The organism is Streptomyces sp. CBMA291 (genome assembly GCF_014596525.1).
Lineage (GTDB): Bacteria > Actinomycetota > Actinomycetes > Streptomycetales > Streptomycetaceae > Streptomyces.
Genome location: NZ_MSJP01000063.1, coordinates 1 through 55,259, shown reverse-complemented (window position 1 = coordinate 55,259; position 55,259 = coordinate 1). Strand labels below are relative to the sequence as shown.

58 protein-coding genes (1 of these 58 running past the window's edge) are annotated in these 55,259 nt (G+C 72.0%); 33 read left to right on the top strand and 25 right to left on the bottom strand.

The features are described 5' to 3' along the window. Both BU197_RS16515 and BU197_RS16510 read right to left on the bottom strand, forming a co-directional pair. Positions 1-182: the 5' portion of a hypothetical protein gene (locus BU197_RS16515; protein WP_188269062.1), read on the bottom strand. Its footprint begins 40 nt before the window's first position; the window shows 182 of its 222 coding nt (coding positions 1-182); its start codon is at positions 180-182; the stop codon falls past the left edge of the window. Between the two features lie 12 nt (positions 183-194). Beyond that, positions 195-1,460 carry an inorganic phosphate transporter gene (locus tag BU197_RS16510; protein ID WP_188269061.1) on the bottom strand — a complete coding sequence of 422 codons (1,266 nt, stop codon included), beginning with the start codon at positions 1,458-1,460 and terminating at the stop codon, positions 195-197. Between the two features lie 710 nt (positions 1,461-2,170). On the opposite strand from BU197_RS16510, the gene BU197_RS16505 reads away from it, so the two are divergent. Next, a complete protein-coding gene (locus tag BU197_RS16505; RefSeq protein WP_188269060.1) occupies positions 2,171-3,298 on the top strand; it encodes an alpha/beta hydrolase in 1,128 nt (375 codons plus the stop codon). A 389-nt stretch (positions 3,299-3,687) separates the two neighbouring features. Then, a complete protein-coding gene (locus BU197_RS16500) occupies positions 3,688-5,085 on the top strand; it encodes a hypothetical protein (protein WP_411158494.1) in 1,398 nt (465 codons plus the stop codon). Positions 5,086-5,215: 130 nt separating this feature from the next. On the opposite strand, the gene BU197_RS16495 is transcribed toward BU197_RS16500, so the two are convergent. Then, on the bottom strand, positions 5,216-5,617 hold the full coding sequence (locus tag BU197_RS16495; RefSeq protein WP_188269059.1) for a VOC family protein: 402 nt from the start codon (positions 5,615-5,617) through the stop codon (positions 5,216-5,218). Positions 5,618-5,699: 82 nt separating this feature from the next. Then, positions 5,700-6,593, bottom strand: coding sequence for a neutral zinc metallopeptidase (locus tag BU197_RS16490; RefSeq protein WP_188269058.1), 894 nt, complete (start codon positions 6,591-6,593; stop codon positions 5,700-5,702). A 308-nt stretch (positions 6,594-6,901) separates the two neighbouring features. Between BU197_RS16490 and BU197_RS16485 the strand changes: the two genes are divergently transcribed. The 3 genes from BU197_RS16485 (at position 6,902) to BU197_RS16475 (ending at position 10,071) form a co-directional block, all read left to right on the top strand. After that, positions 6,902-8,500 carry an ABC-F family ATP-binding cassette domain-containing protein gene (locus tag BU197_RS16485; protein ID WP_188269057.1) on the top strand — a complete coding sequence of 533 codons (1,599 nt, stop codon included), beginning with the start codon at positions 6,902-6,904 and terminating at the stop codon, positions 8,498-8,500. Positions 8,501-8,918: 418 nt separating this feature from the next. Further along, entirely contained in the window at positions 8,919-9,140 is a 222-nt protein-coding gene (locus tag BU197_RS16480; RefSeq protein ID WP_006123601.1) for a helix-turn-helix domain-containing protein, read from the top strand. Between the two features lie 130 nt (positions 9,141-9,270). Beyond that, positions 9,271-10,071 carry an enoyl-CoA hydratase/isomerase family protein gene (locus BU197_RS16475; protein WP_188269056.1) on the top strand — a complete coding sequence of 267 codons (801 nt, stop codon included), beginning with the start codon at positions 9,271-9,273 and terminating at the stop codon, positions 10,069-10,071. 278 nt (positions 10,072-10,349) lie between these two features. On the opposite strand, the gene BU197_RS31015 is transcribed toward BU197_RS16475, so the two are convergent. Further along, positions 10,350-11,075: a hypothetical protein gene (locus tag BU197_RS31015; protein WP_188269055.1), complete on the bottom strand. Its 726-nt coding sequence runs from the start codon at positions 11,073-11,075 to the stop codon at positions 10,350-10,352. 93 nt (positions 11,076-11,168) lie between these two features. On the opposite strand from BU197_RS31015, the gene BU197_RS16465 reads away from it, so the two are divergent. The 5 genes from BU197_RS16465 to amaP all read left to right on the top strand — a co-directional run bounded on the left by BU197_RS16465 (position 11,169) and on the right by amaP (position 13,895). Continuing rightward, positions 11,169-11,645, top strand: coding sequence for an Asp23/Gls24 family envelope stress response protein (locus BU197_RS16465; protein WP_188269054.1), 477 nt, complete (start codon positions 11,169-11,171; stop codon positions 11,643-11,645). Positions 11,646-11,702: 57 nt separating this feature from the next. Beyond that, entirely contained in the window at positions 11,703-11,894 is a 192-nt protein-coding gene (locus BU197_RS16460; RefSeq protein WP_188269053.1) for a hypothetical protein, read from the top strand. 6 nt (positions 11,895-11,900) lie between these two features. After that, entirely contained in the window at positions 11,901-12,275 is a 375-nt protein-coding gene (locus BU197_RS16455; RefSeq protein ID WP_188269052.1) for an Asp23/Gls24 family envelope stress response protein, read from the top strand. A gap of 419 nt (positions 12,276-12,694) precedes the next feature. Next, positions 12,695-13,303 (top strand): DUF6286 domain-containing protein, encoded by a 609-nt coding sequence (locus BU197_RS16450; protein ID WP_188269072.1) that lies wholly within the window; start codon positions 12,695-12,697, stop codon positions 13,301-13,303. Positions 13,304-13,307: 4 nt separating this feature from the next. Further along, positions 13,308-13,895, top strand: coding sequence for an alkaline shock response membrane anchor protein AmaP (gene amaP, locus BU197_RS16445; RefSeq protein WP_188269051.1), 588 nt, complete (start codon positions 13,308-13,310; stop codon positions 13,893-13,895). A 4-nt stretch (positions 13,896-13,899) separates the two neighbouring features. Here the strand turns inward: amaP and BU197_RS16440 are convergent, their stop codons facing one another. The 5 genes from BU197_RS16440 to BU197_RS16420 form a co-directional block, all read right to left on the bottom strand. Further along, entirely contained in the window at positions 13,900-14,655 is a 756-nt protein-coding gene (locus BU197_RS16440; RefSeq protein WP_188269050.1) for an SDR family oxidoreductase, read from the bottom strand. 5 nt (positions 14,656-14,660) lie between these two features. Beyond that, positions 14,661-16,451 (bottom strand): glycoside hydrolase family 15 protein, encoded by a 1,791-nt coding sequence (locus tag BU197_RS16435; protein WP_188269049.1) that lies wholly within the window; start codon positions 16,449-16,451, stop codon positions 14,661-14,663. Between the two features lie 34 nt (positions 16,452-16,485). Beyond that, positions 16,486-17,439 (bottom strand): SURF1 family protein, encoded by a 954-nt coding sequence (locus tag BU197_RS16430; RefSeq protein WP_188269048.1) that lies wholly within the window; start codon positions 17,437-17,439, stop codon positions 16,486-16,488. A gap of 93 nt (positions 17,440-17,532) precedes the next feature. Then, a complete protein-coding gene (locus tag BU197_RS16425) occupies positions 17,533-17,766 on the bottom strand; it encodes a hypothetical protein (protein ID WP_188269047.1) in 234 nt (77 codons plus the stop codon). A gap of 63 nt (positions 17,767-17,829) precedes the next feature. Further along, positions 17,830-18,816 (bottom strand): DEDDh family exonuclease, encoded by a 987-nt coding sequence (locus BU197_RS16420; protein WP_188269046.1) that lies wholly within the window; start codon positions 18,814-18,816, stop codon positions 17,830-17,832. A gap of 329 nt (positions 18,817-19,145) precedes the next feature. Here BU197_RS16420 and BU197_RS16415 point away from each other — a divergent pair, with 329 nt between their 5' ends. The 3 genes from BU197_RS16415 (at position 19,146) to BU197_RS16405 (ending at position 21,599) form a co-directional block, all read left to right on the top strand. Then, on the top strand, positions 19,146-19,865 hold the full coding sequence (locus BU197_RS16415; RefSeq protein ID WP_188269045.1) for a VIT family protein: 720 nt from the start codon (positions 19,146-19,148) through the stop codon (positions 19,863-19,865). A gap of 142 nt (positions 19,866-20,007) precedes the next feature. Next, positions 20,008-20,892 (top strand): sterol desaturase family protein, encoded by an 885-nt coding sequence (locus BU197_RS16410; protein ID WP_188269044.1) that lies wholly within the window; start codon positions 20,008-20,010, stop codon positions 20,890-20,892. Then, the gene (locus BU197_RS16405) at positions 20,889-21,599 is read left to right on the top strand and encodes a lysoplasmalogenase (RefSeq protein WP_188269043.1); all 711 of its coding nucleotides are present in this window, start codon (positions 20,889-20,891) and stop codon (positions 21,597-21,599) included. The genes BU197_RS16410 and BU197_RS16405 overlap by 4 nt, the downstream gene beginning before the upstream one ends. 7 nt (positions 21,600-21,606) lie before the next feature. Here BU197_RS16405 and BU197_RS16400 read toward each other — a convergent pair whose 3' ends face one another. Together BU197_RS16400 and BU197_RS16395 are read right to left on the bottom strand one after the other, a co-directional pair. After that, positions 21,607-22,941, bottom strand: a complete 1,335-nt coding sequence (locus BU197_RS16400) for a CoA transferase (protein ID WP_188269042.1) — start codon at positions 22,939-22,941, stop codon at positions 21,607-21,609. Positions 22,942-23,134: 193 nt separating this feature from the next. Next, the gene (locus BU197_RS16395) at positions 23,135-24,673 is read right to left on the bottom strand and encodes a S8 family peptidase (RefSeq protein ID WP_188269041.1); all 1,539 of its coding nucleotides are present in this window, start codon (positions 24,671-24,673) and stop codon (positions 23,135-23,137) included. 274 nt (positions 24,674-24,947) lie between these two features. On the opposite strand from BU197_RS16395, the gene BU197_RS16390 reads away from it, so the two are divergent. The 3 genes from BU197_RS16390 to moaA all read left to right on the top strand — a co-directional run bounded on the left by BU197_RS16390 (position 24,948) and on the right by moaA (position 28,089). Next, positions 24,948-25,319, top strand: coding sequence for a DUF485 domain-containing protein (locus BU197_RS16390; RefSeq protein WP_317452257.1), 372 nt, complete (start codon positions 24,948-24,950; stop codon positions 25,317-25,319). Further along, positions 25,316-26,941 (top strand): cation acetate symporter, encoded by a 1,626-nt coding sequence (locus BU197_RS16385; RefSeq protein WP_188269039.1) that lies wholly within the window; start codon positions 25,316-25,318, stop codon positions 26,939-26,941. The genes BU197_RS16390 and BU197_RS16385 overlap by 4 nt, the downstream gene beginning before the upstream one ends. 158 nt (positions 26,942-27,099) lie before the next feature. Further along, on the top strand, positions 27,100-28,089 hold the full coding sequence (gene moaA, locus BU197_RS16380) for a GTP 3',8-cyclase MoaA (RefSeq protein ID WP_188269038.1): 990 nt from the start codon (positions 27,100-27,102) through the stop codon (positions 28,087-28,089). A gap of 51 nt (positions 28,090-28,140) precedes the next feature. On the opposite strand, the gene BU197_RS16375 is transcribed toward moaA, so the two are convergent. Both BU197_RS16375 and BU197_RS16370 read right to left on the bottom strand, forming a co-directional pair. After that, on the bottom strand, positions 28,141-28,368 hold the full coding sequence (locus tag BU197_RS16375; RefSeq protein ID WP_188269037.1) for a hypothetical protein: 228 nt from the start codon (positions 28,366-28,368) through the stop codon (positions 28,141-28,143). Positions 28,369-28,550: 182 nt separating this feature from the next. Next, positions 28,551-28,895 carry a DUF3099 domain-containing protein gene (locus tag BU197_RS16370; protein WP_188269071.1) on the bottom strand — a complete coding sequence of 115 codons (345 nt, stop codon included), beginning with the start codon at positions 28,893-28,895 and terminating at the stop codon, positions 28,551-28,553. 170 nt (positions 28,896-29,065) lie between these two features. On the opposite strand from BU197_RS16370, the gene BU197_RS16365 reads away from it, so the two are divergent. Next, positions 29,066-29,341: a GlsB/YeaQ/YmgE family stress response membrane protein gene (locus BU197_RS16365; protein WP_188269036.1), complete on the top strand. Its 276-nt coding sequence runs from the start codon at positions 29,066-29,068 to the stop codon at positions 29,339-29,341. A 225-nt stretch (positions 29,342-29,566) separates the two neighbouring features. Here the strand turns inward: BU197_RS16365 and tyrS are convergent, their stop codons facing one another. The 3 genes from tyrS to BU197_RS16350 all read right to left on the bottom strand — a co-directional run bounded on the left by tyrS (position 29,567) and on the right by BU197_RS16350 (position 33,892). Next, a complete protein-coding gene (gene tyrS / locus BU197_RS16360; protein WP_188269035.1) occupies positions 29,567-30,835 on the bottom strand; it encodes a tyrosine--tRNA ligase in 1,269 nt (422 codons plus the stop codon). A 59-nt stretch (positions 30,836-30,894) separates the two neighbouring features. Then, positions 30,895-32,286 carry a metallopeptidase TldD-related protein gene (locus tag BU197_RS16355; protein ID WP_188269034.1) on the bottom strand — a complete coding sequence of 464 codons (1,392 nt, stop codon included), beginning with the start codon at positions 32,284-32,286 and terminating at the stop codon, positions 30,895-30,897. 82 nt (positions 32,287-32,368) lie between these two features. Next, the gene (locus tag BU197_RS16350) at positions 32,369-33,892 is read right to left on the bottom strand and encodes a TldD/PmbA family protein (RefSeq protein WP_188269033.1); all 1,524 of its coding nucleotides are present in this window, start codon (positions 33,890-33,892) and stop codon (positions 32,369-32,371) included. Positions 33,893-34,301: 409 nt separating this feature from the next. Here BU197_RS16350 and fabG point away from each other — a divergent pair, with 409 nt between their 5' ends. From fabG to BU197_RS16335, 3 genes are all read left to right on the top strand, one after another. After that, the gene (fabG, locus tag BU197_RS16345; RefSeq protein ID WP_188269032.1) at positions 34,302-35,006 is read left to right on the top strand and encodes a 3-oxoacyl-[acyl-carrier-protein] reductase; all 705 of its coding nucleotides are present in this window, start codon (positions 34,302-34,304) and stop codon (positions 35,004-35,006) included. Between the two features lie 5 nt (positions 35,007-35,011). Continuing rightward, the gene (gene fabI / locus BU197_RS16340) at positions 35,012-35,788 is read left to right on the top strand and encodes an enoyl-ACP reductase FabI (RefSeq protein ID WP_188269031.1); all 777 of its coding nucleotides are present in this window, start codon (positions 35,012-35,014) and stop codon (positions 35,786-35,788) included. A 212-nt stretch (positions 35,789-36,000) separates the two neighbouring features. Beyond that, positions 36,001-36,450, top strand: coding sequence for a hypothetical protein (locus BU197_RS16335; protein ID WP_188269030.1), 450 nt, complete (start codon positions 36,001-36,003; stop codon positions 36,448-36,450). On the opposite strand, the gene BU197_RS16330 is transcribed toward BU197_RS16335, so the two are convergent. Then, positions 36,365-37,108: a FadR/GntR family transcriptional regulator gene (locus BU197_RS16330; protein ID WP_188269029.1), complete on the bottom strand. Its 744-nt coding sequence runs from the start codon at positions 37,106-37,108 to the stop codon at positions 36,365-36,367. The genes BU197_RS16335 and BU197_RS16330 overlap by 86 nt on opposite strands. A gap of 62 nt (positions 37,109-37,170) precedes the next feature. On the opposite strand from BU197_RS16330, the gene BU197_RS16325 reads away from it, so the two are divergent. The 4 genes from BU197_RS16325 (at position 37,171) to BU197_RS16315 (ending at position 39,794) form a co-directional block, all read left to right on the top strand. After that, positions 37,171-38,745: a CynX/NimT family MFS transporter gene (locus BU197_RS16325; RefSeq protein WP_223183627.1), complete on the top strand. Its 1,575-nt coding sequence runs from the start codon at positions 37,171-37,173 to the stop codon at positions 38,743-38,745. A gap of 17 nt (positions 38,746-38,762) precedes the next feature. After that, positions 38,763-38,879, top strand: a complete 117-nt coding sequence (locus BU197_RS31010) for an SGM_5486 family transporter-associated protein (RefSeq protein WP_262928252.1) — start codon at positions 38,763-38,765, stop codon at positions 38,877-38,879. 157 nt (positions 38,880-39,036) lie between these two features. Continuing rightward, a complete protein-coding gene (locus BU197_RS16320) occupies positions 39,037-39,240 on the top strand; it encodes a hypothetical protein (RefSeq protein ID WP_188269028.1) in 204 nt (67 codons plus the stop codon). Positions 39,241-39,275: 35 nt separating this feature from the next. Then, on the top strand, positions 39,276-39,794 hold the full coding sequence (locus tag BU197_RS16315) for a SixA phosphatase family protein (RefSeq protein WP_188269027.1): 519 nt from the start codon (positions 39,276-39,278) through the stop codon (positions 39,792-39,794). A 330-nt stretch (positions 39,795-40,124) separates the two neighbouring features. Here BU197_RS16315 and serB read toward each other — a convergent pair whose 3' ends face one another. Further along, positions 40,125-41,339 (bottom strand): phosphoserine phosphatase SerB, encoded by a 1,215-nt coding sequence (serB, locus tag BU197_RS16310; protein WP_188269026.1) that lies wholly within the window; start codon positions 41,337-41,339, stop codon positions 40,125-40,127. 194 nt (positions 41,340-41,533) lie between these two features. Here serB and BU197_RS16305 point away from each other — a divergent pair, with 194 nt between their 5' ends. After that, complete coding sequence (locus tag BU197_RS16305) at positions 41,534-44,173, top strand: FHA domain-containing protein (protein ID WP_188269025.1); 2,640 nt, start codon at positions 41,534-41,536, stop codon at positions 44,171-44,173. An 83-nt stretch (positions 44,174-44,256) separates the two neighbouring features. On the opposite strand, the gene BU197_RS16300 is transcribed toward BU197_RS16305, so the two are convergent. Then, a complete protein-coding gene (locus BU197_RS16300) occupies positions 44,257-44,994 on the bottom strand; it encodes a transglycosylase SLT domain-containing protein (protein ID WP_188269024.1) in 738 nt (245 codons plus the stop codon). Between the two features lie 433 nt (positions 44,995-45,427). Between BU197_RS16300 and BU197_RS16295 the strand changes: the two genes are divergently transcribed. From BU197_RS16295 to BU197_RS16285, 3 genes are all read left to right on the top strand, one after another. Then, entirely contained in the window at positions 45,428-46,573 is a 1,146-nt protein-coding gene (locus tag BU197_RS16295) for a GAF domain-containing sensor histidine kinase (RefSeq protein ID WP_188269023.1), read from the top strand. Then, positions 46,566-47,210: a response regulator gene (locus BU197_RS16290; RefSeq protein ID WP_188269022.1), complete on the top strand. Its 645-nt coding sequence runs from the start codon at positions 46,566-46,568 to the stop codon at positions 47,208-47,210. Before BU197_RS16295 ends, BU197_RS16290 begins: the two co-directional genes overlap by 8 nt. 264 nt (positions 47,211-47,474) lie before the next feature. Then, a complete protein-coding gene (locus tag BU197_RS16285; protein ID WP_188269021.1) occupies positions 47,475-47,720 on the top strand; it encodes a chaplin in 246 nt (81 codons plus the stop codon). 133 nt (positions 47,721-47,853) lie between these two features. Here the strand turns inward: BU197_RS16285 and BU197_RS16280 are convergent, their stop codons facing one another. Beyond that, entirely contained in the window at positions 47,854-48,645 is a 792-nt protein-coding gene (locus BU197_RS16280; RefSeq protein WP_188269020.1) for a hypothetical protein, read from the bottom strand. A gap of 185 nt (positions 48,646-48,830) precedes the next feature. On the opposite strand from BU197_RS16280, the gene BU197_RS16275 reads away from it, so the two are divergent. The 4 genes from BU197_RS16275 (at position 48,831) to BU197_RS16260 (ending at position 52,021) form a co-directional block, all read left to right on the top strand. Beyond that, positions 48,831-49,628: an ABC transporter ATP-binding protein gene (locus BU197_RS16275; protein ID WP_188269019.1), complete on the top strand. Its 798-nt coding sequence runs from the start codon at positions 48,831-48,833 to the stop codon at positions 49,626-49,628. Positions 49,629-49,702: 74 nt separating this feature from the next. Then, positions 49,703-50,131, top strand: a complete 429-nt coding sequence (locus BU197_RS16270) for an NfeD family protein (protein WP_188269018.1) — start codon at positions 49,703-49,705, stop codon at positions 50,129-50,131. A gap of 93 nt (positions 50,132-50,224) precedes the next feature. Further along, positions 50,225-51,163 (top strand): SPFH domain-containing protein, encoded by a 939-nt coding sequence (locus BU197_RS16265; RefSeq protein WP_188269017.1) that lies wholly within the window; start codon positions 50,225-50,227, stop codon positions 51,161-51,163. An 84-nt stretch (positions 51,164-51,247) separates the two neighbouring features. Next, positions 51,248-52,021 carry a sulfite exporter TauE/SafE family protein gene (locus tag BU197_RS16260; protein ID WP_188269016.1) on the top strand — a complete coding sequence of 258 codons (774 nt, stop codon included), beginning with the start codon at positions 51,248-51,250 and terminating at the stop codon, positions 52,019-52,021. Positions 52,022-52,087: 66 nt separating this feature from the next. Here BU197_RS16260 and BU197_RS16255 read toward each other — a convergent pair whose 3' ends face one another. The 3 genes from BU197_RS16255 to BU197_RS16245 all read right to left on the bottom strand — a co-directional run bounded on the left by BU197_RS16255 (position 52,088) and on the right by BU197_RS16245 (position 54,135). Continuing rightward, on the bottom strand, positions 52,088-52,594 hold the full coding sequence (locus BU197_RS16255) for an HNH endonuclease (protein WP_188269015.1): 507 nt from the start codon (positions 52,592-52,594) through the stop codon (positions 52,088-52,090). Positions 52,595-52,758: 164 nt separating this feature from the next. After that, entirely contained in the window at positions 52,759-53,298 is a 540-nt protein-coding gene (locus BU197_RS16250; RefSeq protein ID WP_188269014.1) for a YbhB/YbcL family Raf kinase inhibitor-like protein, read from the bottom strand. 54 nt (positions 53,299-53,352) lie between these two features. Continuing rightward, positions 53,353-54,135: a sporulation protein gene (locus BU197_RS16245; protein WP_188269013.1), complete on the bottom strand. Its 783-nt coding sequence runs from the start codon at positions 54,133-54,135 to the stop codon at positions 53,353-53,355. 87 nt (positions 54,136-54,222) lie between these two features. Between BU197_RS16245 and BU197_RS16240 the strand changes: the two genes are divergently transcribed. Beyond that, a complete protein-coding gene (locus BU197_RS16240) occupies positions 54,223-54,885 on the top strand; it encodes a DNA-3-methyladenine glycosylase (RefSeq protein WP_188269012.1) in 663 nt (220 codons plus the stop codon). 126 nt (positions 54,886-55,011) lie between these two features. Here the strand turns inward: BU197_RS16240 and BU197_RS30495 are convergent. Then, positions 55,012-55,259, bottom strand: a 248-nt coding sequence (locus BU197_RS30495; RefSeq protein WP_223184089.1) for a hypothetical protein, incomplete at its 5' end; no start/stop codon positions are given.

The following is a 55,259-nucleotide window of genomic DNA, read 5'->3' as shown; positions in this document are numbered from 1 at the left end:
AGGCACAGGGCGAAGCAGGCGTAGGCGCCGGTGCGGGCGAGAGCGGCGGAGCCGCCCCGCGTGGCGGCCTGCTCCTGCTTGGAGAGGCCGAGGACACCGAGGGTGAAGAGGCCCACCAGCGCGACGGTGGTCACGAGGCTGACTCCGAAGACGGAGCCGAGGGCCGCCCAGTCGATCTTCATGTCGTTGGTTCCTTACACCGCTGCGGCGGGAGCCGAAGGAGCGGACGGGTCGGTGGGGACCGGGGCGGGGATGGTGGCCTTGAGGTCCGTGACGGTGGCGGCGGTACCGGCCGGCGGCGGCGGGGTGACGGCGGCCATGGCGGTGGTCACCACACCGGCGGGCTCGGCCGGGGCGTCCAGGTCGTCGGTGACGTTGTGCTGGTCGACCGGCTTGCGGCGGGAGAGCGACCAGATGACGCCCGAACCGGCGACGAGGAGGACCGCGACGGCGGCGATGCCCCAGGTGCCCTGCTTGGTGAGGAACTCGGCACCGGCGCCGACCAGACCCGCGGCGGGCAGGGTCAGACCCCAGGCGACGAACATCCGGGTCGCGGTCGACCAGCGGACGACACCGCCCTTGCGGCCGAGACCGGCGCCCATCACGGCACCCGAGCAGGACTGGGTGGTGGAGAGGGAGAAACCGAGGTGCGAGGAGGCCAGGATGACCGTGGCGGCGCTGGTCTGGGCGGCGAAGCCCTGCTGCGGCCGGAGGTCGGTGAGGCCCTTGCCCATGGTGCGGATGATGCGCCAGCCGCCGAGGTAGGTGCCGAGGGCGATCGCGATACCCGCGGAGACGATGACCCACATCGGGGGGTTGGAGCCGGGGGCGAGGACGCCGCCGGTGACCAGGGCGAGGGTGATGATGCCCATCGTCTTCTGGGCGTCGTTGGTGCCGTGGGCGAGGGAGACGAGACCGGCGGAGGCGATCTGACCGGCCCGGTAGCCCTTGGCGGTGTGCTTCTCGTCGGTCTTCGCGCCGAGCTTGTACGTCAGCCGGGTGGCCAGCATCGCGGCGACACCGGCGACGATCGGCGCGGCGACGGCCGGGATGAGGACCTTGGTGACGATGGTGGAGCCGTTCACGGCCGACCAGCCGGCCGACATGACCGCGGCGCCGATGAGGCCGCCGAAGAGGGCGTGGGAGGAGCTGGACGGCAGGCCCAGGAGCCAGGTCAGCAGGTTCCACAGGATCGCGCCGACCAGCGCGGCGAAGATCACCTCGGTTCTGATGCCTGCTTCGTTGACGATCCCGCCGGAGATCGTCTTGGCGACCTCCACGGACAGGAACGCGCCGACGAGATTGAGTACGGCGGACATGGCCACCGCCGTCTTGGGTTTGAGCGCACCGGTCGAGATGGTCGTCGCCATCGCGTTCGCGGTGTCGTGGAAACCGTTCGTGAAATCGAACACGAGAGCTGTCACGACCACAATGGCGAGCAGCAGCGTGATGTGTTCCATTTACCCAGGCAATCGTTTGGCGTCAGTGGCCAGCCGAACGTAGGCAACCTGGATGAACGGAAGATGAACTGAGGCGGGCACCATGGTGTCCTCAATCGGGTTCAGGACATTCCGTTTACGGCTCCGGCGACCTCTCGCGGCCCTGCCGCCGCGACCCCCGCGACCCTGGGTAATGCCGGGTGGGAGGGGGTGTGGGTGATCCCTCCCGATTCCTTGGTGATCATCCCTTTCGGCCCTCTGGGATAGATCACCCGGACGAGTGACCTCATTGAGGAGACCCTTGTCACCCCCACGAGTGATCCGACGGCCTCCCCGGCCTGCTCCTCGGCCCGCTCCCCGGCCTGCTCCCCGGCCACTCCCCGGCTCTTCTGGCCGACGGCGTGGCCGGGAAGCGGAACCGCGCCTCCGGCTCCCGGCGCCCCGGCTGTGCCTCCGGCCCGGAGCGTCGAGGAGGCCGCGCCTCCGGCCGCCCCAGGACGTCGAACCGGCTGTGCCTCCGGCCCCGGCGCGTTGACCGGCCGTCCTTTTGGCCCCGGCGTGATGACCGGCCGTACGTCTTGCCCCGGTGCGTCGAACAGGCCGTCCCCCTCGGCGACGGGCACGTCGAACAGGCCGTCCCTCCGGCGCCCGGCACGTCGGCGGCGGTCGAACGACACGCCGACCGGGCCCTTCGGGTGGCAGCACGCCCTCACCCTGCGGAAACTGGGACCGTGCGCACGGCTCAAGCGACGGCAGTGGCCGTCACCACCCTGCTCGGCCTCGGCGCGGCCTCGGTCGCGGCCGGCCGGTACGCGAGCGACGTCGCCCTCAAGGTGCCGTCCGCCCAGCCCCTGCCCGGAGACCCCCGGCTGACCGTGCACGCCACCGGTCCCGACCGGGTCACCCTCACCCGCGACCTCGCCTCGCTGCGCCCCGGCACCTACGGCATCGAGGGCCGAGGGCTGCACGCCGTCGTCGGCCCCGTCCTCGACCGGGCCCCGCACACCGCCGACACCGTCGTCCGACGCCTGGAACGGGTCGAACTCGGCGTCCTCGCCCCCGGCGCCCGCGTCCGCCTCACCCCCCAGCTGCACCGGGGCACCCCCACCGGCGCCCTCGGACTCGCCCACGAGGACACCGAGATCCCCGGCGAACTCGGCCCCCTGCCCGCCTGGCTTGTCCACGCCCCCCGTGCCACCTGGGTGATCGCCCTGCACGGCCTGGGCACCACCCGCGAGCACCCGCTGAACGTCGTCCCCTTCTACCACCGGCGCAAAGTCCCCGTCCTCATCCCGGCCTACCGGGGCGACGAGGGCGCGCCGCCCGCCCCCGACGGCCTCAGCCACCTCGGCGACTCCGAGTGGCGCGACGTCGACGCCGCCATCCGCTACGCCGTCCGCCGGGGCGCCGCCAAGGTCGTCCTGCACGGCTGGGGAACCGGCGCCTCGATGGCCCTGCGCGCCGCCCTCGCCTCCGGGGTCCGCGACCGGATCTCCGGCATCGTCCTCGACTCCCCGGTCCTCGACTGGGAGGTCGCCTTCCACAACCTCGCCGCCGCCCGGCACGTCCCGGGGCCCCTGCTCCCGCTCGCCGTCCGTGCCGCCCAGGGCAGGACCGGCGTCCACGACGACCTCCTCGCCGCCGCCTCCGCGCCGGGCGCCCTGGACGTCCCGGTGCTCCTCCTGCACGGTCCCGAGGACACGCTCGCCCCCTGGGAACCCTCCGTCGAGCTGGCCGCCCGCCACCCCGGACTCGTCACCCTCCAGACCGTCCGCGACGCCCCGCACGCCTCCCTCTGGAACGCCGACCCCACCCGCTACGAGGAGGGGCTCCGCCGCTTCCTCACCCCTCTCCTCTAGCGGCCCGACACCTGAAGCCGCAGGTCCCTGCGGTCCGGGGCCCTGCGGTCCGGCGTTCGCACGGCCCTGAGGGCTCTGCGCCCCGAGGCCCCCGAGATCGCCAAAGCCTTGAGGTCCCCGAGTCTCCGGACGAGGAGCCCGGCCGGACGGGAGCCGGGCCGGACGGCGGCCGGGCCCAGCGGCCCGGCGGTCCAATGGCCTGGCGGCCCAGCGGTCCGCCAGGCCCCGGCCAGGGCCGCTCGGACCCGGCCGGACGCCGGTCGAAACCCCCTATCCGGACCTGCCGGACCCACCCGTAAGGGCCCCCGGACGCCCTCCGTCCCACCCGTTCTGACGGGGTGGCCGATTCCGATTGGGTTTTCGGGCCGTCAGCGGGAAGACTGCCCCCCGTGACGTCTCGAAAGCCCGATGAACCATTGGCGCGCAACTCCAGACTCCGACTCGTCCGCCCGCGGGCGCTGGTCACTGCCCGACGGGCCGTGACGACCCGGCGCACCCGGCCGGCGCCGCGGCCGCCCGAGGGCACTCCGCCCCGCGCGGAACTCGCCCGCCAGGCCCGGCACGTCCTCGCCGACGCCGTGCGGATCGCCCGCTGGGCCGCCGCCGCGCGCGGGACCGACACGGCCCCCCGTACCGGCCCCGCCCAGGAGCGGGCCGCCACCGCACTCGCTCTCACACCCGGCCAGATCCAGGCCGGGTGGGACCGCGCGCGCCTCGCCGGCCTCGTCGAACTCCACGGCGGCACCGCGCGCCCCGGCTGGCGCCTGCACGCCTGGGACCGCGACGACACCGCCGTCCTGCGCGGCTGGGTCGCGCTCTTCGACGCCTGGTCGCTGGTGCACCCGTCCCCCGAGGACGTCGCCCCCGGCGCCGTCGCCGAGGTCGTCGAGGCCGTCCCACAGGTCCTCTCGCTGCTCCAGCTCTCCCAGGGCCCGGTCCACGTCCCCGTCCTCCTCGACCTGCTCGGCCAGCGCGTCGAGGAACTGCGCGAGGAGCGCTGCGAGGTCCCGGCCTCGGGACCCGCCCCCGAGACCCCCGACACCCCCGGCGTCGACGGGCTGCCCGCCCTCCTCGACTGGGCCCTCGAAGGCCTCGCGGCCGTCGGTGCGCTCACCCTCGACCCGGGCGCGCCGGAGCGGCACGCCACCCTCACCCCGCTCGGCAACTGGGCGGTCTGGGTCAAGCTGGAGCAGATCTGCGTCGCCGCGCAGAGCCCCGCGGGCAACATCGAGCAGTCCGCCGAGGACATGCTCAGGGGCTGCGCCCGGCTCACCCCGGGACCGGCCCGCGCCGAATACCGCGCCTGGCTCGCCGCCCGCACCCTCTCCAGCGCGGTGACCGAGCTTCTCGCCGTCGCCCGGGGCGAGGACGCCCTGCTGCGCGGGCTCGCCTTCGAGGCGCTCCGGGTCGTCGGAGCCCCCGCGGAGGCCGAGGTGCGCGCCACCGTCGCCGAGCCCTCGCTGCGCCCGTACGCCCTGCTCTGGATCGCCGAGTACGAGGGCGCCGACCCCGACGACGCCCAGGAGGTGCTGACCCGCGAGGAGGCGACCTGGCTCTGGGTGGACACGGCCGCCGCCGTCGCCGACCACGGCGAGAGCGAACTGCTCGTGCGGCATCTGGACTCGGCCGTGCAGGGCACCGTCCCCGCGCTGCTCGACGAGGTCCGCGCCGTCGGCCACCCCCGTACCGTCCAGGTCCTGGTCGCCCTGGCCGCCGCCCACCCGGATCCGGCCCTCGCCAAGGCCGTGCGCAGGGCGGCCTTCCAGGTCCACACCGGGGGAGCGTGACGGGGAAGCCCCCCGGCCCGGCAGCCCGCCGACCCGGGCGCCGGGCCGCTCCTCGGCTCCCCGACCGCTCAGGTCTCTCCCCGGCGGCGCCCGGTTCCCCGACCACCCCGGTCTCCCTGGTGGCGCCCGGCTACCCGGCCGACCCGGGCGCGTACGTCCCGAAGCTCCAGACGTTCCCCTCGGCGTCCCGGGCGGTGTACTCGCGCGAGCCGTACTCCTGGTCCCGGGGCGGCAGCACGATCTCGACGCCGTGGGCGACCGCGCGGGCGTGGTGCTCGTCGACGTCCGTCACCCGTACGTAGATCCCGGCCGGGCCCGCGCCCGCCATCAGCCGGTCGAACTCGCTCCCGGTGCCCTTGCTGCCCAGCATCACCCGTCCGGTGCCGTACGACAGCTCGGCATGCGCGACCCGCCCGTCCTCGCCCTCGTACACCGCGTCGGCGGTGAAGCCGAACCCCTCCGTGAGCTGCGTTATCGCCGCCTTCGCGTCCGCGTACAGCAGTGCCGGACAGATCTGGGGTGCCTCGGTCATCCCGCTCACTTCCTCTCGATCCGGTCCTGGGTGTGACCTGGATCTCAGTGTCGCAGGCGGCACCGACAACGCGTCCGAGCGCTCAGCGGCGGAAGGTGTCGCAGCGGGTGACGTCGCCGGTCCTGTACCCCTCGCGGAACCACTGCTGCCGCTGCGCCGCCGAGCCGTGCGTCCAGCTCTCCGGCGTCACCCGGCCCTGGAACTTCTCCTGGATGCGGTCGTCGCCGACGGCCGCCGCCGCGTCCAGACCGTCACGGATGTCCGCCTCGGTGAGCCGGGTCAGCAGCGGCCTGCCGGTCCGCTCGTCGGGGCTGGTGGTCGCGTGCCGGGCCCAGACCCCGGCGTAGCAGTCGGCCTGGAGCTCGACCTTCACGGCGTTGGAGTTCGCGCCGGTCCGCCCGTCCTGGGCACGGCCGAGCGTCCCCATCAGGTTCTGGATGTGGTGTCCGTACTCGTGCGCCACCACGTACGCCTGGGCGAAGGGGCCGCCGCTGGAGCCGAAGGTGGTGCGCAGCTCGTCGAAGAAGCCCAGGTCCAGATAGGCCTGCCGGTCGGCGGGGCAGTAGAAGGGGCCGACGGCGGAGGTGGCGGCGCCGCACGCGGTGTTGACCCGCCCGCTGAACAGCACGGTCTTCGCCGGGGTGTACGTCATGCCCTTGCGCGCGTACTCGGCGCGCCAGAAGTCCTGGAGGCTGTTGACGACCGCGACGATCCGGCAGTCCTGGCGCGTGTTGGCGTCGGAGCCCTTCCGGCAGCTCTGGTCGACCTGGGCGACGGAGGAGGAGGCCGTCGTCGGTTCGTCGCCCCCGGAGGTGAGCCCCAGCTGGTCGGGCCCCACTCCGAAGATCAGGCCGAGCACCAGGGCGATGATCCCGATGGCGCCGCCGCCGATGGTCGCCCGGCCGCCCGGGACCCGGCTGCCCCGGACGTCCTTGACCTCCGAGGTGTCCAGATCGGCGTCGTCGTCGAACTGCACGGGTCCATCTCCTCCGCGTGGTCGCCGCGGCAGAGGCCGCATGTCCTGCGCAGATTATCCGATGATCAAGTGACGGCTGCCCGTTTTGCCGTCCCCCGGCCGGGTGTCGAAATCCCCGCGGGAACGGCCCGGAGGACTCCCCGCCACTCCCCGGACAGGCGCGATCACGCCCTTCGTATGGCCGAAAACCAGTTGCATGCGCCCGTTAGACTGGCCGTATGGACATTCTTCTCTGGGTGCATTAGCGGCGCCGAAGCCTGCCATCAGCCGTCCTTCCCGCCGTTTCCCACCCCCACTGGAGTCCGTCCGTGATCACCGCTTCCGGTATCGAGCTGCGCGCCGGTGCCCGTGTCCTCATCGAATCCGCTTCCTTCCGCGTCGCCAAGGGTGACCGCATCGGCCTCGTCGGCCGCAACGGAGCGGGCAAGACCACCCTCACCAAGTGCCTCGCGGGCGAGGGCATCCCCGCCGCCGGAACCATCACCCGCTCCGGCGAGGTCGGCTACCTCCCGCAGGACCCGCGCACCGGCGACCTCGACGTCCTGGCCCGCGACCGCATCCTCTCGGCCCGCGGCCTCGACGTCCTGATCAAGAAGATGCGGATGAACGAGGAGCGCATCGCCACCGGCACCGGCGGCACCCGCGACAAGGCGATGCGGCAGTACGAGCGCCAGGAGACCGAGTTCCTCACCAAGGGCGGCTACGCGGCCGAGGCCGAGGCCTCCACCATCGCCGCCGCCCTCGGCCTGCCCGACCGGGTCATGGGCCAGCCGCTGCACACCCTCTCCGGCGGTCAGCGCCGCCGGGTCGAACTCGCCCGCATCCTCTTCTCGGACGCGGACACGCTCCTGCTCGACGAGCCCACCAACCACCTCGACGCCGACTCCATCGTCTGGCTGCGCGACTACCTGAAGACCTACCGCGGCGGCTTCATCGTCATCTCCCACGACGTCGACCTCGTCGAGACCGTCGTCAACAAGGTCTTCTACCTGGACGCCAACCGCTCCACGATCGACGTCTACAACATGGGCTGGAAGCTCTACCAGCAGCAGCGCGAGGCCGACGAGAAGCGCCGCAAGCGCGAGCGCCAGAACGCCGAGAAGAAGGCCGCGGCCCTCAACTCGCAGGCCGACAAGATGCGCGCCAAGGCCACCAAGACCGTGGCCGCGCAGAACATGGCCAAGCGCGCCGAGCGGCTGCTCTCCGGACTTGAGGCGGTCCGCGCCTCCGACAAGGTCGCCAAGCTCCGCTTCCCCGAGCCGGCTCCCTGCGGCAAGACCCCGCTCACGGCCGAGGGGCTCTCCAAGTCCTACGGCTCGCTTGAGATCTTCACCGATGTGGACCTCGCCATCGACAAGGGCTCCCGCGTCGTCATCCTCGGCCTCAACGGCGCGGGCAAGACCACGCTGCTGCGGCTGCTCGCCGGGGCTGAGACGCCCGACACCGGCGAGGTGACCCCCGGCCACGGCCTCAAGCTCGGCTACTACGCCCAGGAGCACGAGACGCTCGACCCCGAGCGCAGCGTCCTGGAGAACATGCGGTCGGCCGCACCGGATCTCGATCTGGTCGACGTCCGCAAGACGCTCGGCTCCTTCCTCTTCTCCGGCGACGACGTCGACAAGCCCGCCGGGGTCCTCTCCGGCGGCGAGAAGACCCGCCTCGCCCTCGCCACCCTGGTCGTCTCCTCGGCCAACGTCCTCCTCCTCGACGAGCCCACCAACAACCTCGACCCGGCCAGCCGCGAGGAGATCCTCGGGGCCCTGCGCACCTACAAGGGCGCCGTCGTCCTCGTCACCCACGACGAGGGCGCGGTGGACGCGCTGGAGCCGGAGCGGATCATCCTCCTGCCCGACGGCGTCGAGGACCTGTGGGGCCCGGACTACGCGGATCTCGTGACCCTCGCCTGACCCGGCGACGCCCGCCGGCACTCCTCGGCATCCCTCGGCATCCCCCCCATGCGCCCCGTCACGTCCCGGAACCAGGGTGTGGCGGGGCGTGGTGATCATGACCGGCTGAATCATTCGGCTCATGGGTGATCCTTCATCTGAGTGAGGGTGTCTCGTACCCCCCGGCGCGGTGCTCTGCCGAATCCTTACGGCAGGCCCGCGCCGGACGTTTTTCCTTCCCACTGCGCTGACCTGGCACTTTTCATTCGCTGCGGCTCCGAGCCGGGATTTCTTCGCACCGGAATAAGTGATTCCGTTCGTGGTGACGCCGCGCTTGTCCACAAACCCGGCGGCATGGACCTCGTCGAATGGGTGGCCAGGACGGACGGGAGGGGTGATCATGAGAAGTCCAGAGCGCACTTCCCATGAGGAGGCACGGGTGGCCGAGACTCTGAAGAAGGGCAGCCGGGTGACCGGCGCCGCGCGCGACAAGCTCGCGGCAGACCTGAAGAAGAAGTACGACTCCGGTGCGAGCATCCGGGCGCTGGCCGAGGAAACCGGCCGCTCCTATGGATTCGTCCACCGGATGCTCAGCGAGTCCGGCGTCACGCTGCGTGGACGCGGCGGAGCGACCCGGGGCAAGAAGGCGGCCTCGGCCTGACGCCGGGGCGGCTCGACCGGGCCACCGGGTCTCCCGGTGGCCACCCGGCCGGTCCCTCGGGCCGGCCCGGTGGTTACTGTGCAGTCACTTAGCATCGGATGCAGTGCTGCACCGGAACCGGAGGCGCCCCATGACCACGCTCGACGACTCTGAACTCGTCATCGACAAGGACGGTGTACGGCTCACCGTCGAGGACGCCGTCGCCACGGTGACCCTGACCAACCCGGCGAAGCGCAACGCTCAGTCTCCCGCTCTGTGGCGGGCGTTGGCCGAAGCCGGGCGGGCGTTGCCCGGCAGCGTGCGGGTCGTCGTGCTGCGCGGCGAGGGAGTCTCCTTCTCCGCCGGACTCGACCGGCAGGCGTTCACGCCCGAGGGCTTCGACGGAGAGCCGTCCTTCCTCGACATGGCGCGCGGGTCCGACGAGGATCTCGACGCGCTCATCGCCGAGTACCAGGAGGCGTTCACCTGGTGGCGCCGCAGCGACCTCGTGTCCATCGCGGCCGTCCAGGGCCATGCCATCGGCGCGGGCTTCCAGCTCGCCCTCGCCTGCGACCTGCGGGTCGTCGCCGAGGACGTGCGGTTCGCCATGCGCGAGACCAGCCTGGGCCTCGTCCCGGACCTGACCGGCACCCACCCGCTCGTCTCCCTTGTCGGATACGCCCGCGCGCTGGAGATCTGCGCCACCGGCCGCTTCGTGCACGCGGAGGAGGCCGAGCGCATCGGCCTGGCCAACCTCGCCGTGCCCGCCGAGGAGCTGGACGCGGCCGTACGCGACCTCGCCGCCGCCCTGCTGGCACCCCCGCGCGCCGCCGTCACCGAGACCAAGGCCCTCCTCAGGGGCGCCGCAGACCGCTCGTACGACGAACAGCGCGCCGCCGAGCGTGCCGCCCAGTCCCGCCGCCTGCGCGACCTCGCGGGCCTCGGCGACTGACGGGACCGGGTCACGGGGCCGGGGGCCGGGGGTCCGGCCCTGGCGGGCCTTCCGGGGGCGGGTCCGGGAGAGTGGCGCGGGGTCGGCCCGGCGAGTGGCCTCAGGGCCCGGACTGGCGGACTCTCAGGGCCCGACCCGGAAGGCGTCCCGAGGCAGGGCCCGGCGGTAGTCCCGGGGCCCGGTCCAGTGTGCCTTCCGGGGGGCGGGTCCGGCGGGGCCCCGGGCCCGCGCCTGACGGAACCTCCCGAGGTCGGGTCCTGTGGAGGCCCGAGGCGGGGCTAGCGGAACTCCGACACCACGACCGTGACCCCGGTGCCCTCCGGGGTGCCGGTGGTCACGGTCGCGCGGACGGCGCGGGCCACCTCCAGCGGGTGGGCGCCCGTCGTCACGGCCACCTCCACCCGCACCCCGGCCGCGTCCCACCGCACCGGCGGGCCCAGCGCGTCCGTGATCCCGGCGACCCCCGGCACGCCGAGCGCCAGAAGCGCCACCGGGTCGTCCGTCGCCGGAGACGTCAGGCCCGGCGGGGGAGCGGCAGCCTCCGGCGCCGGAGGCGGGGTGTCGAACAGTTCCGTCACCCGCAGGTCCACCGCCGCCACCACCAGCCCCAGACCGTCCTCGGCGGCCGTGAGCAGGGCCGCCCGCAGCTCCTCGGCGAGAGCGGGCAGCGGCCGACCGGCCACCGCGCCGAACGAGACGCCGAACGAGACCGCGATGCGCAGCCCGCCCCGGGCTCCTTCCGGCCCCGAGTCGATCGCCGCCCCTTCCGCCGCCCCCTCCGGCCCCGAGCCGTCCGATGGGCGCCCCGCCGTCCCTTCCGGTCCCGGGCCGATCCGCAGCTTTTCCGGCACCACACCCCGTACGGCCGCTGCCGCGTCGTCGAGCACCGTGCGTGCCGCCCGTTCGGTGATCCAGGCTCCGTCCGCCGCCGTGCCGAGCGGGAGCAGCCTGCCCGGGGCGAGGCGGTCGCGGACCGCCGCAGTCCAACCTTCAGCCGTCGTCATTGCCCCAGCCTGCCGTATCCCCGGGGCGGGACCGAGGAAGCGCCCTTAGTGTGGGCAAAGAACCCCGAAATATCCCGGAAGGGGCGAAACGCAATGACGGACACCACGCAGTCCCATGACTCCAGCGGCGACGACACGCGCCGCACCTCGGTCACCAAGCGGGGTGGCGGCCCGGCCGCGACCCGGGGCCGGACGACCATCGCCGACGGCGTCGTCGAGAAGATCGCCGGTCTCGCCGCCCGCGATGTCGTCGGCGTGCACGCCATGGGCAGCGGGCTCTCCCGCACCTTCGGCGCCGTACGCGATCGGGTACCCGGCGGGGGCGGCGGCAAGGCGAGCGTCACCCGAGGGGTGAAGGCCGAGGTCGGCGAGGTGCAGACCGCGCTCGACCTGGAGATCGTCGTCGACTACGGCGTCTCCATCGCCGAGGTCGCCGGTGACGTCCGGGAGAACGTCATCGCCGCAGTGGAGCGGATGACCGGCCTCGAAGTCGTCGAGGTCAACATCGCGGTCAGCGACGTGAAGCTGCCCGACGACGAGGAGGACGAGCCGGAACCGCGGCTTCAGTAGCGGCGGGGCGGGCGGACGCGTACGGGGGGCTCAGGAAGACTCAGGAAGGGGTCAGGAATGAGCATGGCGGTGGTCGGCCTGGTGGCCGGCATGGCCCTCGGTTTCGCCGGATACTTCGGCGGCTTCGGGGCATTCTTGCTGGTCGCGGCCTTGGGGGCGATCGGCTTCGTGGCCGGTCGCTTCCTCGACGGCGATCTCGAACCGGGCGATCTGTTCCAGAGCCGCGAACGCGGCGAACGGCGGCGGTGACGCCGGGTGGCCGTCGACCGAGCCCCCGGCCCGCCTCGCGCCCCCGGCCCGGCCCGTGACCGGGGGGCGACCGCGATCGCCGACCGGGTCGTCGCGAAGATCGCCGCACAGGCGGCCCGGGAGGCCGCCGGGCCCGCCCCCGAAGGCGGTTCGAAGCCGCACGCCTCGGTCGCCGTCCACCGGGACAGCGCCCGGATCGCGGTGACGCTCGACCTCGACTACCCCGCCGATGTCGGGCGCCGCTGCGGGGCCGTACGAAGGCGGGTCCGTGCCCGGGTGGAGGAACTGGCGGGTCTGGAGGTCCACGAGGTCACCGTCCAGGTGGAACGGCTCCACTCCGCCCTCACCCGCCAGTCCGCCGGACGGGACCGCGTCTCATGACGACCGACCCGGAACGGCCCACCGGCCCCGACGGCCCCGGCCGTCCCCGGCGCGACGGGCGCAAGGGCCGCCCGGACGGCCCCGCGGGGCCGCCGACAGGTACGGGCGGCTCCGGTCGCCCTGACCGTCCGGCGGGCGCGGCCGGATCCGGGCGCCCCTCGGCCCCCCGAGCCGGCACGGACGGCCTGGTCGGTCCCGTAAGCCCACCGGGCACGGTCGGCGCGAGCGGCGGTCCGGCGGGCGCGGAAGGCCCCGGCCGTACCGCAGCCCCGTCCGGCCCCGTCGGCGCGGATGGTCCAGCCCGGACCCAAGCCCCGACGGGTGCGGGCGGTCCCGATCGCCCCGACGTCCCCGACCGCCCTGACCGCCCCGACGTCCCCGACGTCCCCGACCGTCCCGACATTCCCAACCGTCCCGGCATCCCCAACCGCCCCGACGGTCCCGACCGTGCCGACGTCCCCGTTCTCGCCGGAGAGCCCCTCACCCGGGTCCGGCGGTTCTGGGCCGTGCGGCGGGTTCCGGCCGCTCTGGTCGCCGCCGTCGTCCTCGGGGGTGCGGGGCTGCTCCTGTACGACGTGGCCGCCGTCCGGTCCGGGCGGGGGGCCATGGCCTGGCGGCGGGAGCTGGCGCGGGGCCTCGCCACTCGGCCGCTCGACGACGTCCTGGTCGTCCTCGGGGCCGTCCTCGCCTGTCTTCTCGGCCTCTGGCTGCTGGTCCTCGCCCTCACCCCGGGGCTGCGGGCCGTCCTGCCGATGCGGCGCGAGCATCCCGACGTACGGGCCGGGCTCGACCGGGAGGCGGCGGCGCTCGCCCTGCGGGACCGGGCCATGGAGGTCTCCGGGGTGCAGTCCGTACGGGTCCGCGTCGGCCGCTCCCGGGCCAAGGTCCGGGCGCTCTCGCACTTCCGGGCGCTGGACGAGGTCAAGGCCGACGTGGAGCGGGCCGTCGCCACCGGCATCGCGGAACTGGGCCTGGCCCGCCCGCCCTCGCCGACCGTACGGGTGGCCAGGCCGCCCAGGAAGGGGTGACCAGGTGACGCAAGTCCTGCGGCGCGTCAACCGCGTCCTGCTCGGCCTCGCGGGAGTGCTGCTCCTGATCGGCGGCGGGGCCGTCCTCGCCGCCGCCCTCGATCTCCCGGTGCCGTCCTGGTGGCCCTGGTCGGGCCCGTCCGACGTGCTTCTGACCAGAGCCGGGCGGCAGCGGTGGCGGGACGAGGGCTGGTGGTGGCCGGTGGTGATCGCGGTCCTCGGGCTTGTCGTCCTGCTCGCCCTGTGGTGGCTGCTCGTCCAGTTCCGGCGGGCCCGGCTCGCCGAGGTCCTCGTCGACAGCGGCGACGGCGAGGCGGCCCTGCTGCGCGGCCGGGCCCTGGAGGCGGTCATGGAGGCCGACGCCGTCGCCCAGGAGGGGGTGGCACGGGCCAGGGTCGCCCTGACCGGCCGACGGGCCGCCCCCCGCACCCGGGTCGCGCTGCTCCTGGAGCCGTACGCCTCCCCGGGCGAGGCCCTGACGACGCTGGGCTCCGAGGCGCTCGCGCACGCCCGGACCTCGGCGGGGCTGTCCGCCCTGCCCACCGAGGCGCGGCTGCGGGCCGTGAAGCACCGGGCCCGCCGGGTCTCCTGAGGGTTCAGAAGCCGCCGCGGGCCCCGCCGTCCACCGGGATCATCAGGCCCGTCAGATAGGAGGCGGCGGGGGAGAGCAGGAAGGCGGCGGTCCTGCCGAACTCCTCGGGGGTGCCGTAGCGGCGCAGCGGGATCGTGGCCTCGTTGGCCGCGCGGGCCGCCTCGGCGTCGCCGGACAGCTCGTCGAGGGAGCGCACCCGGTCGGTGTCGATGCGGCTCGGAAGCAGTCCGACGACCCGCACCCCGCGCGGGCCCAGATCGTTGGCGAGGGACTTCGCGAAGCCGGCGAGCCCCGGGCGGAGCCCGTTGGAGATGGTCAGGCCGGGGATCGGCTCGTGGACGGAGCCGGAGAGGACGAAGCCGATCACCCCGCCCTCGCCGAGGGCCTCGGCGGCGGCGCGGGCCAGCCGTACGGCCCCGAGGAAGACGGTGTCGAAGGCGGCCGCCCACTGCTCGTCGGTGTTGTCGGCGGCGAAGCCGGGGGCCGGGCCGCCGACGCTGATCAGGATGCCGTCGAAGCCGCCGAACCGGGCGCGGGCCTCCGCGATCAGCCGGGCGGGGGTCCCCGCGTCGCCGTTGTCGGCGGCGACGCCCGCCGCGCCGGGGCCCAGATCGGCGACGGCGTCGGCGACGGCCGTCTCCTCGCGCCCGGTGATCAGCACCTTGGCGCCCTCGGCGAGCAGCGCCTCCGCGGAGGCCCTCCCGAGTCCTCGCGTCGCCCCGGTCACCACGTACACACGGTCCTTCAGTCCCAGATCCATGGGGGCTATCCTGCCGGGTCCGACTCCTCCCGGGCCAGCGCGAGGGCCGTGCCCACCAGGCCGATGTGGCTGAAGGCCTGCGGGAAGTTGCCCAGCTGGCGCCGGGCCGCCGGGTCGTACTCCTCCGCGAGGAGGCCCACGTCGTTGACGAGCCCGACGAGCCGTTCGAAGAGCGCGCGGGCCTCGTCGGTCCTGCCGGTCAGCCGCAGCGCGTCCGCCATCCAGAACGAGCAGACCAGGAAGGTGCCCTCCTGGCCGGGCAGACCGTCGATGGCGCTCGACGCGGTGCTGTAGCGGCGTACGAAACCGTCGTGCGTCAGCTCCGCCCGTACCGCGTCCACCGTGCCGACCACCCGGGGGTCGTCCGGGGGCAGGAAGCCGACCTGGGGGATGAGGAGGGTCGCCGCGTCGAGTTCGGTGGAGCCGTAGGACTGGGTGAAGGTGTTGCGGACGGGGTCGTAGGCGCGGGCGCAGACCTGGGCGTGGATCTCGTCCCGCATGGCCCGCCACCGTCCCGCGTCGCCGGGCAGCGTGGGGTCGTCCTCCAGGGTGCGGACGGCCCGGTCGGCGGCCACCCACGCCATCACCTTGGAGTGGGTGAAGTGGCGGCGAGGCCCGCGCACCTCCCACAGTCCCTCGTCGGGTTCGCGCCAGGTCGACTCAAGGAAGCCGAGCAGGCTCAGCTGGAGGTACCAGGCGTGCCGCTTGGCCGGGATGCCCGCCTCCCGGGCGCGGAACAGCGAGTCGATGACCTCGCCGTAGACGTCGAGCTGGAACTGGTCGACGGCCGCGTTCCCGGTCCTGACCGGGGTGGAGTCGCCGTACCCGCGCAGCCAGGGCAGGGTCGTCTCGGGCAGTCTGCGCTCCCCGGCGGGGCCGTACATGATCTGGAGGTCGGCCGGGTCCCCGGCGACCGAGCGCAGCAGCCAGTCGCGCCAGGCGGAGGCCTCGTCGACGTATCCGGCGGCGAGCAGTGCGCCGAGAGTGAGGGAGGAGTCGCGCAGCCAGCACGCCCGGTAGTCCCAGTTGCGGACGCCGCCGATCTCCTCGGGCAGCGAGGTGGTGGGGGCGGCGACGATGCCGCCGGTCGGAGCGTAGGTGAGGGCCTTGAGGGTGATCAGGGAGCGGACGACGGCCTCGCGGTGGGGGCCCCGGTAGGTGCAGCGGGCCGCCCACTCCCGCCAGTCGGCGAGGGACTGTTCGAGGGCTTCGTGGGGGTCGACGAGGGCGGGCCGTGGCTCGTGCGAGGGGTGCCAGGTGAGGACGAAGGCGACTTTCTCCCCGGCGGCCACGGTGAAGGAGGAGCAGGTGGAGAACTGCTGTCCCCAGGTCTTCACGGGGGGCTCGCTGCGCAGCCAGACGGAGTCGGGACCCGCGATGGCGACCCGGTGTCCGTCGGCGCGGCGCATCCACGGCACGACGGAGCCGTAGTCGAAGCGGAGCCGCAGGACGGCGCTCATCTCGACGGCGCCGCTGACGCCCTCCACGATCCGCACCAGATCGGGGGCCTTGTCCCGCTGTGGCATGAAGTCGAGGACCTTGACGGTGCCGGTACGGGTCTCCCAGCGGGTCTCAAGGACGAGGGAGTCGTCGAGATAGCGGCGGTCGGTACAGGTCGTGGCGCCCTTGGGGGCGAGCCGCCAGTGGCCGTTGTCCTCGTCGCCGAGGATCGAGGCGAAGCAGGCGGCCGAGTCGAAGCGGGGCAGACACAGCCAGTCGACCGATCCGTCGCGTCCGACGAGCGCGGCGGTCTGGAGATCGCCGATGAGGGCGTAGTCGTCGATACGTTGCGTCACGCTCAGGGCTGTTCCCGCAAGTGGTGGCGGTCAATCAGCGGGCGGGGGCGGACTGGATCGCGTCGGCGTCCGGGCCGGGGGTGCCGGGGGCCCCGGAGGGGTCCGCCGAGGGGGCGCCGGTGCCGTCGGCGGGGCTCGTTCCCGGGGTGTCCGGGCTGTCGGCGGAGCCCGGCTCCGATGCGCCGCCCGTGCTCCCGGCGGGGCCGTCCGCTCCGGGCGTGTCCGTGCTCCCGGCCGTGGCCGCGTTCCGTCGGTCCTGCTTCTCCCGGCGTACGAGGATGATCCAGCCGACGGGGACTCCGGCGGCGAAGAGCCACCACTGGACGGCGTACGCCATATGGGCGCCGATCGAGTCGTGGTCGGGCTCGGGGATCGGCTCGGGGCCGTTCTTCCCGGGGGCGGGCGCGATCAGTTCGAGATAGCCGCCGAGGACCTCGCGGCCGATGAGGGCGGACTGCTGACGGCTGTCGATGAGCATGACCTGCCGGTCCGGCAGGCCCTTGAGGTCCTTGATGCCGCTGGCGCCGGTGGTCTCGTCGGCCTTGAGCCGGCCCGTGACGGTGATCTCGCCCTTGGGCGCGGGCGGCACCGCCGGGAAGGAGTGCTGGTCCTCGGCGGCCGGGATCCAGCCCCGGTTGACCATGACGATCCGGCCGTCCCGGAGGACCAGCGGGGTGAGGACGTGCACGCCGACCCGGTCGTCGGCGGAGGTGCGGCGGCGGACCACCACCTCGTGGGCGGTGTCGAAGGTGCCGGTGGCGGTGGCGGGCCGCCAGTAGTCCTCGCGGGGGACGGTGTGACCGGGGGAGGTGAGCCGCTCGACGGGGACCGGCTTCGCCGCGATGCTGTCCGCGATCAGGGTGTTCTGGGCGACCCGCCGTTCATGCCGGTGGAACTGCCAGAAGCCCAGCTCGATCATCGTGGGGACGAGGACGAGGGCGACGAGGGTGAGGATCACCCATTGCCGGGACAACAGGAAGCGGTACACCCCATGACGGTACAGCGGGGGTGCCGGGGGGTGCGCAGGGGGGTTCGGGGTGGTTCGGGAGGGCGCTGACCCGGGCGGGCCCGAATCGTTTCCTCAGACCCGGTCGACGATCCCCGCCCTCCCTTCGGCGCGGGCGCAGTGGCCGCCGCAGTACCAGCTGCCGTCCACCTCGACGCCCTGGCCGATGACCTGGACCCGGCAGTGCTCGCAGATGGGCGCCATCCGGTGGATGGCGCAGGCGAAGCAGTCGAAGACGTGCACCGCGCCCTGCGCGTGCACCTCGAAGGACATCCCGTATTCGTTTCCGCAGACCTCGCAACGTGCCATGGGCCACAGGGTGCGGTCCCCGGCGGGCGGGCGCAGCTCGGCGCGCCCGCCGGGGCGGGGGCGTCACCCGTCTGCCGGGGCCACGTCCCGCAGGAGCTGGGTGTACGCGGCCTCGTCCACGACCGGGGTGCCGAAGGACTTGGCCTTGACCGTCTTGGAGGTGGCGGAGTCCGGGTCGTTGGTGACCAGCAGACTGGTCAGCCGGGAGACGCTGGTGGCGACGTGCAGCCCGGCGTCGACCGTGCGGTCCTCAAGCAGCTCGCGGTCGATGGAGGTGTCACCGGAAAAGGCGATCCGCATGCCCTGCTTGAGCGGTTTGTCCGACTCGTAGCGGCCGGGGTTGGGGTACGGGCACGCCGGACGCTTCCGCGAGGGACGCCACCCGCCCGCCCGGTACGAGGACCCGTACGACGACTGGCGGCCGATCCGGGGCTCCGCGGGGGAGGCGGCCCACTCGGTCAGCGGACGGCACTCCAGGAGCGGCAGCCGGACACCGCGCTCCGCCGCCGCGTGCAGGCTGGGGCGGAACGCCTCGGCGAGCACCCGCGCGTCGTCGAGCGCGTTGTGCGCGCGCTGCTGCACGACGCCGAAGTGCGCGGCCAGCGACTCCAGCTTGTGGTTCGGCAGCGGCAGCGCCAGCTCCTTGGAGAGCGCGATCGTGCAGAGCCGCTGCCGCACCGGGGCGGCGGACTCGGCCCGCGCGTACTCCCGGGCGATCATCTGCCAGTCGAACATGGCGTTGTGCGCGACCAGGACCCGTCCGTCGAGCCGGGCGGCGAACTCCGCCGCGATCTCCGGGAAGAGCGGCGCGTCCGCCAGGACCTCGCTGGTCAGGCCGTGGATCCAGACCGGGCCCGGATCGCGCTCCGGGTTGACCAGGGTGTACCAGTGGTCCTGGACGTTCCCCTGGGCGTCGAGCCGGTAGACGGCAGCCGACACTATCCGGTCGTCACGGGCGAGTCCGGTGGTCTCCACGTCGACGACCGCGTACCCCTGGGGGTACGCGGCCGGCCATGTCGCTGTAGTCGTACGGTCGTCAAGCACGGTCATTGAGAATACGGCCAAGCGCCGACAACGCCGCCCCCGGTGCCCCGGGAACCTCCCGCCGACCCCCTCCGCGGCCCGCCGGACCCGACCCGATGCCCGCCGGACCCTTCCCGATGCCCGCCGTTGCCCGCCGGACGCCTCCCGAAGCGAGCCGGACCCGTCCCGAAGCGAGCCGCCCCGGGCTCTGAAGGCCACGGTGGCGAGCGGGTCCGAGTCCGGGTCCGAGCCCGAGTCCGAGTCCGGGTCCGAGTCCGAGTCCGGGTCCGGGTCCGGAAGGCCGCCGTGGCGGGTCGGTCCCGGTCCGGCGGGCCGTGGGGTGCGACCCTCCTGGGATGACCGATTCACCCTCTTCCGGCCAGGTCGAGGAGCACGGCGGAGCCCTCGGCTCCCGGCTCAACTGGCTCCGTGCCGCCGTGCTCGGCGCCAACGACGGCATCGTCTCCACCGCCGGTCTCGTCGTCGGCGTCGCGGGCGCCACCGAGTCCCACGACGCCCTGCTCACCGCCGGGCTCGCCGGTCTGGTCGCCGGATCGATGTCGATGGCGGCGGGCGAGTACGTCTCCGTCTCCACCCAGCGCGACTCGGAGAAGGCGGCGCTCGCCCAGGAGAAACGCGAGCTGCGCGAGGACCCGGAGGCCGAACTCGACGAGCTGACCGGGCTCCTGGCGGGCCACGGCCTGTCCCGGGAGGTGGCCCACGAGGCCGCCCGGCAGCTCACCGCCCGCGACGCCCTGCGCGCCCACGCGCGCGTGGAGCTGGGCATCGACCCCGACCAGCTCACCGTCCCCTGGCACGCCGCCGCCGCCAGCTTCCTCGCCTTCACCGTCGGCGCGCTGCTCCCGCTGCTCGCGATCGTCCTGCCCCCGGCCTCCTCCCGCCTCTGGGTCACGGTCGCCTCCGTCCTGGTCGCCCTCGCCTTCACCGGCTGGTGGAGCGCCCGCCTCGGCGAGGCGCCCCCGGGCCGCGCGGTCGTGCGCAACGTGGCGGGCGGCGCCCTGGCCATGGCGGTCACCTATGTGACGGGCTCCCTCCTGGAGGTGTCGGGGGTCTGAACCACCCCCCTCCGTTCCCCTCCGGTCCGCCCCGGGCCGCCGCCTTGTCGGAAGCCACCAACACTTGCTGACGGGCCGTCTCGCATACTTGTTGGTAACCACGTCTAGCCGCAGCCCCGCCCCCACCTCTACCGTCGTCGGCATGCCGAACCTGCCCGATGTCGTGCTCTGGTCCATACCGGCGTTCGTCCTGCTCACCGTCGTGGAGTTGGTGAGCCACCGGCTCCGTCCCGACGAGGAAGCCGCCGGGTACGAGACCAAGGACGCCGTCACGAGCGTCGGCATGGGCCTGGGCAGCCTCCTCTTCGACGCGTTGTGGAAGATCCCCATCGTCGCGGTCTACACCCTCGTCTACGAGCTGACCCCGCTCCGCGTCCCCGTCCTGTGGTGGACGATCCCGCTCATGCTGCTCGGACAGGACTTCTTCTACTACTGGCAGCACCGGGGCCACCACGTCGTCCGCATCCTGTGGGCCTGCCACGTCGTCCACCACAGCAGCCGCAGGTTCAACCTCACCACCGCCTTGCGCCAGCCCTGGACCAGCGTCGCGGGCTGGCCGTTCTACCTGCCGCTCATCGCCCTCGGTGTGCACCCGGCGGCGCTCGCCTTCTGCTACTCGGTCAACCTCGTCTACCAGTTCTGGATCCACACCGAGCGCATCGGCACGTTGCCCCGCCCCTTCGAGTACGTCCTCAACACGCCCTCCCACCACCGCGTCCACCACGCGTCCCAGGGCGGCTACCTCGACCGCAACTTCGGCGGCATCCTCATCGTCTGGGACCGACTCTTCGGCTCCTGGGCGGCCGAGACCGAGCGGCCCGTCTACGGACTCACCAAGAACATCGAGACCTACAACCCGCTGCGCGTCGCCACCCACGAGTACGCCGCCATCGCCCGCGACCTGCGCACCGCCCACAGCTGGCGCGAGCGGGCCGGGCGCGTCTTCCGGGGCCCCGGCTGGCAGCCCGCACCCACCGGGCCCGACCACCGCCCCACCCGCCCCGCGACCCCGAAGGCCACCGCGTGAACCCGTCCCCCCGCGAGCCCGCCGGCACGCCCTCCCGCCTCCTGCTCGCCGCCTTCGGGCTCGCCGCCGCCGTCGACCTGGTCTCCCTGCTCGCGGACGCCGACCTCGGCCACCGGGTGGCCAAGCCCCTGCTGCTTCCGCTGCTCGCCGCGTACGCCGTCAGCCGGGGCGCCCCCCGGCTGCTGACCGCCGCGCTCCTCTTCGGCTGGGGCGGCGACGTCTTCCTGCTCTTCGACGCCGACTGGGCCTTCCTCGTCGGCATGGGCTCCTTCGCCGCCGGGCACGTCTGCTACCTGGTGCTCTTCGGCCGCCGCCGCACCTCCCCGGCGCTCGGCGTCCTCTACGCGCTCGCCCTCGGCGGCACCGTCGTCCTCCTCTGGTCCGACCTCCCCGCCGGACTCAGGCTCCCGGTCGCCTGCTACTCCCTGCTGCTCACCGCCATGGCGTACCGGGCCAGTTCCCTCGGGCTCGCGGCGGGGATCGGCGGCGCGCTCTTCCTGCTCTCGGACACCCTCATCGCCACCGGCATCGCCGACTGGCCCCAGCTGCCCGCCCCCGACTTCTGGGTGATGGCCACCTACATCGCGGCCCAGTACCTGCTGGCGACGGGCGCGCTCCGGGCACTCCGGGGCGAGCGCGGGCCCGGTGTCCAGGCCGTCCCTTCCGGATCCGGCCGGGTCGGGCAAGGTCCGAAAGAGACGGCCTAGCGGCCTGTCAGGCGCCGAGCCAGCGGGGCGCGTCGGCCCCCGCCACGCCCGGCGGGCGCGACCAGCCCGTCGGGCCGCCCTCGTACGCGACGGGCGGGCGCGCGTGCCGCACCCGTCCGAGCGGCCCGTCCGACTCCACGAGGTGCGGCGCGGTGTCGACGGGGGAGCCCGCCGTGTCCTCGCCGTCGGGGGAGCGGGGCAGGGCGTGGGTCAGCCAGTGGCCCGTCCGGGCGAGCCCCAGCCGGAGCAGCCTGCTCCCGCCGTCCCGGTCCTGCTCGGTCAGCGCGCGAAGCACCGCCGCCGCCAGCAGATACCCCGTGCCGTGGTCCAGCGCCTGCGCGGGCAGCGCCCCCGGCTCCCCGGCCGAGCCTTCGACGACCGCGATGCCGGTCGCCGCCTGCACCAGGCTGTCGAAGCCGCGCCGCCCGCCCCACGGCCCGAAGTCGCCCCACGCGGAGAGCCGGGCGGTGACCAGACCCGGCCGGTGCGGTACGTGGCGCTCCAGGGCGCCCGGCCGGTAGCCGGTGACGAGCACGTCGGCGGAGGAGAGGAGTTCCCCGAAGGCCCGCCGGTCGGTGGGGCGCCTCAGGTCCAGCGCCGTGCTCCGCTTGCCGACGCCCGTGTCCGCGTGCTGGTCGGGCAGTTCCGGGAGGTCCGGCGGGTCGATCCGCAGCACGTCGGCGCCGAGCAGCGCGAGCGTCCGGGTGGCGACCGGTCCGGCGATCACCCGGGTCAGATCGAGGACCCGCAGCGGTCGGGTACGGGGCGGGGGCGGGGCGTCGTCGAGCCGTTCCCGGGTCAGCAGCGGGCGCGCCGCGACCTCCCGGCCCTGCTCGTGCGCCGCCCACTGCTCGGGGGTGCGCACGGCCACGGCCAGGCCCCCGGCCGCGTACACCGCCGTCTCGGTCTCGATGGACGTACGGGCGCCGATCGCCGCCCCGAGTGCCTCCGGCGACTCCTCCCGCAGGCCGAGGGCGCGCAGCAGGGCGGCCCTGTGGTGCGGGTAGTTGGCGTGGGTGCGGACCCAGCCGTCGGCGCTCCGCCAGAACCGGGAGAGCGGCGCGAAGTTCACCGGCGCCCGCCCGTCGATCCGTAGATGGCGCTCGCTGGTGAAGGCGGTGGCGACGGCCGCCTCGTCGACCCGTACGGGACCGGGGAGCCCGGCCCGTTCGATCGCGGCGAGCCCGGCGACGGCGACGGTGGCACGGGCCAGGTCCCGCACCGGGAGGCGGGCGGGGAGCAGCCCGGGGGGCCCGGCGTACTCCACCCGGTCGAGCAGGGCGGGATCGCCGCCCAGGGCCGACCACGACAACTCCGTACCGAGGCGCGTTCGTTCGTCCATGGAGACAGTGTGGCACCGAGTGCCACCTCTGAGGGGCGAGAGTGCCATCCCGAGGAGTACGGGTGCCGGTCCCGAGGACTACGGGTGCCGGTCCCTCAGCCCTGCGGGTGCCATGGCGAAGGCCCCGGCGGGATGCGTCCCGTCGGGGCCCTCGTTCGTCCGGGTCGCCGTCAGCGGCGGACCGGAACCGTCATCAGCGGCGGACGGCGTCCAGCGCGTCGATCAGACCGACTCCGTAGAAGCCGTTCTTGTTCTTGCCGCCCTCGCAGACGGCGTCGATCTTGCCGTCCGAGTCGATGTCGTACGGGTTGGTGCAGGCGAGCTTGTCGGCCTGCGCGTACAGCAGGGCCTTCAGGGCCGCCGGGGAGGCGTTCGGGTGCGTCGACTTGATCAGCGCGAGGACGCCCGCCACGTGCGGCGAGGCCATCGACGTACCGGCCTTGTAGTTGTAGCCGCCGTTGACCGTGGTCGACAGGATGAGACCGTTGGTCGCGGGGGCGTCGGGCGCCTGGTACTGGGTGCGGTCGCCACCGGGGGCGGCGATGTCGACGACCCCGAGACCGTAGTTGGAGTACGAGGCCTTCAGGTTCTTCGCACCGGTCGCGGAGACCGTGACGACGCCCGGGAGCATCGACGGGTAGTCGAAGCACTCCTTCGGGTTGATGACCCGGCCGCCCGCGGTGGAGTCGTTCGGGCTGCTGTCGTCGACGATCGAGTCGGCGGCCAGGTCGAACTTGGAGTTTCCGGCCGCGGCGACGTTGACCGTGCCCTTCTTCTCCGCGTAGCGGGTGGCGCGGGTGACCGCCTCGATGAGGGCCTTCTGGTCCGCGTCGTTCTTGCAGGCGAACATCCACGGGTCGGTGTAGTAGCTGTTGTTCGTGATGTCGACGCCGTGCTCGGCCGCCCACACGAAGCCGCAGACCACGGCCTCGGTGTAGAAGAAGCCGTCCGGGTTCGCCACCTTGATGCCCGCGACCTTCACGCCGGGGGCGACACCGGTGATGCCGATGCCGTTCTTGGCGGCGGCGATCGTACCGGCGACGTGCGTGCCGTGGTCGCTCTCGCCCGGGTTCGGGCGCCAGGAGCCGGCCGTGGTGTCGGGCTTGCCGGAGACGCAGTTGGCCGAGGCCTTGGCGCTGAAGTTCGGCGCCAGGTCCGGGTGGGTGTCGTCGACACCCGTGTCGATGACGCCGACGGTCACCCGGCTGCTGCCCAGCGTCCGCTGGTGCGCCTTGTCGGCCTTGATCGCGGGGAGGTCCCACTGGAGGGGCTCCAGCGCGTCCTGGTCGGCCGTCGCACGGGCGGCAGCGGCCTTCGCCTCGGCCTCGGTGAGGACCTCGGTGCCGCCGACGGAGTCGTCGCCCTGCACGGAGAGCGGCGCGGTACGGGTCGCACCGGCCGACACCACGCCACGGGCCTTGCGGATCGTCTTCGCGAACTCGGGGTTCTGCGAGTGGACGACGACCACACCTATCTGGTCGTACGAGATGACCACCTCGCCGCCCGCGGCGGCGATCGCCTTCTTCACCGCGGCGCCGGTCTTCTTGCCGCCCGCGACGTTCACGACGTACGAGAGCTTCGGGCCGTCGGTCACCACGACGGCGGACGCGGGGGCGTCGCTCAGTTCCGCGGCGGAGGCGGCGCCGGAAGGAAGGAAGCCGAGCGACGCCGTGAGCGCGAGACCAACCGGCAGAGCGAGAGCTCGGCCGCGCCTCGATCCCAGATGAGCCATGGGTTCTCCACATCATCCGTACGAGCTGTCCGCGGGCGGTTTTGCGCGCGAACAGGTGTGTGACGAGTGAAGTTATCGCTGATCTTCCTTGCGCTTCAATGAGTTGAGAAGACTTTATGAAGAAGTCCTTGAAGAAATCCTCGGGCGTGAACCACTTCGCCTCCCGCTCCGTGCCGTTGTGCAGGGGAGGGGTTCCGCTCGGAACCCCTCGTACCGCACCCCCGGTGAGGCCCCCTTGACCATGCCGTCCACCCCCGCGTCACGAGGAGATTCCGTGGCTACCGAAGTACCGCCGCCCAGAGAGGGGACGGGAGCCGCCCCCGGACCCGCGCAGCCCACGACGGAGCAGTTCGTCGAGGTGCAGAAGAGCGCGGAGTTCGGCGAACTGCGACGCGCCCACCGATCGTTCGCCTTCCCGCTCACCCTGGCCTTCATCGCCTGGTACCTGCTCTACGTGCTGCTCTCCAACTACGCGGGCGGCTTCATGGGCACCAAGGTCTTCGGCAACATCAACGTCGCCCTCGTCCTGGGCCTCGGACAGTTCCTCACCACCTTCCTCATCGCCTGGCTGTACGCGCGGCACGCGGCGAACCGGCTCGACCCCCGAGCCGAGGCCATCCGGACCCGAATGGAGGGCGACGCATGAGCACCCCCGTCCTGCTCGCGGCGGGCAACGCCACCAGCGAACACCGGCCGCTGATCATGGCCCTCTTCGGCGCCTTCGTCATCGCGACCCTGGTCATCACCGTCTGGGCCGGCCGCCAGACCCGCAGCGCCGCCGACTTCTACGCGGGCGGACGCCAGTTCACCGGCTTCCAGAACGGCCTCGCGATCTCCGGCGACTACATGTCCGCCGCGTCCTTCCTCGGCATCGCCGGAGCCATCGCCCTCTTCGGCTACGACGGCTTCCTCTACTCCGTCGGCTTCCTCGTCGCCTGGCTCGTCGCCCTGCTCCTGGTCGCCGAGCCGCTGCGCAACTCCGGCCGCTTCACCATGGGCGACGTCCTCGCCTACCGGATGCGCCAGCGCCCCGTCAGGACCGCCGCTGGCACCTCCACCATCGTCGTCTCGATCTTCTACCTGCTCGCCCAGATGGCGGGCGCGGGCGTCCTCGTCTCGCTGCTCCTCGGCATCACCAGTGACGGCGGCAAGATCGGCATCGTCGCCCTCGTCGGCCTGCTGATGATCGTGTACGTCACCATCGGCGGCATGAAGGGCACCACCTGGGTGCAGATGGTCAAGGCGGTCCTGCTCATCGCGGGCACCCTCCTGATCACCTTCCTCATCCTCCTCAAGTTCCACTTCAACATCTCGGAGCTGCTCGGCGCCGCCGCCACCAACAGCGGCAAGGGCGACGCCTTCCTGGAGCCGGGCCTCAAGTACGGCGCCACCGCCCTGTCGAAGCTGGACTTCCTCTCCCTCGGCATCGCACTCGTCCTCGGCACCGCCGGACTGCCGCACATCCTGATCCGCTTCTACACGGTGCCGACCGCCAAGGCCGCCCGAAAGTCGGTCAACTGGGCCATCGGCATCATCGGCGCCTTCTACCTGATGACGATCGTCCTCGGCTTCGGCGCCGCCGCCCTCCTCAAGAACACCGACATCATCGCCTCCAACAAGGCGGGCAACACGGCCGCCCCGCTCGCCGCGCTGGAGATCGGCGGCGGCGCCGGATCGACCGGCGGCGCGATCCTCCTCGCCGTCATCTCCGCCGTCGCCTTCGCGACCATCCTCGCCGTCGTCGCCGGACTGACCCTGGCCTCCTCCTCGTCGTTCGCCCACGACATCTACGCCAACGTCATCCGGCGCGGAGAGGCCACCGAGAAGGAGGAGGTACGGGCCGCCCGCTGGGCCACCGTCCTCATCGGCATCGTCTCCATCGGCCTCGGCGCCCTCGCCCGCGACCTCAACGTCGCCGGTCTGGTCGCCCTCGCCTTCGCGGTCGCCGCCTCCGCCAACCTGCCGACGATCCTCTACTCGCTCTTCTGGAAGCGGTTCACCACCCAGGGCGCGCTGTGGTCGATCTACGGCGGTCTGATCTCCGCCGTCGTCCTCGTGCTGTTCTCGCCGGTCGTCTCCGGCAAGCCCACCTCGATGTTCAAGACGGTCGACTTCTACTGGTTCCCGCTGGAGAACCCGGGCCTCGTCTCCATCCCGCTCGGCTTCCTCCTCGGCTGGCTCGGCTCCCTCCTCTCCAAGGAGGAGCCGGACGCGGGCAAGTACGCCGAACTGGAGGTCAAGTCCCTCACCGGTGTCGGAGCGCACTGAGCCGCACACGCTCGGCGCCCCCCCCGGAGAACGGCCGGCCGCGTCGCGGGGCCCCCCGCGACGCGGCCGAGCCCGTTCCCGGTGGAAACCGTCCCCTCGGGGCGGACGTCCTCACGTAGGCTCGGAGGTACGACACAGGAGAGGGGAGGGGGCCCACAGTGCTCATCGACACCTACGGCCGGGTCGCCACCGACCTGCGCGTCTCGCTCACGGACCGCTGCAATCTGCGCTGTACCTACTGCATGCCGGAGGAGGGCCTCCAGTGGCTCGGCAAGCCGGACCTCCTCACGGACGACGAGATCGTCCGGCTGATCCGCCTCGCCGTCACCGATCTCGGCATCACCGAGGTCCGCTTCACCGGCGGCGAACCGCTGCTCCGCCCCGGCCTCACCGGCATCGTCGAGCGCTGCGCCGCCCTTGAGCCCCGCCCCGAGATGTCCCTCACCACCAACGGCATCGGCCTCAAGCGCACGGCCGCAGCCCTCAGGGACGCCGGTCTCGACCGGATCAACGTCTCCCTGGACACCCTGCGCCCCGAGGTCTTCAAGGCCCTCACCCGACGCGACCGCCACCAGGACGTCCTGGACGGCATGGCCGCCGCGCGGGCGGCCGGACTCACCCCGGTCAAGGTCAACGCCGTCCTGATGCCGGGACTCAACGACGACGAGGCCCCCGACCTGCTCGCCTGGGCGATCCGCGAAGGATACGAACTGCGCTTCATCGAGCAGATGCCGCTCGACGCCCAGCACGGCTGGAAGCGGGACGGCATGATCACCGCCGGGGACATCCTGGAGTCGCTGCGCACCCGCTTCACCCTGACGCACGAGGGCGCGGGGGAGCGCGGTTCGGCGCCCGCCGAGCGCTGGACCGTCGACGGCGGACCGCACACGGTCGGGGTCATCGCCTCGGTCACCCGCCCGTTCTGCCAGGCCTGCGACCGCACCCGGCTCACCGCCGACGGACAGGTGCGGACCTGTCTGTTCGCCACCGAGGAGACCGATCTGCGGGCCGCGCTGCGCTCGGGCGCACCGGACGAGGAGGTCGCCGGGCTCTGGAAGCAGGCCATGTGGGGCAAGAAGGCGGGCTCGGGCCTCGACACCCCGGGCTTCCACCAGCCCGAACGCCCGATGTCGTCGATCGGCGGCTGAACCCGGCGGATCCCGGGGACGGGCCGGACCGGAGCAGCCGGACCGGCCGGATCAGGTGGTCTGGCCGGTCTGGTCGCTCTCCCAGTCGGCGAGCGGGACGACGTCCTTGAGGAATCCCCGTACGCCCAGGAACTGGGAGAGATGCTCGCGGTGCTCCTCGCAGGCGAGCCAGGTCTTCCGCCGCTCGGGCGTGTGCAGCTTGGGGTTGTTCCAGGCGAGCACCCAGACGGCGTCGGTGCGGCAGCCCTTGGCGGAACAGATCGGCTTCTCTTCGCTCACCTGATCATTGTCCAGCAAGGGCGATGCCGGGCAGCCACGGGGGGAGCTGCCCGGCATCGGTCCGTCGCTCCGACGGGGGATGCGGAGCGCGTACGCAGTATGTCACGGTACCTGGGGTCCGGTGCACTGGAACTACATGATTGGTCTGAGCATTTCCTGAGCTTTCAGGCCACTCGCGACGCTCAGTTCCGGCCGTGCGTCTGGTCCCCGTCCTGGCCCGCCGAGGCGTCGGCGACACCCAGCGCGGGACGCACCGGAGCCGGTACGAATGTGGAGGGAAGGGACGGCGAGGTCTCGCGGCCCGCGTTCGCGATCACCACCGCGACATAGGGGAGCAGCAGACCGAGGGCGAGTGCCACGAAGGCCACGTGCCGCTCGACGTTCCACAGCACCGCCGCCGCGATCACCGAGAGCGTACGGATGCTCATCGAGATGACATAGCGTCGCTGGCGTCCGCGCACGTCGTCGGCGAGCCCCTGCCGGGCTCCCGTGATCCGGAAGACCTCGGCGCCGCCGCGCTTCGGCATCGTCCTCCACCACCCACCGCTCATGCCGGACTCTCCCCGTTCCGGACCTCGTTCCACGGTACGCCCGCCCTCCCGTGCCGACGAGACCGGGGCACGGATGGAGTAGTCCGACATGCGCCGTACGGCGGACGGGCCGAGACTGGGCGCACACGCGCAGCAAGGAGGCGACCATGGGTTGGTTGTGGGCGATCATCGTGGGATTCGTCCTCGGTCTGATCGCGAAGGCGATCCTGCCGGGGAAACAGCAGATCCCGCTGTGGCTGACGACCGTGTGCGGAATCATCGGCAGCGTTCTCGGCAACGCGGTCGCGACCTGGATCGGAGTCAACGACACCAGGGGCATCGACTGGATCCGTCATCTGCTCCAGCTGATCGGCGCCGTCGTCGTGGTCGGCGTCGGCGACATGCTCTGGGTCTCGCTCAAGGGCAACCGCCGAAGGGTCTGAACCCCGGGGCGCGCCCAGGGAAGCGAAAGGCCCGGTACCCCACCCTCGGGTGGAGCACCGGGCCTCCCGGCGCGCACTGGCTCACCGGCGCGGACCGATCCGGACGAACCCGTCTACGCGAACGCGCTCAGACGAACGCGCTCAGACGAACCGTCCATGCGAACCCGCCCGGACGAACCCGCATACGCGAACCCGCCCACCACGAACCCGTCTACGCGAACCCGCTCACGCGCCGGCGAACTCGATCGCCGCCAGGTTCTTCTTGCCGCGTCGCAGGACCAGCCAGCGCCCGTGCAGCAGCTCGTCCGCCGACACCTCGGCGTCCTCGGCGGTGACCTTCACGTTGTTCACGTACGCCCCGCCCTCCTTCACCGTGCGCCGCGCCGCCGACTTGCTCGCCACCAGACCGACCTCGGCGAACAGGTCCACGACCTGGCCCAGCTCGGTCACCTTGGCGTGCGGCAGCTCGGACAGGGCGGCGGCGAGCGTCGGCGCGTCCAGCTCGGTCAGGTCGCCCTGCCCGAACAGTGCCTTCGACGCGGCGATGACCCCCGCGCACTGCTCGGCGCCGTGCACCAGTGTGGTCAGCTCCTCCGCCAGCGCCCGCTGCGCGGCGCGCGCCTGCGGCCGCTCGGCGGTCTGCCGCTCCAGCTCCTCCAGTTCCTCGCGGGACTTGAAGGACAGGATCCGCATGTACGTGGAGATGTCCCGGTCGTCCACGTTCAGCCAGAACTGGTAGAACGCGTACGGCGTCGTCATCTCGGCGTCCAGCCAGACGGCCCCGCCCTCGGTCTTGCCGAACTTGGTGCCGTCCGCCTTGACCATCAGCGGGGTCGCGAGCGCGTGCGCCTGCGCCCCCGGCTCCAGGCGGTGGATCAGGTCGAGACCGGCCACCAGGTTGCCCCACTGGTCCGAGCCGCCCTGCTGGAGCGTGCAGCCGTACCGGCGGTACAGCTCCAGGAAGTCCATGCCCTGGAGCAGCTGGTAGCTGAACTCGGTGTAGCTGATGCCCTGCTCGGACTCCAGCCGACGGGCGACGGAGTCCTTGGTCAGCATCTTGTTGACCCGGAAGTGCTTGCCGATGTCCCGCAGGAACTCGATCGCCGAGAGACCGGCGGTCCAGTCCAGGTTGTTCACCATGACCGCCGCGTTCTCCCCCTCGAAGGAGAGGAACGGCTCGATCTGCGAGCGCAGCCGGTTCACCCAGTTCGCGACCGTCTCGGGGTCGTTCAGGGTGCGCTCGGCCGTCGGACGCGGATCGCCGATCTGCCCGGTGGCCCCGCCGACCAGCGCGAGCGGCCGGTGACCGGCCTGCTGGAGCCGGCGGACGGTGAGGACCTGCACCAGGTGCCCCACGTGGAGACTGGCCGCGGTCGGGTCGAAGCCGCAATAGAACGTCACGGGACCGTCCGCGAGAGCCTTGCGCAGGGCGTCCTCGTCAGTGGACTGGGCGAAGAGCCCGCGCCACTTCAGCTCGTCGACGATGTCGGTCACGGTCGTCCGTCTCCTCGTGATGCTGGTGGGAAAGAATTGTTCCGGCCAGTCTAGGCGGGTCAGACCCCCTTGCTGACCGAGCTCATGTTGAAGTCCGGCACCCGCAGGGCGGGCATCGCGGCCCGGGTGAACCAGTCGTTCCACTCGCGCGGCAGCGTCTTCTCCGTCCGGCCCGCCTCGGAGGCCCGCGACAGCAGGTCCACCGGCGACTCGTTGAACCGGAAGTTGTTCACCTCGCCGACCACCTCGCCGTTCTCGACGAGATAGACGCCGTCCCGGGTCAGCCCCGTGAGCAGCAGCGTCGCCGGGTCGACCTCGCGGATGTACCAGAGGCAGGTCAGCAGCAGCCCGCGCTCCGTGGAGGCCACCATCTCCTCCAGGGACCGCTCGCCGCCGCCGTCCAGGATCAGGTTCCCCGCTCCCGGCGCCACGGGCAACCGAGTAAGCCCCGCCGAGTGCCGGGTGGTGACCAGGTGCTCAAGGCGCCCCTCCCGCACCCAGTCCACCGGGGCGATCGGCAGCCCGTTGTCGAAGACGGACGAGTCGTCGCCGGAGGAGTGCGCGATCACGAACGGCGCCGACTCCAGGCCCGGCTCGTTCGGGTCGCTGCGCAGGGTCAGCGGCAGCGGCGAAAGCGTCTCGCCGAGCCGGGTCCCGCCGCCGGGCTTGGAGAAGACCGTACGGCCCTCCACCGCGTCCCGGGCCACCGACGACCACAGCTGGTAGATCAGCAGGTCGGCCACGGCCGTCGGCGGCAGCAGCGTCTCGTACCGCCCGGCGGGCAGCTCGATCCGGCGCTCCGCCCAGCCGAGCCGGGTCGCCAGCTCCGCGTCGAGCACGGCCGGGTCGACGTCCTTGAAGTCCCGGGTGGACCGCCCCGCCCAGGCGGAGCGCGTACGGTCGGGGGACTTCGCGTTCAGCTCCAGGGTGCCGTTCGGCTGGTCGTGGCGGAGCCGCAGCCCCGTCGACGTCCCCAGATAGGTGGAGGTCAGCTCGTGGTTGGCGAAGCCGTACAGCTCACGGCCGCCCGCACGGGCGCGGGAGAAGGCCTCGCCGAGCGCCGGGGCGAAGTCCGCGAACACGGCGGAGGAGGTCTCCACCGGGGCGTCCGTGAAGTCGGGCGACGACGGCACCCCGGTCACCAGCGGCTGGGCGTCCTCGGCGGGCCCCGCCGCCCGCGCGGCCTCCTCGGCCGCCCGCACCAGCGGCTCCAGGTCCTCGGCGGTCACGGCGGACCGGGAGACCACCCCGGAGGCGGTGCCCCGGGCGCCGTCGACGGTCGCGACGACCGTCAGCGTCCGGCCCCGGGTGACGCCGTTGGTGGTGAGGGCGTTGCCCGCCCAGCGCAGATTGGCCGAGGACTCCTCGTCGGCGATGACGACACACCCGTCGGCCCGGGACAGTTCGAGAGCCCGCTCGACGATCTCGTACGGCTTGCTGACACGGCTCATCGCCCGGCCTCCTGCGTCGTGTTGAGACTGTGCTTGCCCGGGGGACGGCCCCCGGACCCCCGGCGGATCACGCGGCTGACGCTCATCGCCCGGCCTCCTGCGTCGTATTCAGGATGTTGACGCCCCGGAAGAGGGCGGAGGGGCAGCCGTGGGAGACCGCGGCGACCTGGCCCGGCTGGGCCTTGCCGCAGTTGAAGGCGCCGCCGAGGACGTACGTCTGCGGGCCGCCGACCTGCTCCATCGAGCCCCAGAAGTCGGTGGTCGTCGCCTGGTAGGCCACGTCCCGCAGCTGCCCGGCGAGCCGCCCGTTCTCGATGCGGAAGAAACGCTGCCCGGTGAACTGGAAGTTGTACCGCTGCATGTCGATCGACCACGAGCGGTCGCCGACCACGTAGATGCCCCGCTCCACCCCGCCGATCAGGTCCTCGGTGGACAGACCGCCCGGATCCGGGCTCAGCGACACGTTCGCCATCCGCTGCACCGGCACGTGCGCGGGGGAGTCCGCGAAGGCGCAGCCGTTCGAGCGGCCGAGCTCCGTCAGCTTCGCGATCCGCCGGTCCAGCTGGTAGCCGACCAGCGTGCCGTCCTTCACCAGGTCCCAGCTCTGCGCCTCGACGCCCTCGTCGTCGTAGCCGATCGTCGCGAGACCGTGCTCGGCGGTCCGGTCGCCCGTCACGTTCATGACCGAGGAGCCGTACGCCAGCTTGCCCAGCTGGTCGAAGGTGGCGAAGGAGGTGCCCGCGTACGCCGCCTCGTAGCCGAGCGCCCGGTCCAGCTCCGTGGCGTGGCCGATCGACTCGTGGATGGTCAGCCACAGGTTCGACGGGTCCACGACCAGGTCGTACCGGCCCGCCTCGACGCTCGGCGCCCGCATCTTCTCGGCCAGCAGCCCCGGGATCTCGTCCAGCTCCGTGTCCCAGTCCCAGCCGGTGCCCGTCAGATACTCCCAGCCCCGCCCCACCGGCGGCGCCAGCGTCCGCATCGAGTCGAACTCGCCGGTCGTCTCGTCCACGGCCACCGCCGTCAGCTGCGGGTGCAGCCGCACGCGCTGCTGCGTGGTCACCGTCCCCGCCGTGTCCGCGTAGAACTTGTTCTCGTGGATGGTGATCAGCGAGGCGTCCACGTGCGCCACGCCCTCCGCCCGCAGCAGCCGCGCGCTCCAGTCGGCGAGCAGCGCGCTCTTCTCCTCGGCGGGGACGGAGAAGGGATCGACCTCGTACGAGGAGACCCAGACCCGGTCCTCGTGCACCGGCTCCGCCGCCAGCTCCACCCGCTCGTCCGAACCGGCCGACGCGATCACCTGCGCCGACAGCTTGGCCATGGCCACCGCCTGCGAGGCGACCTTCGCGGCGCCGTCCATCGACAGGTCGACCCCGGAGGCGAACCCCCAGGCCCCGCCGTGCACCACCCGCACCGCGTAGCCGAGGTCGGTGGTGTCCGAGGAGCCGGACGGCTTGGCGTCCCGCAGCCGCCAGGAGGCGCTGCGCACCCGCTCCAGACGGAAATCGGCGTGCTCGGCACCCAGCGCGCGCGCCCGAGCGAGCGCGGCGTCCGCGAGCGCCCGCAACGGCAAGGCCAGAAACGTCTGATCGACCTGATGGGTCACGAAGTCTCCCCTTCTCGATTGGTGTCCGCAGTGAATCATGCGGCCCGCCGCCGGGCGGGGGAGAAAGGAAGAGCGCCCGGAGCCGGGGGAGCGGACTCCCTTGTTCCCGCGCGCCCGTGCGCCGCCGGGTTGTCGAAGGGCACACTGTCCACTCCAGGCGCACGCCGGGCCCGCGCGCCCGCGCCCGGCACCGGGCGCCATCGGAACGAGCTGAATGCGGGGCCGTCCCGTCCCCGTCGAGGGCCCACAAGAGCGGGCTCGCGGCTTTGTCGGAACGGGTGCGGAAGCCCGGCCATGTGTAGGGATCCGACAGGGTCGGCCCCGACGCGCTGTCGGGGCCCGATTCTCTGTATGGCGCACCGGCCCGATAGATTTTCGGTGTTCAGACCGCTATCGAAAGGGTGATCCGTTGAGCCGCTCGGTTCTCGTCACCGGAGGAAACCGGGGCATCGGCCTCGCCATCGCCCGCGCGTTCGCCGAGGCCGGCGACAAGGTCGCGATCACGTACCGCTCCGGCGAGCCGCCGGAGGGCTTCCTCGCGGTGCAGTGCGACATCACCGATGGCGAGCAGGTGGACCGGGCGTACAAGGAGATCGAGGAGACGCACGGTCCGGTCGAGGTCCTCGTGGCCAACGCCGGCGTGACGAAGGACCAGCTCCTCATGCGCATGTCCGAGGAGGACTTCACCTCCGTCCTCGACACCAACCTCACCGGCACCTTCCGGGTCGTCAAGCGCGCCAACCGCGGGATGCTGCGGGCCAAGAAGGGCCGCGTCGTCCTGATCTCCTCGGTCGTCGGTCTGCTCGGCTCGGCGGGCCAGGCCAACTACGCCGCCTCCAAGGCCGGCCTGGTCGGCTTCGCCCGCTCCCTCGCGCGTGAGCTGGGCTCCCGCAACATCACCTTCAACGTCGTCGCCCCCGGCTTCGTCGACACCGACATGACCGCGGTGCTCACCGACGAGCAGCGCGCGGGCATCGTCTCGCAGGTGCCGCTGGGCCGTTACGCGCAGCCCGAGGAGATCGCCGCCGCGGTGAAGTTCCTCTCCTCGGACGAAGCCTCGTACATCACTGGAGCCGTCATCCCGGTTGACGGCGGATTGGGCATGGGTCACTGATCACCATGAGCGGAATTCTCGAGGGCAAGCGCATCCTGATCACGGGTGTGCTGATGGAGTCCTCCATCGCCTTCCACACCGCGAAGCTGGCCCAGGAGCAGGGTGCGGAGATCATCCTCACCGCCTGGCCCCGGCCGTCGCTGACGGAGCGCATCGCCAAGAAGCTTCCCAGGCCCGAGAACGTCAAGGTCCTTGAGCTCGACGTCTCCAACGACGAGCACCTCGCCCGTCTGGAGGGCCAGGTCCGCGAGCAGTTCGGCGACCGTCTCGACGGCGTCGTGCACTCGATCGGCTTCGCCCCGCAGGACGCGCTCGGCGGCAACTTCCTCAACACGCCGTTCGAGTCGGTCGCCACCGCGATGCACGTCTCGGCCTTCTCGCTGAAGTCGCTGACGATGGCGCTGCTGCCGCTGATGACCGAGGGCGGCTCCGTCGTCGGCCTCACCTTCGACGCGCAGTACGCCTGGCCGCAGTACGACTGGATGGGCCCGACCAAGGCCGCCCTTGAGGCCACCAGCCGCTACATGGCCCGTGACCTCGGCAAGCAGAACATCCGCTGCAACCTGATCTCGGCGGGCCCGCTGGGCTCGATGGCCGCGAAGTCCATCCCGGGCTTCGACGAGCTGGCCAAGGTCTGGGACGACCGCTCCCCGCTGGCGTGGACCCTCTCCGACCCGGAGCCGGCCGGCCGCGGCATCGTGGCGCTGCTCTCCGACTGGTTCCCGAAGACCACCGGCGAGATCATCCACGTCGACGGCGGTCTGCACGCGATCGGCGCCTGACGCCTCTCCCGTCACCTCGCTCGACCGGCGCGATCCCCTCGCGCCCCCGTCACGTCTCCGTGACGGCCGAAGGGCCGTGTGCCCGCCCCACCGGGCGGCACACGGCCCTCGTCGTTCCGCAACTCCTGCCCGACTCGAAAAGTAGCCCGAACCGCCCCAGACTGGTGCAGAGCGTGAAGGACTCCTGCTACGGGCGGGGAGGAGGTACGGACATGCGCGCGACCGGACGAGGACGGCAGGGGCTCGGCGTGTTCGTCTCCGCCGCCGTCCTGTTCACCGCGATAGCCGTCTCCGCCGAGGTCAGGGCCTCGCCCGGCCCGGCGGAAGACCTCCCCGCCACCAGCAGGACGAGCGGGGAAACGGAGGACTTCGGCGCCTCCTGCCGCACCCTCGTCCAGGGCTCACGGGTCACCGCGTACTGCCAGAACCCCTACCCGCTCGCCGACCGCGTCCGCCTCCACGTCGAGTGCGAGCGCTGGTGGGACGTCGACGCCGACAGCGCCCCCGTGGAGGTCGCCCCCGCCGACTACGCGCAGCTCGGCGGGCGCTGCTGGAAGGAAGTCAGGTCGGCCTGGATCACCCACCAGCCGGCGGACCGTCCACCGTCCCCGGCTCCGGCCCTGCCTGCGGCCCTGCCTCCGGCTCCGGTACGGGGCTCCTGAGGCACGCGTAGGGATAACCGGCCGCCTCGGTGCCCGCCAGCTCGGCGTCGCCCTCCCGGATCGCCTCCACGAGACGCGTGTGGTCCATGGCGGCCTCGGGGCCGAGCACCCGCCCCACGTCGTCACGCAGCCACTCCCGCAGCAGATCGCCCAGGTCGGCGTAGAGCTCGACGAGCACCTCGTTGCCCGAGGCGACGACGACCGCGTGGTGGAAGGCCGCGTCCGTGGTCACGAACAGCTCGGCGTCCCCGGACTCCCAGGCCTCGTCCCGTCGTACGAGAAGCGCGTCGAGCTGCTTCAGATCCCGCTCGGTGCGCCGCCCCGCCGCGAACCGCGCGGCGGCCGATTCGAGGGTCGAGCGCAGCTCGGCCACGTGCCGGGGGTCGGAGTCGGCGAAGCGCCGGTGCATGACGCCCGACAGCTCGCTGGTGGCGACGACATACGTCCCCGAGCCCTGCCGGATGTCGAGCAGCCCGTTGTGGGCGAGCGCCCGCACCGCCTCACGGACGGTGTTGCGGGCCACCCCCAGCTGTTCGACCAACTCGGGTTCGGTCGGGATGCGCGAACCCACCGGCCACTCGCCGGAGGTGATCTGGTTCCGCAGCTCGGCGATCACCTGATCGGAGAGACACGCGCGCCGGGGAGAGCCGAGGGGCATGAGCACCTTCCCATGTCTGACGGAGGGAACAACCAATCATCCCATGATTCTATGATGGCCTCATGCCAGACGAGCCGAAGACCCTCCACCCCACCCCACACCCGACCGAGAACCCCACCACGAACGGCCCGGCGAGGGCCACGACGACCGACACGACCGGACCGGTCGTGCCGACCGGCCGGACGACGCGGTCCACCTCGGCTTCCGGCTCGTCCGGTACGTCCTCCGCCTTGTCCGGTACGGCTTCCGCCTTGTCCGGTACGGCCTCCGGAAGGCCCGGTGAGGCTTCCGGCGCGGCCACCTCGGCTTCCGGCTCGTCCGGTACGGCGCGCAGCTGGACCACCGCCCTCGTCACCGTCGGCCTCGTCCTCGCCGCGCTGAACCTGCGCCCCGCCATCCCCAGCCTCGGCGCCCTCCTCGAAGAGGTCCGCACGGATCTGCACATGAGCGGCAGCCTCGCCGGGCTCCTCACCTCCGTGCCCTCGCTCTGCTTCGCGATCTTCGGCACCGCCGCACCGCGCCTCGCCCGCCGCTTCGGGCCCGCCGCCGTCCTCTGCGCGGGCATGGCCGCGATCTGCGCCGGGCTCGCCCTGCGCCCCTTCGCCGGTGGCACCGCCGTCTTCATGGCCGCCAGCGCCCTCGCGCTCATGGGCATCGCCGTCAGCAATGTCCTGATGCCCGTCATCGTCAAGCGGTACTTCCCCGACCGCGTCGGCACCATGACCGGCCTCTACTCCATGGCGCTCGCCGTCGGCACCTCCCTCGCCGCCGCCGCGACCGTGCCCCTGACCAAGGCCCTCGGCGGTGACTGGCGCCTCGGACTCGGCGTCTGGGCGGGCCTCGCGGCCCTCGCGGTCGTGCCCTGGGCCCTGCTCGCACGCGACCGGAACACCGGCGGCGGGGGCGGTGTGACGGGTGCGATCAGTGGGACCAGTGCGAGTGGTGGGGCCAGTGAGGTCAGTAAGACTGACAGGACTGACGGGGCTGACAGGACTGACGGGGCTGACAGGGCTGATGGGTCCAGTGGGGCCGCCCCGGTCGTGGACCTCGCCGCCGCCCCGCGCGTCAGCCGCAGCCGTACCGCCTGGGCCCTCGCCGTGTTCTTCGGCCTCCAGTCCACCGGCGCCTACATCACCCTGGGCTGGCTGCCGCAGATCTTCCGCGACGCGGGCGTCACCGCCTCCACCGCGGGCGTGCTCCTCGCCGTCACCATGGTCATGGGCGTCCCGCTCGCCTTCGTGATCCCCCGGCTCGCGACCCGGCTGAGGACCCAGGGACCGATCGTCGTCACCCTCGGCCTGTGCGGACTCACCGGCTACACCGGGCTCCTCCTGGCCCCGGCCGGCGGAGCCTGGGTCTGGGCCGTGCTCCTCGGCGTCTCCAACTGCGCCTTCCCGCTCGCCCTCACCATGATCGGCCTGCGCTCGCGCACCGGCGCCGGTGTCGTCCGGCTCTCCGCCTTCGCCCAGAGCGTGGGCTATCTGATCTCCATCCCCGGCCCCCTCCTCGTCGGCGTGCTCTACCAGCACAGCGGCGGCTGGGGCATACCGATCGCCCTGATGGGCGGTCTGCTGATCCCCCAGATGATCGTCGGCACCCTGGCGGGCCGGGCCCGGACGATCGAGGACGAATGCTGAGGTGCGAGACTGTCCGCATGCCAGTCCTCGAACCCAACCCCCAGAACGGCCAGAAGAAGCTGCTCATCGTGCTCGGCGCGATGCTTCTCATCACGGTCGTGATCGCCGTCATCGCCTCGGTCGCCTCCCCCTGACCCCCGGGCACCCGCCCCGGGGTGGGGCTGGCACCCCCATCCCCTAGGGGGTGGGTGTCAGGGTCGAGTGGGTGGAATACCTGATGGGCCGGGAGGCCCGCGATCCCTAGGTTGGAGACCACAGGGAAAACGGAACTCTCACCCCACGGAGGCGGACATGTCGGCCCAGCCCTATCCCCGGGTCCGGCCCACGGCGAGCGGCGTCGGCACCCGGCTGCCCTGGTGGGCCCTGGTCCTCCCGGTGGCCGCCTTCCTCACTCTTCTGACCCTGATGACGGGGTCGGGCGAGGCCCAGGCATCCCTGGGAGCCCACGGGATGGCGGGCCTCCTGGAGCGGATACAGCAAACGCTCGCTCTCTGAGTCGACCTGGCCCGATTCGTGCGAAGCTGAGCGACATGAGCGTCGATACACCCCGCAGGATCGTGCTGCTCCGACACGCCAAGGCGGACTGGAACCAGGAATCCGACCACGAGCGTCCCCTCGCCGAGCGAGGCCGTGCGGACGCCCCTCTCGTCGGCCGGAAGCTCGCCGGGACCGGCGTCGGCTTCGATCTGGCCCTCTGCTCGACCGCGCTCAGGACGCGCGAGACCTGGAAGCTGGCCGTGCCGGCACTGTCGGAGCGCCCCAGGACCGTGTACGAGGAGCGGCTCTACGAGGCCTCGCTCGGCGAGCTGATCGCCCTGCTCAACGAGGTCTCGGACGAAGTCTCCGACCTGCTGGTCATCGGCCACAACCCGGGGATGCACGCCCTGGCCGACGCCCTGACGGGCGAAGCCGAGGGCGACCTCCTGGCCCGGATGAACCGGAGCGGCTTCCCGACCGCCGCCCTCGCCGTCCTCACCTTCAACGGCTCGTGGAAGTCGGTCGAGCACGGCGTAGGATGCCTCGTCGACTTCTGGACCCCGCACTCCTGACGTCCCCGCACTCCTGACAGCCCCGCGTTCCTGACGCACCCCGGGCCGCCTGCTCCCTGCGGGCTCCCCGGCGCACCCGGGCGGCGTCGCCTCAGACACCCGAACCACCCGCCGGGAACCGACCTCCCCTGACCGGAGGGCGCGGACGGAGGACAGGGCGGCCGGAGGACAGGGCGGTCGGAGGGACGGGGGCGACGAAAGAGCCCGGCCGTCCGAAGACGACCGAGCCCCTTCTCGTACGGAGTCCGTCACCGTACGGGGTCCGTCACCGTACGGAGTCCGCCGCCTCGCCCCGCACAGGGCGGGTCCGGCGGGGGCGGGCGTGTCCGCTCAGTGCTGGAGGTCCTCGCCGCCGTCCGCGGCCTCGACCTCTTCGCGGGTGATCCCCAGCAGATAGAGCACGGTGTCGAGGAAGGGCACGTTCACCGCCGTGTCCGCCGCCCGCCGCACCACCGGCTTCGCGTTGAAGGCGACCCCGAGCCCGGCGGCGTTCAGCATGTCCAGGTCGTTCGCCCCGTCGCCGATCGCCACGGTCTGCGCCAGCGGCACCCCCGCCTCGGCGGCGAACCGGCGCAGCAGCCGCGCCTTGCCCGCCCGGTCCACGATCTCGCCGGTCACCCGTCCGGTGAGCTTGCCGTCCACGATCTCCAGGGTGTTGGCGGAGGCGAAGTCGAGCCCGAGCCGTTCCTTGAGATCGTCCGTGACCTGCGTGAACCCGCCGGAGACCACTCCCACCTGGTAGCCGAGCCGCTTGAGCGTACGGATCAGGGTCCGGGCGCCCGGCGTCAGCCGCACCTCGGAGCGGACCTTGTCGACCACCGAGGCGTCGAGCCCGGCCAGCAGCTCCACCCGGGCGTGCAGGGACTGCTCGAAGTCCAGCTCTCCGCGCATCGCCGCCGCCGTCACCTCGGCGACCTTGTCCTCACAGCCCGCGTGCGCCGCGAAGAGTTCGATCACCTCGTCCTGGATCAGGGTGGAGTCGACGTCCATGACCACCAGCCGCTGTGCCCGCCGGTGCAGCCCGGCGGAGACCACGGCCACGTCCACGCCGATGGTGTGCGCCTCCACGGCCAGCGCGGTCCGCAGCCGCTCGGTCCCACAGCCGGAGACGGCGAACTCGACGGCCGTGACCGGATACTTCGCCAGCCGGAAGATACGGTCGATGTTGCCGCCCGCCTCGGCGATCCTGGCCGCTATGGCCGCCGTCTGCTCCGAGGTCAGCGGGTTGCCGAGGACGGTGACGTGCGAGCGGCCCTCGCCCCGGGGACGGTTGTCGCCGGTTCCGGAGATGATCTCGGCCTGGAGCTTCAGCGACTCGGCCCAGCTGTGCACGGTGGCCCGGAGTTCACCCTGCGAGGCGACGGTGGGCTCGGTGACGAGCGCGCACAGGACGAGACGGCCGCGGGAGACGACCTGCTCGATGTCCACGACGTCGACGGAGTAGGCGGCGAGGGTGTCGAAGAGTCCCGCGGTGATTCCGGGACGGTCCTTCCCGAAGATCTTGACGAGAAGGGTGGGAACGTCTGAGGTCTGCGATGCGCTCATGGTGCTTCCACCGTATCGGGCACCACATGCCACTCGGCCGCCCGTCCCGCCCAGCGGACACCCGAGTGGCCACGGGGCGCCTCGGGGGCCCCGTACCGCCCGACTTTCGGAGAGGGGACCGGGCCTGAAATAGTTCCCCCCGATGTTCGCCATCCCTAGACTTCCGGCGACGGGGGTACATCGGGGGACAAATAGTGGGGCATGGAGTGCCAGAACTCGTACTGGAATTGAATGGAAGGACCTGGACGCTCGATCCGTCCCGGTCGTACACCCTGGGCCGCGATCCCCAGGGTGACCTGGTCATCGACGACGCCAGGGTCTCGTGGCGCCACGCCACCATCAGCTGGGGCGGGCGGAGTTGGGTCATCGAGGACCACGGCTCCACCAATGGAACGTTCCTTCAGGGGCAGCGGGTCCACCAGGTGGAGATCGGCCCCGGCGCGGCCGTCCACCTGGGCAACGCGACCGACGGCCCGCGGCTGAATCTCGCCGCCGCCCAGGCCGCCCCGGGGGCCCAGCAGGCACCGGCCCCGCAGCAGGCCCAGATGCCTCAGCAGGCTCAGGCGCCTCAGCAGGACCAGGCCTACCAAGCGCCTCAGCAGGCCCCGCAGTACCAGGCGGCCCAGCAGGCACCCCAGCAGCAGGGCTGGCAGCAGGGCCCCGCGCCGGTCCAGCAGCAGCCGCCGGTCCAGCAGCCGCCGAACCAGCAGGCCCAAGCGCCTCACCAGCAGCCCCAGGCGCCCCAGTACCAGGCCCCGCCGCAGTTCCCGCAGCAGCAGGGCCCGGCCGGGAGCGGCGTCGCGGGGGCGTCGTCGGCCTATTCCGACCGCAGCCCGACCACGTTCCACCAGCTGGATCTGGGCCGTGTGATGCGGATAGGCCGTGCGCTCGAGAACGAGCTGGTCGTCTCCGACCTCCAGGTCTCCCGCCACCACGCCGAGTTCCACGCGACGCCCGACGGACGCTTCGAGATCCGCGACCTCGGCTCGCACAACGGCACGTACGTCAACGGCCAGCCGATCCCGAAGGGCGGCAGCGCCGTCCTCGGCCCGCAGGACATCGTGGGCGTCGGCCACTCGACCTTCCGGATCGTCGACGGACGCCTTGAGGAGTTCGTCGACACCGGCTCGGTCTCCTTCTCCGCCAGCCACCTCACGGTCACCGTCGACGGCGGCAAGCAGATCCTCAGGGACGTCTCCTTCGGCGTCCCCGAGAAGTCGCTGATCGGCGTGATCGGCCCCTCGGGTTCCGGCAAGTCGACCCTGCTCAAGGCGCTGACCGGCTACCGCCCGGCCAACGAGGGCGATGTCCTCTACGACAACCGGAGCCTCTACAAGCAGTTCGCCGAGCTGCGCCAGCGCATCGGTCTGGTCCCGCAGGACGACATCCTGCACAAGGAGCTGACCGTCCAGAAGGCGCTGCGCTACGCGGCCAAGCTCCGCTTCCCCGGCGACACCGCCGAGGCAGAGCGCGAGGCCCGGATCGACGAGGTGCTGCGCGAGCTGAAGCTCGACATCCACCGGGAGAAGAAGGTCACCTCCCTCTCCGGCGGCCAGCGCAAGCGCGTCTCGGTGGCCCTGGAGCTGCTCACCAAGCCCTCGCTGATCTTCCTGGACGAGCCGACCTCCGGCCTCGACCCGGGCATGGACCGCGATGTCATGCAGCTGCTGCGGGGCCTCGCCGACGACGGCCGCACGGTCCTGGTCGTCACCCACTCGGTGGCCGAGCTGGGCCTGTGCGACAAGCTCCTGGTGATGGCCCCCGGCGGCGCGGTGGCGTACTTCGGCCCGCCGGAGGAGGCGCTGAACTTCTTCGGCTACGCCACCTGGGCCGATGTCTTCTCCGCCTTCGAGAACTACCGCGACTACGACTGGGCGGGCCGCTGGAAGGGCTCGCAGCACTACCAGCTGTACGCGGCGGACATCGACGCCGTCGCCGCCCAGCCCGTGCAGATGCCGCACCAGGCGATGGTCCGGCCGCCGAAGCCGCAGGGCTGGGGCTCCCAGCTGTGGACCCTGATCCGCCGCTATGTCTCCGTGATCGCCTCCGACAAGGGCTTCCTGGGCCTGATGGTGATCCTGCCCGCCGTCCTCGGCGCGGTCTCGGTGGTCATCCCGGCCGATTTCGGCCTCGGCTCGCCGAAGCCGCCGTCCCGCTTCAACGGCGACGCCGGGACGATCATGCTGATCCTCACGGTCGGCATGTGCTTCAGCGGCGCGGCCAACTCCGTCCGCGAGCTGATCAAGGAACGGGTCATCTACGAGCGCGAGCGGGCCACCGGCCTGTCCCGCTCGGCGTATCTGATGTCCAAGGTCATCGTGCTCGGCGTGATCACGGCCTTCCAGGGCGTCATCATCTGCGGCATCGGCTTCTCCACCCGGGCGCTCCCCGAGGAGGGCCTGTTCATGCCCCCGGCGGTCGAGCTGTGCGTCCAGGTCATCGCCCTCGGCCTGACCTCGATGATGTTCGGCCTCGTCATCTCCGCCCTGGTGAGGACCGCGGAGAAGACCATGCCGCTGCTGGTCATGTTCGCGATCATCCAGGTCGTCTTCACCGGCATCCTCTTCCAGGTCTACGGCTCGGCAGGACTGGAGCAGTTCGCCTGGCTGATGCCCTCCCGCTGGGGCATCGCGGGCGCCGGCACCACCCTCGACCTGGGGCGCCTCATGCCGCCCTGGGACCCGAAGAACCCCACCGACACCGACCCGCTCTGGGAGCACTCGGCCGGCCAGTGGGGTCTCGACCTCGGCATCCAGCTTCTGATGGCCGTGGTCTGCTGTGTGATCGTGGCCCGGCTGCTGCGCCGCCACGAGCCCGAGGTCATGCGCAAGTAACCGCACGGGCAGTCCGTACGCCGAAGGGCGGCACCCCTCGCCGGGGTGCCGCCCTTCGGCGTACGACAGCGGGCGCGAACGGCTCAGTAGGCGCTGTTGACGTTGTCGATCGAGCCGTAGCGGTCGGCCGCGTAGTTGGCGGCGGCGACGATGTTGGCGACGGGGTCGTACTGGTCGAACACGGTGCCGGGCACGTGGTACGCCTTGAAGGTCGGGTAGATGACCTGGAGCAGCCCCTTGGACGGCACGCCGTTGACGGCGTTGACGTCCCAGTTGTTGATCGCGCGGGGGTTGCCGCTGGACTCGCGCATGATGTTCTTGTGCAGGCCGTGGTAGCTGCCCGGGATGTCGTGCTTGTCCATGATGAACAGTGCCTCGCGGATCCAGCCGTCGAGGTTGTTCGCGAAGATCGGGGCACGGGCCACGGAGCGGTTCGCGGCCGCCGCCTCGGCGGCGCGCTTGTCGGCCTTGACCTTCGCCTCGGCCTTGGCACGGGCGTCCGCCTTGACCTTGGCGTCCGCCTTCGCCTTCGTGTCGGCGGCGAGCTTCGCGTCGGCCTCCTGCTTGGCCTTCAGGCCGATCGCGCTCTGCTGGTCGGAGACGCCGGCGGCGAGCGCCTTCGCCTGCGGGCTGTTCGCGTCGTACGCCCAGGCCACCCGGCCGGTGCCGGAGAGGGCCTGCGGCTCCGTCTCGGTGGTGGCGCCGCCGCCGGTGGCGAGGGAGAGGGTGAGCGCCGCCGCGCCCAGGACGGAGACACCGGCGATCGCGGCTTTGTGGGTCTTCTTCAGACCACGACTGTGGCCAGGGGTGTTCGCAGACATCAACGGACTACCTCTTCGTATCGCTGGGGGGTGTCGCTCGGCCGGGGTGGCGCTGCGCCTGCTCGGCGGGCGACAGGGAGCAATTCTTAGCGGCGGCAAAATCCCCTGGCAAAGATGTGACGTACGATCCCCGGTAGTGGATCAGGGCCCCGTGCCCACGCCGCCAAAGAGCGCCGATGTCCCGTTTACCCCGGCCTTACCGCCCTCCAGGGAGTCCACTAGGCCTCTTCGTAAGTGATGTGGGTCCTATGCGCGGGCTCACACCGGCCCCCCGGCCATCTCACCTTCCGTTGCTCAAGCAATGCGTACGGTGAGCCGTCCCCGCCCCGGCGGGCAGAAAGGCCCGGGGCCCCGAGACCTAGGTCCCCCGTCCCCCTCCTCGGCCGTCCCCGGTCGGATACGCACGGTCACCACCCGCCGGTACGGTGAGGACATGAGCCATCGACCCAGCTCCGGCCTGGCCGCCGTGAGCACCGCACTTCTCGCGATGAGCCGGCATCTGGAGGTCCGCGACGTCCTGAAGACGATCGTGGCCTCCGCCCGTGAACTCCTCGACGCCGAGTACGCGGCCCTGGGCGTCCCCGACGACCACGGGGGCTTCGCCCAGTTCGTGGTCGACGGCGTCAGCGACGAGCAGTGGAAGGCCATCGGCCCGCTGCCCCGACAGCACGGCATCCTGGCCGCGATGCTCCACAAGTCCGAGATCGAGCGGCTCGCCGACGTCCGTCTCGACCCCCGCTTCGAGGGCTGGCCGGACGCCCACCCCGAGATGTCCGACTTCCTCGGCCTTCCCGTACGGGACGGCGACGAGACCCTCGGCGCCCTCTTCCTCGCCAACAAGCGCTGCCCCAAGGTGGACGGCGGCTGCGGCTTCACCGCCGACGACGAGGCGATCCTTTCGATCCTCGCCCAGCACGCGGCCATCGCCCTCACCAACGCGCGCCTCTACGAGCGCAGCCGCGAGCTGACCATCGCCGAGGAACGCTCCCGCCTCGCCCACGAGCTGCACGACGCCGTCAGCCAGAAGCTCTTCTCCCTCCGGCTGACCGCCCAGGCCGCGGCCGCCCTCGTCGACCGCGACCCCGCCCGCGCCAAGGGCGAGCTACAGCAGGTCGCCGCGCTCGCCGCCGAAGCCGCCGACGAACTGCGCGCCGCCGTCGTCGAGCTGCGCCCGGCCGCCCTCGACGAGGACGGTCTGGTCCACACCCTGCGCACCCAGATCCAGGTCCTCGACCGCGCCCACACCGCCCGCGTCACCTTCGAGAGCGCCGGGACACGAGCCCTGCCCGCCGCCCAGGAGGAGGCCGTGCTCCGGGTCGCGCAGGAAGCCCTGCACAACGCCCTTCGGCACGCGGACGCCGGACTCGTCGCCGTCTCGCTCGCCCGCGCGGGCCAGGGTGCCCGGCTGACCGTCACCGACGACGGCAAGGGCTTCGACCCGCGTACGGTCCGCAGCGCCGGACGCCACCTCGGCCTCGTCTCCATGCGGGACCGGGCGAGCGGCGTCGGCGGATCGCTGACCGTCACCTCGGCCCGGGGCGAGGGCACCACGATCGAGATGGAGGTACCCGGTGGCTGACAAGCAGATCCGCGTCCTGCTGGTCGACGACCACCAGGTCGTCCGCAGAGGACTGCGCACCTTTCTCGAAGTACAGGACGACATAGAAGTGGTGGGGGAGGCGGCCGACGGCGCCGAGGGCGTCGCCAGGGCCGAGGAGCTGCGCCCCGACGTGGTCCTCATGGACGTGAAGATGCCCGGCACCGACGGCATCGAGGCGTTGAAGCGGCTCCGCGGCCTCGCCAACCCCGCCAGGGTCCTCGTCGTGACCAGCTTCACCGAGCAGCGCACGGTGGTCCCCGCGCTCCGCGCGGGCGCATCCGGGTACGTCTACAAGGACATCGACCCGGACGCGCTCGCGGGCGCGATCCGCTCCGTCCACGCCGGGCACGTGCTGCTCCAGCCGGAGGTCGCGGGCGCGCTCCTCACCCAGGAGGACTCCCCGGGCGGTACGGGCCGGGGCTCGGCCCTCACCGAGCGGGAGCGCGAAGTGCTCGGCCTGATCGCGGACGGCCGGTCCAACCGCGAGATCGCCCGCGCGCTCGTCCTCTCGGAGAAGACGGTCAAGACGCACGTCTCGAACATCCTGATGAAGCTCGACCTGGCGGACCGCACCCAGGCGGCCCTGTGGGCGGTCCGGAACGGCCTCACGGACTGACACGCGGGGACGGGCGGCGGGCGCGAAACGGGGGCGAGACGGCGGCGCGCGGCGGACTTGAGACAGGCGCGAGACAGGCGCGAGACGGCGGCGCCCGGCGGACGCGCGACGGGCACGCCCCCTCGCGCGCCGGGCGCACGATCGTTCAGTCCTTCATACCGTCGTGTATATGTCCCTCGTTCGGCGTAACCCGGTGGAGGAATCGAGGTTCTCCATGGCGTGCTGCGGCGGACCGGCCGCGGCGATGACCCGAAGGAAGCACACGTGAAGAACCTCAAGAAGGCCGCCGCCCTCACCCTGGTCGCCGGTGGCATCGTCGCCGCGGGCGCGGGCGTCGCCTCCGCCCACGGCGGCGCCGAGGCCCAGGGCCGGACCGTGAAGTCGCCGGGCGTCGCCTCCGGCAACACGGTGCAGGTCCCGGTCCACGTCCCCGTGAACGTCTCCGGCAACACGGTCAACGTGATCGGCCTGCTCAACCCGGCCTTCGGCAACGGCGCCGCCAACCTCTGAGCCAGGGCGGCACTTCCCCGGCCGCCCTCCGCACAACCGCCCGGCCCCCAGGAGCCCCCTGGGGGCCGGGCGCATGCCCGAAACCCCTCGCCCGAGGCGACCCCGATCGCCCGAGACGCCCCCTGCGCGCCCCTCAGAACCCCCGCTCCCTCTCCCGCTCCTCCACATAGGCGTTGTACGCCGCCACCTGCGCCCGCCGGGCCACCCGCTCCACCGGCCGCAGCGCCGCGCCCCGCGCGGCCATCTCCGAGGCGCTCACCGCGCCCCCGTGCCCGTGGCCGTACGCCATGTCCACCATCAGCCCCACCCGCTGCGCCAGCTCCAGGACCCGCGCCGCCCGCGCCGGATACCCCGGGGCCAGCACCTCGCGTCCCGCCTCCGCCCGCGCCCGGTACGCGTCCCGCACCGCCTCCGCGGCGGGCCCCGAGGCCGCCACGTCAAGCCGGGTCAGCGCCACCGTCGCCTCCCGCAGCGCCTCCGCCAGCTCCCGCTCCGCCTCGCCCAGCGAAGGCACGTCCGCGGGCGGTGCCTGCCGCACCGGAAGACACCGCCAGAGCACCGACACGTGCGTGTCACCCGAGGGCCCCGCCTCGGAGACCTCCGGCACGAGCCCGTACGGCGCACCGAAGCCGACCACGGCCTCCTCCGCCTCCAGGGCGCGCGCGTTGAAGTCCGGCGGCCCGCTCAGCCCCAGCGGATGCCCCGGCGCCGGAAGCGCCACCCGCCACCCGGTCACCCCGAGCCGCCGCAGCCGCCCGAGCGCCAGCGTCAGACCCACCGGCCCCGCCTCACCCGGCAGCCCCTCGACGCGGTGCACCGCGTCCTCCCCGACAATGGCCAGCGCCGCGTCGTCCGGCGACACCGCCCCGGCCGACAGGGCATTGCCCCAGGCGGCCAGGCGTCCTGAACGTGGTTCCGAAAGCATCCCCCAAGCCTAGGGCGCCGCCCCACCGCCCAAGCCCCCTCCACGAGCCCCCGCGCACCACACTCGACGGCCCAATCCAAGCCCTAGGGACCGGCCCGGTCCGCCGATAACGTAGGTTTTCCCCTGGACGCCGCGCCCACCGGCGCAAGGCGACGACAACAACCGCAAGGGGAGACAACGCGCTCATGAGCGATGTACTGGAGCTGGTGGACGTATCCGTGGTCCGCGACGGACGGGCTCTGGTGGACGGGGTCTCCTGGTCGGTCAAGGAGGGCGAGCGCTGGGTCATCCTGGGACCCAACGGCGCGGGCAAGACCACCCTCCTGAACATCGCCTCCAGCTACCTCTTCCCCACCCGCGGCACCGCCCGCATCCTGGGCGAGCAGCTCGGCGGCGTCGGCACGGACGTCTTCGAGCTCCGCCCCCGCATCGGCATGGCCGGCGTCGCCATGGCCGAGAAGCTCCCCAAGCGCCAGACCGTCCTCCAGACGGTCCTCACCGCCGCGTACGGCATGACCGCCACGTGGAACGAGGACTACGACCCGGTCGACGAGGAGCGCGCCAAGGCGTTCCTCGACCGCCTCGGCATGAACGACTACCTGGACCGCAAGTTCGGCAGCCTCTCCGAGGGCGAGCGCAAGCGCACCCTCATCGCCCGCGCGATGATGACCGACCCCGAGCTGCTGCTCCTCGACGAGCCCGCCGCGGGTCTCGACCTCGGTGGCCGCGAGGACCTCGTCCGCCGTCTCGGGCGCCTGGCCCGCGACCCGTACGCCCCCTCCATGATCATGGTCACCCACCATGTCGAGGAGATCGCCCCCGGCTTCACCCACGTCCTGATGATCCGCCAGGGCAAGGTTCTCGCCGCGGGCCCCGTGGAGATGGAACTGACCTCCCGCAACCTCTCGCACTGCTTCGGGCTGCCGCTCGTCGTCGAGCGCCTCGGCGACCGCTGGGCCGCCCACGGACTGCCCCTGAAGTGACGGACCGGGCGCCGGCGTCCCGCACAGCCGTCCGCGCCCTGTCCCGAGGGACCCCACCCGCCTACCATGGCCCTGTGGACATCGACGCATGGGTCTGGTGGCTGATCGGCGCGGTGGGGCTCGGCATTCCGCTGGTCCTGACCGCGATGCCCGAGTTCGGCATGCTCGCCGTCGGAGCGGTCGCGGGGGCGGTGACAGCGGCTCTGGGCTTCGGCATCGTCCCCCAGGTGCTCGTCTTCGTCGTCGTCTCGGTGGCGCTCATCGCGGTGGTACGCCCCATAGCCGCACGCCACCGCGACGGCAGACCGGGCATCGCCACCGGCATCGACGCCCTGAAGGGCCGTCAGGCCGTCGTCCTCGAACGGGTCGACGGCAGCGGCGGACGCGTCAAGCTTGCCGGAGAGGTCTGGTCGGCCCGCACGCTCGACGCCGGACAGAGTTTCGAACCGGGCGAACAGGTCGATGTCGTCGACATCGACGGGGCGACCGCCGTCGTCATATGACCGAACCTCGCCCATGACGTTCCGACGTCTGCGAAACTCGATCATCGAAAGCAACCCGGCAGTCAACCGGCAGCGAAGGGCACGGGGAACACGATGTCAGCAGTCATCATCGTCCTGATCATTCTGGTGGTGCTCGTCTTCATCGCCCTGATCAAGACGGTCCAGGTCATCCCGCAGGCGAGCGCGGCGATCGTGGAGCGCTTCGGCCGCTACACCCGCACGCTCAACGCGGGACTGAACATCGTGGTCCCGTTCATCGACACGATCCGCAACCGGATCGACCTGCGCGAACAGGTCGTCCCGTTCCCGCCGCAGCCGGTGATCACCCAGGACAACCTGGTCGTCAACATCGACACGGTCATCTACTACCAGGTCACCGACGCCAGGGCCGCCACCTACGAGGTCGCCAGCTACATCCAGGCGATCGAGCAGCTCACCGTCACCACCCTCCGCAACATCATCGGCGGCATGGACCTGGAGCGGACCCTCACCTCCCGCGAGGACATCAACGCGGCACTGCGCGGCGTCCTCGACGAGGCCACCGGCAAGTGGGGCATCCGCGTCAACCGCGTCGAGCTCAAGGCGATCGAGCCGCCGACCTCCATCCAGGACTCGATGGAGAAGCAGATGCGCGCCGAGCGGGACAAGCGCGCCGCGATCCTCACCGCCGAGGGCACCCGGCAGTCCCAGATCCTCACCGCCGAGGGCGAGAAGCAGTCCGCCATCCTCCGCGCCGAGGGCGAGGCCAAGGCCGCCGCGCTCAAGGCCGAGGGCGAGGCCCAGGCCGTCCGTACGGTCTTCGAGGCGATCCACGCGGGCGACCCCGACCAGAAGCTGCTCTCGTACCAGTACCTCCAGATGCTCCCGAAGATCGCCGAGGGCGACGCCAACAAGCTCTGGATCGTGCCCAGCGAGATCGGCGACGCGCTCAAGGGCCTCTCCGGCGCCTTCGGCAACATGGGCGGCGGCGTCCCCGGCTTCAACGTCAAGGGCACGGCGACCGAAAGGCGAGACGAACCCCCGGTCGACTGACACGTACACGTAATCCGTGCATGATCAGTGCGAGCCCCTCGACCCTGACAGGGCGGGGAGGCGACTCGCTGACCATGTAAGGAGATGGCGTTGTCCATCTGGGAAGCCCTGGCGGTCTTCGCCGCCGGCATCAGCGCCGGCACCATCAACACCATCGTGGGATCGGGAACGCTCATCACGTTCCCGGTCCTCCTCGCGACCGGACTCCCTCCGATCACCGCGAACGTCTCCAACGCCCTCGGCCTCGTCCCCGGCTCCATCAGCGGGGCCATCGGCTACCGGCGCGAACTCAGGGGCCAGAAGACCCGCGTCCTGCGCCTCGGCACCGCCGCCCTGCTCGGCGGGCTCCTCGGCGCGATCCTGCTCCTCGCCCTGCCGTCCGACGCCTTCGACGCGATCGTCCCCGTCCTCATCGGACTCGCCCTGGTCCTGGTCCTCCTCCAGCCGCGCATCGGCGCCGCCGTCCGCCGCCACCGCGAACAGACCGGCACCGAGGCCCACCCCGACGGCGGGCCCGCCCTCCTCGTCGGACTCTTCCTCGCCAGCATGTACGGCGGATACTTCGGCGCCGCCCAAGGCGTGCTCTACCTCTCGCTCATGGGCCTGCTGCTCCACGAGGACATCCAGCGGATCAACGCCGTCAAGAACATCCTCGGCGCCCTCGTCAACGGCGTCGCCGCCGTCTTCTTCCTCTTCGTCGCCGACTTCGACTGGACGGCCGTCCTGCTCATCGCCGTCGGCTCCACCCTCGGCGGCCAGATCGGCGCCAAGGTCGGCCGGAAGCTGTCGTCCGCCGTCCTGCGCGGAGTGATCATCGTGGTCGGCGTCGCCGCCATCCTCCAGCTGACCCTGCGCTGACCCCGGCACCGCGAAGGGCCCGTCCTCCCCACCGGGGACGACGGGCCCACACCGTACGAGCAGGGGTTACGCGGCGACCCCCGTCAGCCACTCCGGCAGCCGGGACCGGTCACCGGCCCGCAGCGAGAGCAGCATCGCGTCCGCGGGAGTCGGCTCGAACGGCTGGTAAAGGAGCGGCATCCCGGCCTGTTCCGGCGTCCGGTCGGCCTTGCGGTGGTTGTCCTCGGCACAGGAAGCGACGGTATTCAGCCAGCTGTCCCCGCCACCCTGGGCACGCGGCATCACATGGTCGACGGTGGTCGCCCGCCGCCCGCAGTACGCGCACCGGTGCCGGTCCCGCGCGAGCACCCCCCGCCGGGACCACGGAGCCTGTCTTCGGAAGGGCACCCGTACGTACCGGCAGAGTCTGATCACCCGGGGCACCGGAAGATCCACCTCGGCACCTCGCACCCGCAGCTCGGGATGCGCGTGCTCCACGACGGCCTTGTCCGTCAGGACGAGCACCACCGCCCGGTGGAGAGTGACCGTCGACAGCGGTTCGAAGCTCGCGTTCAGTACCAGCGTGTCCCGCATGGTGCCCACCTCCCGTGTGCAGGCCCGGCCCCGGGCGGGGCGGTGAGGCCTGGAGCAACGATGGCCGGGCCGGCCGGGGTCGGACAACGCAATTTCCCGTGCGACAAAAGATGCCCGCCTCTGATCTCTCCAGGACCAGAAGCGGGCAAACAACAAACGAACGATCAGACCGCCGCGGGAGCCGCGTACTCACCGATCAGCTGGGCGCGCCCCAGCGTGTGGAATCGCAGATTGAACCCCACGGCGGCGGGCGAAGCATCGGCATCGGGGCCGAGTTTCTCGCTGTCCACCGCGTACACCGTGAAGACATAACGGTGCGCCGGATCCCCCGGCGGAGGAGCGGCGCCGCCGAATTCCTTCGCCCCGTAGTCGTTCCGTACGTGCACGGCTCCGTCCGGCAGCCCCTCGAAAGAGCCCGAGCCGGCCCCCGCGGGAAGCTCCGTCACCGACGCCGGGATGTCGAACAGCACCCAGTGCCAGAATCCGCTGCCCGTCGGGGCGTCGGGATCGAAGCACGTCACGGCGAAGCTCTTCGTCTCCGCCGGAAAATCCTCCCAGCGCAGCTGCGGCGAGGTGTTCCCCGCCGCGTAGACCTGCGCGTCCTTCAGCACCTCGCCCGGTTGGACGTCGTCGCTCACCACGGTGAACGCCGCCACCGGCGGATGGAAGTCGTGGGGGAGCGGCGCCCTCTTGCCCTCGGACACGTCGAAAACCTCCGTATCGCCCGTCACTGCCTCGGCAGTCTCACGGGCCCGAGCCTAGAGCCAGTTGCGACGCCCGCCGACCTCGGCGAGCCACTGGTTGAGGTACGCCGCCCAGTCGGTGGTGTGGAAGTCGTGCAGCCCCACCGTGAAGGAACGGAAGGAATCGCTGCCCTCGGTGAAGAGCCCCGGCTTCTTGTCCATCTCCAGGACGACGTCCATCGCGCGGTCGTCGGCGACGAAACTGACCTCGACCTGGTTGAGGCCCCGGTACTGCTGCGGGGCGAAGAACTCGATCTCCTGGTAGAAGGGCAGCCGCTGCCGGGTGCCCCGGATGTGCCCGCGCTCCATGTCCGCGCTCTTGAAGCGGAAGCCCAGCTGGATGAAGGCGTCCAGGATCGCCTGCTGCGCCGGCAGCGGGTGCACGTTGATCGGGTCGAGATCGCCCGAGTCCACCGCGCGGGCGATCTCCAGCTCGGTCGTCACCCCGATGTCCATCCCGCGCAGCCGCTGCCCGCCGACCGAGGTCACCGGCGTCTCCCAGGGGATCTCCAGACCGAAGGGGACCACGTGCACCGCACCCGCCCGCACCTGGAAGGCACCGCCGAGACGCACCTTCACGAACTCGATGTCCTGCTTGTGCTCCGTGTCGCCGCTCTCGACCTCGACCCGCGCCTGGAGACCGACCGAGAGCCCCTCGATCCGCTGGTCGACGCTGCCGCCCTGAATGCGCACCTCACCCTGGACGACCCCGCCCGGGACCACGTTCTCCTCGGTGAGCACCGTCTCCACGGTGGCCCCACCCGCACCCAGGCTCGCGAGCAGCTTCTTGAAACCCATGATCCACACTCCTTCTCGGTCCTGCCCCCTACATACGCGCGACGACGGTAGCCGGTTCCGCGGGGAACCCCGTTACCCTCGGGCGCCATGAGCGAGAACGCCGGCCGTACGCGGATCCCGCGCGCCTTCTTCGACCGTCCGGTCCTGGAGGTCGCCCCTGATCTCCTGGGGCGCACGCTGGTCCACCGCACCCCCGAAGGGGTGATGGAGATACGCCTTACGGAGGTGGAGGCGTACGCCGGAGAGATCGATCCCGGCTCGCACGCCTTCCGGGGACGCACGGCCCGCAACGCCGTGATGTTCGGCCCGCCCGGCCATGTGTACGTCTACTTCACCTATGGCATGTGGCACTGCATGAACCTGGTGTGCGGTCCTGAGGGCCAGGCGAGCGGGGTGCTGCTGCGCGCGGGGGAGATCCTGCGGGGCGCGGAGCTGGCCCGTCCCCGCCGCCGTTCGGCCCGTGCCGACCGCGAGCTGGCCAAGGGGCCCGCCCGTCTCGCGACCGCCCTCGGCGTCGCGCTCTCCCTGAACGGCACCGACGCCTGCGCGGACACCGAGAGCCCGCTCGGTCTGCTGACCGGCACTCCTCCCGCGCCGGAGCTGGTCCGCAGCGGTCCTCGTACGGGCGTCGGCGGCGAGGGGGCCCCGCACCCCTGGCGGTTCTGGATCGAGGCCGATCCGACGGTCAGTCCCTACCGTGCTCACACGCCCCGGAGGCGCCGCCTTGACTCTGGGGGTGCGAACGCCTAACGTAGCCCGAGCAGCTGGAAACGGGCCTGCTTGTTCAAGCACCCCGCAGCCGCCACCCACTACTCAAGATGATCCCCAGCAGGGGCTAATTTTGGCATTCCCGAAATTAGAATTCGAATGGCTCGATTATGAGTCGCCGAAGAAATCAGCTAACGTAGTGGACACGCCGGAAGGGCCCGAAGCGAAAGCGAATGGGACCGGAAAGCGCCGAGGAAGTAGGGTCGGAAAGATCTGATAGAGTCGGAAACGAAGGAAGCGCCCGGAGGGCCTGGAAACAGGAACGAAGGAAGCGTCCGCACCTTGAGAACTCAACAGCGTGCCAAAAATCAACGCCAGATTAGTTGATACCCCGTCCATCTTCGGATGGTCGAGGT

Coding starts and splice junctions, on each gene's coding strand:
- BU197_RS16510 (WP_188269061.1), bottom strand. CDS start 1,460: ATGGAACACATCACGCTGCTGCTCGCCATTGTGGTCGTGACAGCTCTC.
- BU197_RS16495 (WP_188269059.1), bottom strand. CDS start 5,617: ATGACCGAGGCACCCCAGATCTGTCCGGCACTGCTGTACGCGGACGCG.
- BU197_RS16475 (WP_188269056.1), top strand. CDS start 9,271: ATGACCACGCTCGACGACTCTGAACTCGTCATCGACAAGGACGGTGTA.
- BU197_RS31015 (WP_188269055.1), bottom strand. CDS start 11,075: ATGACGACGGCTGAAGGTTGGACTGCGGCGGTCCGCGACCGCCTCGCC.
- BU197_RS16465 (WP_188269054.1), top strand. CDS start 11,169: ATGACGGACACCACGCAGTCCCATGACTCCAGCGGCGACGACACGCGC.
- BU197_RS16460 (WP_188269053.1), top strand. CDS start 11,703: ATGAGCATGGCGGTGGTCGGCCTGGTGGCCGGCATGGCCCTCGGTTTC.
- BU197_RS16440 (WP_188269050.1), bottom strand. CDS start 14,655: ATGGATCTGGGACTGAAGGACCGTGTGTACGTGGTGACCGGGGCGACG.
- BU197_RS16425 (WP_188269047.1), bottom strand. CDS start 17,766: ATGGCACGTTGCGAGGTCTGCGGAAACGAATACGGGATGTCCTTCGAG.
- BU197_RS16420 (WP_188269046.1), bottom strand. CDS start 18,816: ATGACCGTGCTTGACGACCGTACGACTACAGCGACATGGCCGGCCGCG.
- BU197_RS16415 (WP_188269045.1), top strand. CDS start 19,146: ATGACCGATTCACCCTCTTCCGGCCAGGTCGAGGAGCACGGCGGAGCC.
- BU197_RS16410 (WP_188269044.1), top strand. CDS start 20,008: ATGCCGAACCTGCCCGATGTCGTGCTCTGGTCCATACCGGCGTTCGTC.
- BU197_RS16400 (WP_188269042.1), bottom strand. CDS start 22,941: ATGGACGAACGAACGCGCCTCGGTACGGAGTTGTCGTGGTCGGCCCTG.
- BU197_RS16395 (WP_188269041.1), bottom strand. CDS start 24,673: ATGGCTCATCTGGGATCGAGGCGCGGCCGAGCTCTCGCTCTGCCGGTT.
- BU197_RS16385 (WP_188269039.1), top strand. CDS start 25,316: ATGAGCACCCCCGTCCTGCTCGCGGCGGGCAACGCCACCAGCGAACAC.
- BU197_RS16370 (WP_188269071.1), bottom strand. CDS start 28,895: ATGCCGAAGCGCGGCGGCGCCGAGGTCTTCCGGATCACGGGAGCCCGG.
- BU197_RS16365 (WP_188269036.1), top strand. CDS start 29,066: ATGGGTTGGTTGTGGGCGATCATCGTGGGATTCGTCCTCGGTCTGATC.
- BU197_RS16355 (WP_188269034.1), bottom strand. CDS start 32,286: ATGAGCCGTGTCAGCAAGCCGTACGAGATCGTCGAGCGGGCTCTCGAA.
- fabI (WP_188269031.1), top strand. CDS start 35,012: ATGAGCGGAATTCTCGAGGGCAAGCGCATCCTGATCACGGGTGTGCTG.
- BU197_RS16335 (WP_188269030.1), top strand. CDS start 36,001: ATGCGCGCGACCGGACGAGGACGGCAGGGGCTCGGCGTGTTCGTCTCC.
- BU197_RS16330 (WP_188269029.1), bottom strand. CDS start 37,108: ATGCCCCTCGGCTCTCCCCGGCGCGCGTGTCTCTCCGATCAGGTGATC.
- BU197_RS16325 (WP_223183627.1), top strand. CDS start 37,171: ATGCCAGACGAGCCGAAGACCCTCCACCCCACCCCACACCCGACCGAG.
- BU197_RS31010 (WP_262928252.1), top strand. CDS start 38,763: ATGCCAGTCCTCGAACCCAACCCCCAGAACGGCCAGAAGAAGCTGCTC.
- BU197_RS16320 (WP_188269028.1), top strand. CDS start 39,037: ATGTCGGCCCAGCCCTATCCCCGGGTCCGGCCCACGGCGAGCGGCGTC.
- BU197_RS16315 (WP_188269027.1), top strand. CDS start 39,276: ATGAGCGTCGATACACCCCGCAGGATCGTGCTGCTCCGACACGCCAAG.
- serB (WP_188269026.1), bottom strand. CDS start 41,339: ATGAGCGCATCGCAGACCTCAGACGTTCCCACCCTTCTCGTCAAGATC.
- BU197_RS16300 (WP_188269024.1), bottom strand. CDS start 44,994: ATGTCTGCGAACACCCCTGGCCACAGTCGTGGTCTGAAGAAGACCCAC.
- BU197_RS16295 (WP_188269023.1), top strand. CDS start 45,428: ATGAGCCATCGACCCAGCTCCGGCCTGGCCGCCGTGAGCACCGCACTT.
- BU197_RS16280 (WP_188269020.1), bottom strand. CDS start 48,645: ATGCTTTCGGAACCACGTTCAGGACGCCTGGCCGCCTGGGGCAATGCC.
- BU197_RS16275 (WP_188269019.1), top strand. CDS start 48,831: ATGAGCGATGTACTGGAGCTGGTGGACGTATCCGTGGTCCGCGACGGA.
- BU197_RS16265 (WP_188269017.1), top strand. CDS start 50,225: ATGTCAGCAGTCATCATCGTCCTGATCATTCTGGTGGTGCTCGTCTTC.
- BU197_RS16260 (WP_188269016.1), top strand. CDS start 51,248: ATGGCGTTGTCCATCTGGGAAGCCCTGGCGGTCTTCGCCGCCGGCATC.
- BU197_RS16255 (WP_188269015.1), bottom strand. CDS start 52,594: ATGCGGGACACGCTGGTACTGAACGCGAGCTTCGAACCGCTGTCGACG.
- BU197_RS16245 (WP_188269013.1), bottom strand. CDS start 54,135: ATGGGTTTCAAGAAGCTGCTCGCGAGCCTGGGTGCGGGTGGGGCCACC.
- BU197_RS16240 (WP_188269012.1), top strand. CDS start 54,223: ATGAGCGAGAACGCCGGCCGTACGCGGATCCCGCGCGCCTTCTTCGAC.